We start from the raw sequence: 57,158 nt of genomic DNA, 5'->3' as shown, positions 1-57,158 counted from the left end.
CTGGAAGGTGCTATCGACGCCCTGAAACGTATTGGCCAGGTTAAAGATGAAAACATTACCGTTGTTTGGGTTCCAGGTGCATATGAGCTGCCACTGGCCGCTGACGCACTGGCAAAAACCGGTAAATACGACGCGGTGATTGCGCTCGGTACGGTGATCCGTGGCGGTACCGCGCACTTCGAATATGTGGCTGGCGGTGCAAGCAATGGCCTGGCGCATGTCGCTCAGGACAGTGGCATTCCGGTAGCCTTCGGTGTTCTGACCACCGAAAGTATTGAACAAGCCATCGAACGTGCTGGCACTAAAGCCGGTAACAAAGGCGCAGAAGCTGCACTGACTGCGCTTGAAATGATTAATGTATTGAAAGCCATCAAGGCCTGATTTTTGTAAGGGGAAATCCGTGAAACCTGCTGCTCGTCGCCGCGCCCGTGAGTGTGCCGTCCAGGCGCTCTACTCCTGGCAGTTGTCCCAGAACGACATCGCTGATGTTGAATACCAGTTCCTGGCGGAACAGGACGTTAAAGATGTCGACGTTCTGTATTTCCGTGAACTGCTGTCCGGGGTGGCGACTAACAGCGCGTACCTGGATGGATTAATGAAGCCTTACCTGTCTCGTCTGTTGGAAGAGCTGGGTCAGGTAGAAAAAGCCGTACTGCGTATTGCGCTGTTTGAATTGTCTAAACGTAGTGATGTGCCGTACAAAGTGGCCATCAACGAAGCGATTGAACTGGCAAAAACCTTCGGCGCTGAAGATAGCCACAAATTCGTGAACGGCGTACTGGATAAAGCAGCACCTGTGATTCGCCCCAACAAAAAGTAATCCCGAGGCCGGCTGGATGGTGGAACCTGTTTCCGCTGTCCCCGGCTTTTTCTTTTTTTTCTGCTGAGGCATAACGTATGGCATGTGGCGAGTTTTCCCTGATTGCCCGTTATTTTGACCGCGTAAGAACTTCTCGTCTTGATGTCGAAACCGGTATTGGTGACGACTGCGCACTTCTGAACATCCCTGAAAAACAAACGCTGGCGATCAGTACCGATACGCTGGTGGCAGGCAACCACTTTCTCCCCGACATTGATCCGACCGATCTCGCCTGGAAAGCACTGGCGGTGAATTTGAGCGATCTGGCGGCGATGGGGGCGGATCCTGCGTGGCTGACGCTGGCGCTCACGTTACCTGACGTCGATGAAGCCTGGCTGGAAGCCTTCAGCGATGGCCTGTTTGAACTCCTCAATTACTATGATATGCAGCTGATTGGCGGTGACACCACGCGTGGGCCGCTGTCGATGACGCTGGGTATTCATGGCTACGTCCCCGTTGGGCGGGCCTTAAAACGCTCTGGCGCGAAACCGGGTGACTGGATTTATGTTACCGGCACGCCGGGCGACAGTGCGGCCGGGCTGGCGATTTTGCAGAACCGATTGCAGGTTGCAGATGCAACAGACGCGGACTATCTTCTGCAACGCCATCTGCGTCCCACGCCGCGTATTTTGCAGGGACAAGCCCTGCGCGATCTGGCCAGTGCGGCTATCGATCTCTCCGATGGCCTGATTTCCGATTTGGGACACATCGTTAATGCCAGCGGCTGTGGCGCACGGGTTAACGTTGATGTGCTGCCATACTCCACTGCATTGTCACAGCACGTTGAGCCGGAACAGGCCCTGCGCTGGGCGCTCTCGGGAGGTGAAGATTATGAGTTATGCTTTACCGTACCGGAAATTAATCGTGGTGCGCTGGAAGTGGCGCTGGGAAATCTCGGCGCAGCGTTTACCTGTATTGGGCAGATGAGCGCGGACGTGGAAGGCATTCACTTTACGCGCGATGGAAAACCCGTCACGTTTGACTGGAAAGGATATGACCATTTTGCCGCGCCTTAAAAAAGATGTCGCCAAAAGCCGCCTGAGTATGCGCAATCCGTGGCACCTGTTAGCCACCGGTTTTGGCAGCGGGCTGAGCCCAATTGTTCCAGGCACGATGGGATCGCTGGCGGCAATCCCTTTTTGGTATTTAATGACCTTCCTGCCGTGGCAGCTGTATTCGCTGGTGGTGATGTTATCTATCTGTATCGGCGTTTATCTGTGCCATCAAACGGCGAAAGATATGGGCGTGCACGATCACGGTAGCATTGTCTGGGACGAGTTTGTCGGGATGTGGATTACCCTGATGGCGCTGCCGACCAACGACTGGCAGTGGGTTGCCGCCGGATTTGTGATTTTCCGTATTCTGGATATGTGGAAGCCGTGGCCGATTCGTTGGTTCGATCGCAACGTGCATGGCGGGACGGGGATCATGATCGACGATATTGTGGCCGGAATACTCTCTGCCGGAATTTTGTATTTTATCGGTCATCACTGGCCGGTAGGTATCATTTAACCCTTTTCAGCGGCTATTGTAGGCCCGATAAGTGCCGCGACATCGGGCGATCAGTGCCGGATGCGCTATGCTTATCCGGCCTACAATCTACAACCTCGCTTATTTAAATCCCACCACCGGATGCTGTTTGTACGGCGTTTCCAGCTCGGCAATCTGCTCCGGCTTCAACGTTAAATCTACCGCGTTGAGCAACTCATCCAGCTGTTCCTCACGTGAAGAACCAATAATTGGCGCTGCCACGCCGGGTTTGCTCAGCAGCCAGGCCAGCGCAACCTGTGCCCGCGTTACACCCAACTCCTCACTGACACCGGTCAGTCGTGCGGCGATTTGCGCGTCGTTTTCATCGCTCTCGTTGTACAAATTTTTACCGACTTCATCGGAAACCAGACGTGCGGTCGTTTCTCCCCAGGGACGCGTCAGGCGACCGCGCGCCAGCGGGCTCCATGGGATAACGGCCACGCCTTCCTGATAGCAAAGCGGCAGCATTTCGCGTTCTTCTTCGCGGTAGATTAGGTTGTAGTGATCCTGCATGCTGACGAACTGCGCCCAGCCGTGTTGCTTCTGTAAGGCCAGAGCCTGGGCAAACTGCGAAGCGTGCATGGATGAGGCGCCAATATAGCGAGCTTTACCGGCTTTCACGACGTCGTTTAGAGCCTCCAGCGTTTCTTCGATTGGCGTGTTGTAATCCCAGCGGTGAATTTGCAGGATGTCCACATAGTCCATACCCAGGCGTCTGAGGCTATCGTCGATTGAGCGCAGAATTTGTGCGCGGGATAATCCTTCCGCTAAATCATCAACCTGGTGAAAAACCTTGGTAGCGACCACGACATCTTCGCGGCGGGCGAAATCACGCAGCGCGCGGCCGACAATCTCTTCGCTGCTGCCAGCGGAGTAGCTGTTGGCGGTATCGAAAAAGTTAATGCCGCCCTCAAGGGCGTGTTTGATTATCGGGCGGCTGCTTTCTTCAGGTAGCGTCCAGGCGTGATTGCCGCGATTGGGTTCGCCAAATGTCATGCAACCCAGGCAAAGGCGGGAGACCCGTAGGTCGGTTTTTCCTAAGATGTTGTATTTCATCAATCCACTCCTGCTTAGCTCGTGATGAATTAAGCATAGCAGGAGCGGGGAGGGGATTATGCCAGCCAGGCCTTGATTTTGGTCTCAATTCCGGCGGCATTCAGACCCAGATCGGCACGAGCTTCATCCTGAGTTCCCTGCGGGATGAAGAAGTCTGGTAGGCCAATGTTCAGCACCGGGACGGGCTTACGATGGGCCATCAGCACTTCGTTTACGCCGCTGCCAGCACCACCCATAATGGCGTTCTCTTCAATGGTAACCAGCACCTCGTGTTGGGCAGCCATTTCAAGGATCAACGTTTCATCCAGTGGTTTTACAAAGCGCATATCGACCAGCGTGGCGTTCAGCGACTCTGCGACCTGAGCGGCTTCCGGCATCAGGGTGCCGAAGTTGAGAATCGCCACTTTTTCCCCGTGACGTTTCACGATGCCTTTACCAATTGGCAGTTGTTCCAGCGGGGTCAGCTCAACGCCTACCGCGTTACCGCGTGGGTAGCGCACGACCGTTGGACCATCGTTGTAGTGATAGCCGGTGAACAGCATCTGGCGGCATTCGTTTTCATCACTCGGGGTCATGATGACCATTTCCGGGATGCAGCGCAGGAAGGAGAGATCGAACGCCCCCTGGTGGGTTTGTCCATCTGCGCCAACAATCCCTGCCCGGTCAACGGCGAACAGGACCGGCAGTTTCTGGATGGCTACATCGTGCAGCACCTGATCGTAGGCGCGTTGCAGGAAGGTCGAGTAAATGGCTACCACCGGCTTGTTGCCGCCAATCGCCAGACCGGCAGCAAACGTCACAGCGTGCTGCTCGGCAATCGCCACATCGAAATAGCGGTCCGGGAACTTACGTGAAAACTCCACCATTCCGGAACCTTCGCGCATTGCCGGGGTGATTGCCATCAGCTTATTGTCTTTCGCCGCGGTCTCGCACAGCCAGTCACCGAAAATTTTTGAATAGCTCGGCAGGCCGCCACTGCTTTTCGGCAGGCATCCGCTGGACGGATCGAATTTGGGTACCGCGTGGAAGGTTATCGGATCTTTTTCCGCAGGCTCGTAGCCACGACCCTTTTTGGTCATGATGTGCAGGAACTGCGGGCCTTTCAGATCGCGCATGTTTTTGAGCGTAGTAATAAGCCCCAGCACGTCGTGACCGTCCACCGGACCGATATAGTTAAAGCCCAGTTCTTCAAACAGAGTCCCCGGCACAACCATACCTTTAATGTGTTCTTCAGTACGTTTGAGCAGTTCTTTAATCGGCGGCACGCCGGAGAAGACTTTCTTCCCGCCTTCGCGCAGCGAGGAGTAGAGTTTGCCAGAGAGCAGCTGTGCCAGATGATTGTTCAGCGCGCCAACGTTCTCTGAAATCGACATTTCGTTGTCGTTGAGGATAACCAGCATGTCGGGCCTAATATCGCCCGCGTGGTTCATCGCTTCAAACGCCATCCCTGCGGTGATGGCACCATCACCAATCACACACACGGTACGGCGCTCTTTACCTTCTTTCTCGGCGGCAACGGCAATACCGATACCTGCGCTGATGGAGGTTGAAGAGTGCCCAACGCTCAGTACGTCATACTCGCTTTCACCGCGCCATGGGAACGGATGCAGGCCGCCTTTCTGACGAATGGTGCCGATTTTATCGCGGCGACCAGTCAGAATTTTGTGCGGATAAGCCTGATGTCCCACATCCCAGATTAACTGGTCAAACGGGGTGTTGTAGACATAGTGCAGCGCGACGGTGAGTTCCACCGTGCCCAGACCAGAGGCGAAGTGCCCGCTGGAACGGCTTACGCTGTCGAGCAAATAGCGGCGCAGTTCGTCGCAAAGCTTTGGCAGGCTCTCTTTTGGCAGCAGACGTAACTCCTGGGTGGAGTCGACCAGCGCCAGGGTCGGGTATTTGGCTATATCAAAACTCATCGCAAGCTCATGGGATATGTTGGTTTATTTATCACGCTGGATTATGTAGTCCGCTAGCGCTTCCAGTGCCGAGGTATCGAGTGACTGTGCGGCCAGCAGACTTAGCGACTGGCGGGCGTCCTCGATTAAATCCCGGGCTTTATTCTGGGCTTGCTCAAGACCCAGAAGTGCAGGATAGGTACTTTTGCCAAGCTGCTGGTCAGCACCCTGACGTTTACCCAATGTTGCAGTATCGCCTACCACATCCAGGATGTCATCCTGAACCTGGAAAGCCAGACCGATGCTTTCTGCGTATTTGTCGAGTATTGGCAGGCATTCTCGCCCTTTATCGCCAGCACTTAACGCCCCCAAACGCACGGCGGCGCGAATCAATGCTCCGGTTTTATGGCGGTGAATCCGCTCCAGCGCATCCAGCTCAACCTGATGACCTTCAGCTTCCAGATCCAGCGCCTGACCGCCGCACATACCGGCGATGCCGCTGGCCTGAGCCAGTTCAGAGATCATCGCGATGCGGTCACGGTCAGTGACTTCCGGCATTGGGGCGTCGCTGATAATGGAGAATGCCAGCGTTTGTAGCGCATCTCCGGCCAGGATCGCATTTGCCTCGCCAAATTTTACGTGGCAAGTCGGCAGACCGCGTCGCAGGTCATCGTCATCCATCGCGGGCAAATCATCGTGCATCAGCGAATAGGCATGAATGCATTCGACGGCGGCAGCGGGAGCATCAAGCGTACTCAGGCTGACCCCAAACATCTGACCGGTCGCATACACCAGGAACGGGCGCAGGCGTTTACCGCCTAATAATGCGCCATATTGCATGGTTTCTACCACGGGAGTGTTCTGAAAGGGCAGTGGCGCGATAAAACGGCTCAGTGCCTGGTTGGCCTGCTCAACGCAAGCCTGTAGCTGCTGCGTAAAATCCATTTACTCATTATCCGGTGTAAAAGGCGTAAGGGCGGCGTCTTCAGTATCTGACAGCAGGATTTGTACGCGCTGTTCAGCCTGTTGCAATTTGACCTGTCCCTGACGCGCCAACTGTACGCCACGTTCGAATTCGTTCAACGCTTCTTCTAACGGCAGGTCGCCGCCTTCCAGACGGGTAACAATTTGTTCCAGCTCGCTCAGCGCGGTTTCAAAACTGGCGGGCGCTTCATTTTTCTTCGGCATAATGAATGTCTGACTCTCTGTATTGGCAGCACAAGACTATGGTAACGGACTCGCACTGATAAGCAAATAACGCGCAATGTGCACAGTAGCCGCGTGATGGTGATATACTTGCGCGCCTGGATGCAGTCGCGGGTATGGGCTGCTGTATTTTTTTCCATTACAAGTCATTCAGACTTGCCTAAGAACCATTGCCGCCATGAAGTTTATCATTAAATTGTTCCCAGAAATCACCATCAAAAGCCAATCTGTGCGTTTGCGCTTTATAAAAATTCTGACAGGGAACATTCGTAACGTTTTAAAGCACTATGATGAAGACCTTGCCGTTGTCCGTCACTGGGATCACGTTGAGGTTCGCGCTAAAGATGAAAGCCAGCGCCTGGATATTCGCGACGCGCTGACCCGTATTCCGGGTATCCACCACATTCTCGAAGTAGAAGACGTGCCGTTTACCGATATGCACGATATTTTCGAGAAGGCACTGGTGCAGTATCGCGATCAACTGGAAGGTAAAACCTTCTGTGTACGCGTTAAGCGTCGCGGGAAGCATGAGTTTAGCTCCATTGAGGTGGAACGTTATGTTGGCGGTGGACTGAACCAACATATTGAATCTGCACGCGTGAAGCTGACGAAGCCGGATGTTACGGTAAATCTTGAAATCGAAAACGACCGTCTGCTGCTGGTTAAAGGCCGCTATGAAGGTATTGGTGGTTTCCCGATTGGGACGCAGGAAGACGTACTGTCGCTGATTTCCGGCGGTTTCGACTCTGGTGTATCCAGCTACATGCTGATGCGTCGCGGCTGCCGTGTACACTATTGCTTCTTTAACCTTGGCGGCGCAGCGCATGAAATCGGCGTTCGCCAGGTGGCGCATTACCTGTGGAACCGCTTCGGTAGTTCGCATCGCGTGCGTTTTGTTGCTATCAACTTTGAACCGGTGGTCGGTGAGATCCTGGAGAAAGTTGATGACGGCCAGATGGGCGTGGTTCTCAAACGTATGATGGTTCGCGCGGCGTCGAAAGTCGCTGAGCGCTACGGCGTACAGGCGCTGGTAACCGGTGAAGCACTGGGCCAGGTGTCCAGCCAGACGCTGACCAACCTGCGTCTGATCGATAACGTTTCTGACACCCTGATCCTGCGCCCGCTTATCTCCCATGATAAAGAGCACATCATCAATCTGGCGCGTGAAATTGGTACCGAGGACTTTGCCCGTACCATGCCGGAATACTGCGGTGTAATTTCAAAAAGCCCGACGGTGAAAGCGATCAAAGCGAAGATTGAGGCCGAAGAAGAAAACTTCGATTTCTCTATCCTCGATAAAGTGGTTGAAGAAGCGAACAATATCGATATTCGCGATATCGCCCAGCAGACGCAGCAGACCGTGGTAGAAGTGGAAACCGTGAGCGGTTTCGGCCCGAATGACGTAATCCTTGATATCCGTTCTGTGGATGAACAGGATGATAAACCGCTGAAGGTTGAAGGTGTGGACGTCGTTTCTCTGCCATTCTACAAGCTGAGCACTAAATTCGGCGATCTGGACCAGAGTAAAACCTGGCTGCTGTGGTGTGAACGCGGGGTGATGAGTCGCCTGCAGGCGCTTTATCTGCGCGAGCAGGGCTTTGAAAATGTGAAGGTGTATCGCCCGTAATTGAGTAAACACCGTGTTGTAGGCCGGATAAGGCGGTTACGCCGCCATCCGGCAATATAACGATATTATTCAAAACGAACGGGAAGCGTCTTCCCGTTCGACTCCCAGACCCCCTGATAGACACCGTTTTTTAATTCCAGCGTTATCTTCTCTTGCGTTTGTTCAGCCGCAGATGTCTTCAGTTCATAATGTTGATTGTCGGCTGTGTCGCATTTGCCGGTCAATTCAATCGGTGCGCCAAATTTTTGGTAAAAGTAAGCCCCTTCAAAAAAATCACCGTATTTGCAGTCCACCTTCAACACAATACGCATGCTTTTTCCCAGCGTGCCGTACATGACTTTGCCGTCAATGCCGGGCGCTGGCGGAACTGGTGTTGTACTCTTTGCGGTAGTCAGATATTGGCCGTACGGTGTGAGTCGATTTTGCAGTTCCGCGGTTGGGATTTTCGTTGTGAAATCACCCAACTCGTCGAGCGCACGGCTGGCGTGGTTGCTACAGCGTCCGTTCAGGAAAGCCAGATGGTCTTTTTGCAGGGAGAATTTGTCGATGTAGTACAAACCGTCGGTGTAGGTTGCGCACGATGCGTAGAATTCGGCATAGTTAAAATCTTCACCTTTCTCTTCTTTTATTTGTTCTGGTGTTTGCGAATTATGCGCCGTAACAAAGGTATCGATTTGGCCGCGGATATCTTTTCTGGTGCGGGTGTTTAATTCGGCGATTGTAGCCCGGGAAAAGAGATCGTTAAGGGTAATTGCCGCACCGCTGGCTAAATCGAAGCTGATCGGCACATTGTACGACTCGCAATACGCCCCGCAACCTTCGACAAACATGTTGAGCGTCAGGATTTTTGCGTCGCGATACTCAACCGTGTAGTCAAGGTTTGCGGTGGGATTCATGGCTGATTTCGCAAACTGATTTACTGTGGCCTGTGGAGTATTACCCGGTAGCTGATTGATAAAGCTTGCGAAAATATAATCGTTAATGCGTTTTGCAACGTTGGGGTTATCCGTCGAGGAAAACCATGGCACGCGATACTGCATTTCAGTGCTTCCGGGATAGCGATATTCAATACTCTTTATTTCGAGTTGCGTCGCAGTGGCATAACCGGAAAGGAGCAGTAAAGCCACTCCACTCAGATATCCTTTCATTATGATTCCTTATAAGGGAGTGGCTCGAAGATTTACTCGTAGTAGTTATAGATTCCCGCGGCCATCACCAGTTGTGACGCCACCTCGTGAGCTTTTTCGCGACTCACCAGCAGATCAATGATTTTTAAACCGAAATCGATTGAGGTCCCCGGTCCCTGACTGGTTAACAGATTGACGCGCGGATCCCATACGACGCGCTTGTCCTGCCACTGGTCAGCGGGAATTTGGTCTTTCAGCGCCGGAAAACCGGTCATGTTACCGATGGGGAAAATATCGTGTGGGACGAGTACGGTGGCGGCCGCGGCGCAAATTGCCGCGACAATGCGCCCGGAACGATGAAACTGTTTCACGGTTTCGATTAGCAGCGGGCTGTCGCGAAAACACTCGGCGCCTTTAATACCGCCCGGTAGCACGATAATGTCGAAATCGCCATCAGCAACTTCGACTAATGGCGCATCCGCCAGCAGCTTCACTCCGCGTGAGCACACGATCGTCAGGTCGCCATCGCTGGCGACGCTAGCGGTCGTGACCTTAATTCCGCCGCGCACCAGCAGATCGATAGTGGTGACCGCTTCGGTCTCTTCACTACCAGGGGCGAGACATACCAGTGCTTGAGCGCTCATACTCACTTTCCTTTCTCTTTACCATTTCAAACAGTTGGGCGTTTTCCGGGACGGCGATGCCGTGCGCGCGGGCGCGTTTTAACAAATATCCGGTAATGTAGTCGATCTCTGTATGACGCAGGGCACGAATGTCTTGCAGCATTGATGAGATATTTTCCGCCGTACTGTCAATCACTTGCTCGACATAATAGCGTAAATCATCCACAGATGTGTGGTGGCCTTCGCGTTCAATGACCGCGGCCACTTCCTCGCAGATGAGTGCTATTTTTTCAGGATGATGGCGTAACTCGCCGTTTGGGCAATCCCATAATGCGGTCAGCGGGTTAATGACGCAGTTGACGGCCAGCTTTCGCCACAGCTCGGCGCGAATAGTGTCGTGCCAGGCGACGTCCGGTAGCACCTCTTGCAGGACTTCAGCCAGATAACTGAAATCACCGTCTTGTTCACGTGCCGGACCAATGCGCGTTGTTCCCTGAGCGACATGAATGATGACGTTGCCGTCACGGCGTGCTGCGTGGGTGGTGGTACCTATCAGCAGAGGTTGCTTAATGTTATGCAGCTCTTCAATTGTCCCCATGCCGTTGTGAATCAGCAGAATGGGAGTAGCTTCAGGCAGAATTGCGGCCAGGCCTTTTACCGCATCAGAAACCTGCCAGGCTTTAAGGGTGACCAGTAGCAGGTCGCTTTTTGCCAAAAAGTCGGGGTCGTTTGCCGTCAGGGATTCATTAAAAACTGACCCATCCGTGTCGATCAGGTTTACGCTGCAATAGGGTTGCGGTACGCGTAGCCACCCTTGCACCTCATGTCCATGTTTGCATAGCGCGGTAAGCCAAAGCTGTCCTAGCGCTCCACATCCCAGTACGGTAATTTTCATTCTTCCTCCTCACCTGCAACAGCACCAGGTGTTAATCCATATCGGCCGTACCCCATTATTGTTCGCAGGTATCAGTACCACGTACAATTAAAGGATACAGCCTAGTATAGCGCTGTCTGTTGGGTAACTTTGCAGGTATTATGCTTCGCATCAAAAATGAAGGGAGAGGAAAAGATGCCATCTTTCGATATTGTCTCTGAAGTTGATCTTCAGGAAGCCCGTAACGCGGTAGATAACGCCAGCCGCGAAGTGGAGTCACGCTTTGATTTTCGTGGCGTTGAAGCGACTTTTGAGCTGAATGAGTCAAATAAGACGATTAAGGTGCTGAGCGAATCTGATTTTCAGGTCAATCAGTTGCTGGATATTCTGCGTGCCAAGCTGCTCAAACGCGGTATTGAAGGCACGTCGCTGGACGTACCAGAAACCTTCGTGCACAGCGGTAAAACCTGGTTTGTTGAAGCTAAGCTGAAACAAGGCATTGAAAGCGCAGTGCAAAAGAAAATCGTTAAGCTGATCAAAGACAGCAAACTGAAGGTGCAGGCGCAGATTCAGGGCGAAGAAATCCGTGTAACCGGCAAGGCGCGTGACGACCTGCAATCCGTTATGGCGCTGGTTCGCGGCGGCGACCTCGGTCAACCGTTCCAGTTCAAGAACTTCCGCGATTAAGTCGTTATGTCAGATGGCGTAAGCCGCCATCTGACAAATCTCATCTTTACGCCTGGCTGATGGCCTGCTCAACCTCAAATCGATTGGTGACTTTGCTGTCGATTTTCACGTAGGCCGAATGTTCTTTCGCGACAATTAACACTTCGCTTATCCCTTCTTTAGCCAGCAGACGCTGCTTCAGGGTGTCATCCGCAGCAATTTCAGGTGGGATTTCCGCCCGCAGGCTGCTGACATACGGCGGCTCTTTCATTGTACTCGCCACCAATAACCACACTGCCGCCAGAAGCGCACCGGCCAGGAATACGGCCTGACCATCAAACATTTCAACCACCCAACCGCCGAGCGAACCGCCAATCGCCACGCCAAGAAACTGGCTGGTGGAGTAAACGCCCATTGCCGTGCCTTTATAGCCAGCCGGAGACTCTTTACTGATAAGCGAGGGGAGGAGGGCTTCCATCAGGTTGAAGGCGAGGAAGAATATCTGCACGCCCGCAATCAACCCCCAGAAACGCACGTTAGCGCTCCACAATACAATCTCTGCAATAAGTATCAGTAACACGCAGGCGAGGAACACGCGTTTCATGCGGCGCTTCACTTCGGCGTAAATGATGAACGGCACTACGGAAACAAAGGACAGCAGCATCGTCACCAGATAAATTTTCCAGTGCTCTGCTGCAGGGAAGCCTGCTTTCGCCAGTTGACCTGGTAAGGCGACGAAGGTGGACATCAGCAATATGTGCAGACACATGATGCCAAAGTTGAGCTTCAGCAGTTTGGGCTCTGCCAGCACTTTGCTGAAGCTGCCTTTTACCATGCCCGACTCGCGGTTCAGCACGTGGGTAGTGCTATTGGGAACGACCCAAATGGTCAGCACGATACCCGTGCTAGCAAGAGCTGCAATCATCCAGAACAGCGCGTGTAGCCCCAGCGCATGGGTAACTATTGGTCCCAGCACCATCGCAATGGCGAAGGTGATACCAAAGCTGACACCGATAAACGCCATCGCTTTGGTACGGTTTTGCTCACGGGTTAAGTCGGAAAGTAGCGCCATTACGGCAGCAGCAATCGCGCCAGAGCCTTGCAAGGCCCGGCCAAGAATAATTCCCCAGATTGAATCGGAGAGAGCAGCAATTATGCTGCCGAGAACAAATACCGCCAGCCCGCCGACAATAAGCGGCTTACGACCGATGCGGTCAGAGAGCAGGCCAAAGGGGATCTGGAAGACGGCTTGAGCCAGACCATATATGCCGATGGCAAGGCCTATCAGCGCTTCGCTGGCACCCTGTAGCGCCATACCGTACGTGGTCAGAACTGGCAGGACCATAAACATGCCAAGCATGCGCAACGAGAATACGGTCCCTAAACCCCAGGTGGCGCGCAACTCACCGGGCGTCATTTTGTAATCGTTCATTCCCACCTCTGTATTAATTTCGCGCCTAGTGTAAAGCGCTAAGCAGGCTGGGTAAATATGCGCTTTATTAACAAATGTTGGGGTTGTGAGGGGCGTCGGCTGGAGACGAAAATGCCGGATAGCGATCTGAACGTAACTTATCCGGCCTACAAGCTATGTGCTTTTTTGTAGGCCGGATAAGGCGTCAGCCGCCATCCGGCATAGAAGGTGTGACGATTAACTTACCAGACGTAAGTCAGCAGGTTCTGCGAGTTTGGCACCATAAAATCGACCGACATCATCACGCTGAGCGCGGTAATGGCGATGATAGAGAAGCCGAACAGCTTGCGCGCCCAGACTCTGTCATCTTCCACTTTATAACCACGCAGCGCCATGCCCAACCACCAGACGCTCACCGCCGCGGCAACAATCAGGTATTTATAACCTGCATAGCCGCCCAGGGTTAGCATCAGCGTGGCGATAGCAAACGCCACGATGTACAGCGTGATATGGTTCTTCGCGACTGAAATACCTTTCACCACCGGCAGTACCGGGATGTTGGCAGCCTGATAATCCTTGAAGCGGAAAATCGCAATCGCGTAAGAGTGCGGCATCTGCCACAGGCTGAAAATAGCCAGCAGAATCAACGCACCGCTATCGAACTCACCGGTTACGGCACAGTAGCCAATCACCGGCGGCGCAGCGCCGGAAAGTGAGCCAATCAGCGTGCCATAAACGGAATGGCGCTTCATGTACAGGCTATAAACGCCCACATAGACCACGAAGCCCATTACCCCCAGCCAGCAGGCCAGAGGGTTCGCGCCAAACCACAGCAGCATAAAGCCAGCAATACCCAGCAGGGTGGCGTATACCAGCGAGACCGCAGGGGAAATCAGACCTTTAACCAGCACGCGGTTTTTGGTCCTCTCCATCTTCCTGTCGATATCCCTGTCGATGTAGTTGTTAAATACACAACCCGACGCCACAACCAGTGACACCCCAACCAGCGTGTAGATAAACAGGGGATAATCAATGCTGCCTTTCGAGGCCAACAGGAATCCCCCAATCACCGAGATCAGGTTGCCAAAGATGATGCCTGGTTTCGTTACTTGCAGGTATTGCTTAAACATCATAATCGCCGCTCTTAGTGCATCATCATGTTGTAGTTAAGGTTCCACATAATCCAGATGGAGCCCACAACCAGGATGGCGATGATTAGCACAGTAAAGACAAAGGCCGTCATGTTCCAACCTTCATCAGATTTGCTATTCATGTGCAGGAAGCACACCAGGTGCACCAGAATCTGTACCACTGCCATTGCCAGAATAGTTCCCAGAATGACGGCCGGTGAGGCAGAACCTGTCATCACCATCCAAAACGGAATGACCGTCAGGATGATCGACAGAATAAAACCTGTCATGTAGGTTTTTACGCTGCCATGGGATGCGCCGCCGCTCTCGTTAGAATGACTCATTACATCGCCCCCATCAGATAAACAACAGTGAACACACAGATCCACACCACATCCAGGAAGTGCCAGAACAGGCTCAGGCACATGATGCGGGTACGGTTAGTACTGGTCAGACCGCGACGAGCAACTTGCACCATCAGCACCGCCATCCAGATAAGACCGGAGGTGACGTGCAGACCGTGCGTACCGACCAGCGCGAAGAACGCAGACAGGAAGCCGCTGCGATCCGGGCCCATACCGTTAACAATCAGGTGATGGAATTCATAGAGTTCCATCCCGATGAATCCGGCACCGAACAAGAAGGTCAACGCCAGCCAGGAGATAACCTGGCTCTTGTTGTTCTTGTACATGGCAATCGCTGCCATGCCGTAAGTAATGGAGCTGAATAACAGCAGGAATGTTTCAACCAGAACGAACGGCAGTTCAAAAATGTCCTTACCTGTCGGGCCACCTGCGGTGCCGTTCACCAGAACGGCATAGGTTGCAAACAGAATAGAGAACAGAATGCAGTCGCTCATCAGGTAGACCCAGAATCCGAAGATCTTGGTCTGGCCTGCATCGTGGTGCCCGTGTTCGTGCGCGTGGGCAGTCGCGTGCGTTAAAGTATCAGTTGCCATTTTTCAGCCCTGCCTTAGTAATCTCATCGAAATGCTGGTTTTCCAGTTTTTCGACTTCCGGGACCGGCACGTAGTAATCCACGTCTTCATCAAAGCTTTTCACAATCCAGCTGATGATCATGCCTGCGAAGCTTGCAATCGCCAGCCACCAGATATGCCAGATCATGGCGAAACCAAACAGTGTTGCGAAGGCGGTAATGACGATACCGGCACCGCTGTTCTTCGGCATATGAATTTCTTCATAGTGCGCAGGCTGCTTGTACGCTTCACCTTTTTCTTTCATTTCCCAGAAGGCATCACGCTCGTGAACGTGCGGCACAACGGCAAAGTTATAGAACGGAGGCGGGGAAGAGGTTGCCCACTCCAGCGTACGACCACCCCATGGGTCACCGGTCAGGTCACGATTCTGCTCGCGGTCGCGAATAGAAACGAAGATCTGAATCAGCTGGCACAGGATACCCAGTGCAATCAGCGCGGCACCGCAGGCGGCAACGACCAGCATCGGATGGAACTGTGGATCAATCTGCTGGCTGAGGCGACGGGTCATACCCATGAAGCCCAGCACGTACAGTGGCATAAATGCTACGAAGAAGCCGATGATCCAGAACCAGAATGCGCGTTTACCCCAGGTTTCGTTCAGCGTGAAGCCAAACGCTTTTGGCCACCAGTAGGTCATACCAGCGAAACATCCAAATACGACGCCGCCGATGATAACGTTATGGAAGTGCGCAATCAGGAACAGACTGTTGTGCAGAACGAAGTCCGCACCCGGCACCGCCAGCAGTACACCGGTCATGCCGCCGACTGAGAAGGTGACGATAAAGCCAATCGTCCACAGCATTGCTGAGTGGAATACGATACGGCCCTGATACATGGTGAACAGCCAGTTGAAGATCTTCACCCCGGTCGGGATGGCGATAATCATGGTGGTGATACCGAAGAAGGCGTTTACGTTAGCGCCTGCACCCATGGTGAAGAAGTGGTGCAGCCAAACAACGAACGACAGAACGGTGATACACACGGTTGCCCACACCAGCGAGGTGTAACCAAACAGACGTTTACGTGAGAAGGTTGCCGCGATTTCGGAGAACACACCGAAGACTGGCAGAACCAGAATGTACACTTCTGGATGGCCCCAGGCCCAAATCAGGTTGATGTACATCATCATGTTGCCGCCCATATCGTTGGTAAAGAAATGGGTGCCCAGATAGCGATCCAGGGTCAGCAACGCGACGGTAACCGTCAGGATTGGGAAAGAAGCGATAATCAGGATGTTTGCACACAGAGATGCCCAGCTAAACACCGGCATCTTGAACATGGTCATTCCTGGTGCACGCATCTTAATGATGGTCACAAAGAAGTTGATACCGGTTAGGGTTGTACCAATACCGGACAACTGGACTGCCCATATCCAATAGTCGACCCCGACGCTTGGACTGTACTCTATTCCCGAAAGTGGCGGATACGCCAGCCAACCGGTCTGCGCGAATTCACCCACGCCCAGAGAAAGGTTAACCAGGATTACGCCGACAACGGTGAACCAGAAGCTCAGGTTGTTCAGGAACGGGAATGCAACGTCACGTGCGCCGATCTGCAGCGGAACCACCAGGTTCATCAGACCGATAACAAATGGCATTGCCACGAAGAAGATCATAATCACGCCGTGAGCCGTGAAGATCTGGTCGTAGTGGTGAGGAGGCAGGAAGCCTGCTTCACCTGCAGAAGCCAGCGCTTGCTGACTACGCATCATGATGGCGTCGGCAAAGCCACGAATCAACATGACGATTGCGACGATGACATACATGATGCCAAGGCGTTTGTGGTCAACCGAGGTTAGCCACTCTTTCCACAGGTAGGTCCACTTACCGAAGTAAGTGATAAGGCCCAGTAAGGCCGCACCACCGATGATAATGGCAGCAATCGTAACCATGACAATAGGTTCATGGAACGGAACTGCATCCAGCGTCAATTTTCCGAACATCGTATTCTTCCTCGGCCCCTTAGTGAGCGGATTCCGCGTGGCTCATGTCCATGCCTTCCATTCCTTCGTGTGCGCTGTGCTCACCTTCGGGTTGGGTCATGTCCATGCTCTTACCGTGAGCCATAAATTTGTTAATAACATCTTTAAACAAATCCGGTTTCACGTTGGAGAAGTATTCCACCTGGTTGTATTCGCTTGGCGCAGCCACTTTCTCGAACGCTGCCATGTCGCTCATGGTGTTCGTGGACTGTTTAGCTTTAGCAACCCATTGGTCGAATTCGGCGCGGTCCTTTGTTGCGATAGCCTTGAACTTCATACCGGAGAAGCCTGGTCCGCTATAACTTGCGGAGATACCATCATAAGTACCGACTTCGTTGGCGATCAGATGCAGTCGAGTCTGCATACCGGCCATGGCATAAATCTGGCTACCCAGACGCGGGATAAAGAAGGAGTTCATCACGGAGTTGGAAGTCACTTTGAATTCAACCGGAGTATTCGCCGGGAAGGCGATTTCATTCACGGTAGCGATACCCTGTTCCGGATAGATGAAGAACCATTTCCAGTCCATGGAAACCACTTCGATGGTAATGGGCTTCTCGTCATGCGCCAGCGGTTTGCTTGGCTCAAGAGCGTGAGTGGTTTTCCAGGTCAGAACGGCAAGGAAAATGATGATTAAGATCGGCACCGTCCAGACCACAGCTTCCACTTTATTGGAGTGTGACCAGTTCGGGCTGTACTTCGCATCTTTATTGCTTGCACGATACTTCCAGGCAAAACCAACAGCCATCAAGATGGCGGGAATAACGACAATCAACATCAGGCCAAATGCCGTCAGTATCAATGACCGTTGTTCCAGTCCAATCTGTCCTTTAGGGTCAAGCAGCGCAGAATTACAGCCACTGAGTAATGCAGTGCCTGCAATTAATGACAACCATCCCAAACTTTTATTGTATTTCCTGAGTCTCATTTAACGACCTCAATTCCACGGGACCGGGTGGCGTTTAAAGTGTGAGGGCATTTTACGGGAAGGTTACATTACTGTAAACATCTCTAGATCTGTGTTACTGGGTTCTGCCGTGCATGTCACATATGTTGCAATATATGTCGCTTTGGCTTTAAGAACCTGTTGCAACATCACGTTATAACGAAAGCGGGCAGGTGGGGGGCGTACTGAGGGCAATTGGTATAACCAATACGAAAATAAAACAATTGCTTAACAATCGATTATCAATAAACGGACAATTGAGGAACAAAAAATAAATCTTTCGTGGCTGAATCGAGTAAGGAAAATAGTATATATAAAAGGCGTCAATAATTTCCAAATTCTTTGGCGCACAAAATAACAAATATTATTTTTAGCAGTTGTTGCTTATTTCGCCGTTATAATTACGTAGGGTGATTACAACGACCAAATATGCTCGTCATACTTCAAGCTACGGGTGTGTTGGCTTTCCTCGCTCACCCCAGTCACTTACTTATGTAAGCTCCTGGGGATTTGCTGCGTCGCCGCGTGATTCGGCCTCTCGGCCTCTCCCCTACGGGGCCAGCGCAAGCGCTGTTCAAAACGCTCACGCCTTTTGTCCCGTAACTCGAATTATTTAGAGCATAAATATGCAACATCATGCCAGACGGGTTTTGCGCAGTGCCAGATAATCCAGCAATCCACCAAAAACGACCCCGCAGACCGCGACCACCACTGAGACTTCAAGCAGTTCCGGCAGGAAGGAGAAGTTGGTGTAATCCAGCGCGTTCATGGTTAACAGCAGCAGCCAAACCAGCAGCAGGCAGCAGCCCGCAACTAGCGTCATTAATGCCAGACTGTATGCTCCACGAAATTCCGTGCGCGGAATGAAGCTTTCATTTTGCCAGCTATGTTCCAGGGTCTGGCGACATACCAGCAGCAGTATCAGGCCGGGGATCGCGGCAAATACGGAGAACAGATAAAACGTCGGCCAGCCGTGTGCTTCGACAAACCAACCCGCTACCGGGCCAACGTAAACGCGACCAACGGCTGAAAGCGCGGAGAGCAGGGCGAACTGGGTCGCTGAGAAGGACTTATTGCACAGCGTCATTAATAAGGCGACAAACGCCGCCGTGCCCATTCCGCCGCACAGGTTTTCAAAGAAGACGGCCGCCGCCATGCTGAACATGTGTTTGTCAGTGATGGACAGTAGCCAGTAGCCCGCATTCGACGCCCCTTGCAGGATGCCGAAAATAAGCAATGCGCGGAACAGAGAAAGGCGCTGCATCAGGATCCCACCGTACAGCGCGCCAACAATGGTCGCCAGTAGCCCCAGTGTCTTATTCACCACGCCAACTTCACCCGCATCAAACCCAACGCCGCGGATTAAAAAGGTGGTGGTCAGGCTCATGGCGAAAGCATCCCCGAGCTTATACAGCACAATAAGCAGCAGGATCAGCCATGCGTTGTTACGACCAAAGAAGTCTCGCAGCGGAGCCGCAACCGCCTGTTCCAGCGTTTTAGGCACTGGAATGGTGTCAGTCGGTTCAGGTGCTAACAGGGTGGCGATGATACAGGGAATCAACAGCGCAGCCATCAGCCAGTACATCCCTTGCCAGCCCAGCCAGCGATCGGCCATCCACAAGGCCAATCCGCCTGAAACCAGCATCCCTAATCGATAGCCCAGCACGCTGATAGCCGCGCCGGTACCGCGGTCTTCTGCGGGCAATACGTCGGTTTTCCAGGCATCAAAGACGATATCCTGCGATGCCGAGCAAAAAGCGATCACTACTGCGAGTGCGGCCATCCAGCGTAACTGTGTGCCAGGCTCCAGAAAGCCCATCGCAGCGATAGAAATTAACAACAGCACCTGGGTCGCCAGCAGCCAGCCGCGACGCCGACCTAAAAACGGTGGCGTGTAACGGTCCATCAACGGGGACCAGAGAAATTTAAATACGTAGGCCTGACCGACCAGGGAAAAGAAACCGATGGTTTTAAGATCGATATTCTCGACTGTCATCCACGCCTGAAGCGTACCGGAGGTGAGTGCGAGCGGTAAACCGGAGGCGAACCCCAGAATGAGCAGGATAGCTGAACGTGGTTGCTGAAAAATACGTAAGTATTGACTGGACATGGGCTTCTATAGGCCCGACGAACGCCGGGCCATATGGGCAGAAATTAACGAGCGTTCTGCTTGATGAAATCGTGAACGCTGGTGTCCTGAGACATATCAGCGATGGTGTCGGTCAGCACGCTGTTAACGGCATCAGCGATATTTTTGTTAGAGGCTTGCAGTGCACCTTCAACAGAATAGCTTGCGCGGTAGTTTTTGGTCATCTTGTTGCCGTTGGCGGCGGTCGCAATGATGGCGATGTCTGCTTTGGTGGCGATGTTATAGCGCACGCTACCCTGAGACACGTCAGCATACAGCTGGCTAACAATGATTTGCAGGTTGACTGCACCGTTCGGTCCAATCATATAACCACGTGCGGTCATCTGTTTTTCCAGTACTTCTTGCAGCAGGAAACGCAGGTCGCGGGATGCGGTCAGGGTCACCAACTGGTTGTCGCGGGTGACTTTTGCCAGTGCTTGATCCTGGCGCTGGTCGGCTCCGTTGATGCTAACGGTCACACCCATCAGGCTTGGGTCCTGCTGCGGCAGGGTAATTTTCGGGGAGACTTCAATAGTGGTCGGCGGTGTTGCGCATCCAGCTAACATAAACAGCGCGACAAACGGGACGAGGATTTTTTTAAACATGCCAGGGCTCTCAGCGAATCTAAATTGTATGGTTAGAGAAAATTCCCGCCATCATAACATCGCCAACGATGAGGGGAAGTGGGTAACGCATGTAAATTCATTGTGTTGTCCGTTTTATGACTTTGTGGAGACTATAAACGGACTTTTTGCAATAAATTGGAGTGAGGAATCAGTGAACTTCATCCGTTTGAATGAGAAAATCAGACAAGCGCTAATTTTTTGTTGCTAAGGTGTAATGAAAACGGTAAAAGCGGCTAGTATTTAAAGGGATGGGTGACATCTCAGCGTTGTCGGAGGAAAAATTTCATGATGATTCGTGAGCAAATAGAAGAAAAATTAAGGGCAGCGTTCGAACCCGTGTTCCTCGAAGTTGTGGATGAAAGCTATCGTCACAATGTCCCGGCTGGTTCTGAAAGCCACTTTAAGGTTGTACTGGTTAGCGATCGCTTTACAGGTGAACGTTTTCTTAATCGTCATCGGATGATTTACAGCACGTTAACGGCGGAGCTTTCCACAACCGTTCATGCGCTTGCCCTGCATACCTACACTATTAAGGAGTGGGAAGCGTTGCAGGATACGATTTTTGCATCGCCTCCGTGTCGTGGAGCGGGAAGCATCGCGTAAAAACGGATTTGCAACAACCGACGCTTTTCCAGTATGTTGCTACAGATTATGTGAAAACGGCCTGCGGGCCGTTTTGTTTTGTCTGAATTCTGGGGCAGTCGTACAGTATTCAGACAAAAATTAGCCGGGAATTGTGAAAAAAGCCGCAGCAACGCGCGATAACCGTTCTCGACTCATAAAAGTGATGCCGCTATAATGCGCGTCTTATTTTTCGGAATGTCTTCGGGATGATTCTGACGACAGGGAATGTGATTGCTTATGAGAACATCCCAGTTCCGCGAAGCCAACAACCTGTGCTTGCGGAGAAGAGTTGACCGAGCACTGTGATTTTTTGAGGTAACAAGATGCAAGTTTCAGTTGAAACCACTCAAGGCCTTGGCCGCCGTGTAACGATTACTATCGCTGCTGACAGCATCGAGACCGCTGTGAAAAGCGAGCTGGTCAACGTAGCGAAGAAAGTGCGTATTGACGGTTTCCGCAAAGGAAAAGTACCGATGAATGTTGTTGCTCAGCGTTATGGCGCGTCTGTTCGCCAGGACGTTCTGGGTGACCTGATGAGCCGCAACTTCGTTGACGCGATCATCAAAGAAAAAATCAATCCGGCTGGCGCACCGAACTACGTTCCGGGCGAATACAAACTGGGTGAAGATTTTACTTACGCGGTAGAGTTTGAAGTTTACCCGGAAGTTGAGCTGACTGGCCTGGAAGCAATCGAAGTTGAAAAACCGGTTGTTGAAGTTACCGACGCTGACGTTGACGTAATGCTGGACACCCTGCGCAAGCAGCAGGCTACCTGGAAAGACAAAGACGGCGCTGCTGATGCAGAAGACCGTGTAACCATCGACTTCACCGGTTCTGTAGACGGCGAAGAGTTCGAAGGCGGCAAAGCGTCTGACTTCGTACTGGCGATGGGCCAGGGTCGTATGATCCCGGGCTTTGAAGAAGGCGTTAAAGGCCACAAAGCTGGCGAAGAGTTCACTATCGACGTGACCTTCCCGGAAGAATACCACGCTGAAAACCTGAAAGGTAAAGCTGCGAAGTTCGTTATCAACCTGAAGAAAGTTGAAGAACGCGAACTGCCGGAACTGACTGAAGAATTCATCAAACGTTTCGGCGTTGAAGATGGTTCCGTAGCAGGTCTGCGCGCTGAAGTCCGTAAAAACATGGAACGCGAGCTGAAAGGCGCTGTGCGTAACCGCGTTAAGTCTCAGGCGATCGAAGGTCTGGTAAAAGCTAACGACATCGACGTTCCGGCTGCTCTGATCGACAGCGAAATCGACGTTCTGCGTCGTCAGGCTGCACAACGTTTCGGCGGCAACGAGAAACAAGCTCTGGAACTGCCGCGTGAACTGTTCGAAGAACAGGCTAAGCGTCGCGTAGTTGTTGGTCTGCTGCTGGGCGAAGTGATTCGTACCAACGAACTGAAAGCTGACGAAGATCGCGTTAAAGGCCTGATCGAAGAGATGGCTTCTGCTTACGAAGATCCGAAAGAAGTTGTTGAGTTCTACAGCAAAAACAAAGAGCTGATGGACAACATGCGTAACGTCGCTCTGGAAGAGCAGGCTGTTGAAGCCGTTCTGGCGAAAGCGAAAGTGACTGAAAAAGCCACTTCCTTCAACGAACTGATGAACCAGCAGGCGTAATTCGTCGCTTTTTTAGCTCGAATTTCGTACGCAAGCCCGTCACCTTTTGGTGGCGGGTTTTTTTTTGTCACGCATTTTGCATGGGAAGAGTGCGAAAACAGCGTTTCAGTGTTAGCGTTACAACAAAAGATTGTTATGCTTGAATTATGGCGATGTCGTACCCATTACTGAGGGACTAGCTGATAATCCGTCCATAAGGTTACAATCAGCACAGCAGGTTTTTTCAAATTTTATCCAGGAGACGGAAATGTCATACAGCGGCGAACGAGATAACTTTGCACCCCATATGGCGCTGGTGCCGATGGTCATTGAACAGACCTCACGTGGTGAGCGCTCTTTTGATATCTATTCTCGTCTACTTAAGGAACGCGTCATTTTTCTGACCGGCCAGGTCGAAGACCATATGGCTAACCTGATCGTGGCGCAGATGCTGTTCCTGGAAGCAGAAAACCCAGAAAAAGATATCTACCTGTACATCAACTCCCCTGGTGGAGTGATCACTGCCGGGATGTCTATCTATGACACCATGCAGTTTATTAAGCCGGACGTCAGCACCATTTGTATGGGCCAGGCGGCCTCAATGGGTGCGTTCCTGCTGACCGCCGGGGCGAAAGGCAAACGTTTTTGCCTGCCTAACTCTCGCGTCATGATCCACCAGCCTCTGGGCGGTTACCAGGGCCAGGCAACGGATATTGAAATTCATGCCCGTGAAATCCTGAAGGTAAAAGGGCGCATGAACGAACTTATGGCGCATCATACGGGTCAATCTCTTGAGCAGATTGAACGTGATACCGAGCGCGATCGCTTCCTCTCCGCTTCTGAAGCGGTAGAGTACGGTCTGGTCGACTCGATTTTGACCCATCGTAATTAATGCCCAGTGCGCAGGTGTGCCGCTATAATTACCTGGAGCGGCACAACGCTGACTAGCGTCTTGCGCCTGAGAATGGCATTTGCGTCGTCGTGTGCGGCACAAAGAACAAAGAAGAGGTTTTGACCCATGACAGATAAACGCAAAGATGGCTCGGGCAAATTGTTGTACTGCTCTTTTTGCGGCAAAAGCCAGCATGAAGTGCGTAAGCTGATTGCCGGTCCATCCGTGTATATCTGCGACGAATGTGTTGATTTATGCAACGACATCATTCGCGAAGAGATTAAGGAAGTAGCACCGCACCGTGAACGCAGTGCGCTGCCGACGCCACATGAAATTCGCAACCACCTGGACGATTACGTTATCGGTCAGGAGCAGGCGAAGAAAGTGCTGGCGGTCGCGGTATACAACCATTACAAACGTCTGCGCAATGGCGACACCAGCAATGGCGTCGAGTTGGGCAAAAGTAACATCCTGCTGATTGGCCCGACGGGTTCCGGTAAAACGCTGCTGGCTGAAACGCTGGCGCGCCTGCTGGACGTTCCGTTCACCATGGCTGATGCCACCACGCTGACCGAAGCCGGTTATGTGGGTGAAGATGTTGAAAATATTATTCAGAAACTGTTGCAGAAGTGCGATTACGACGTGCAGAAAGCACAGCGTGGGATCGTCTATATCGATGAGATCGACAAGATTTCTCGTAAGTCTGATAACCCATCTATTACCCGTGACGTTTCCGGCGAAGGCGTACAGCAGGCGCTGTTGAAACTGATCGAAGGGACGGTTGCTGCCGTTCCGCCACAGGGTGGTCGTAAACATCCTCAGCAGGAATTCCTGCAGGTTGATACCTCCAAGATCCTGTTTATCTGCGGTGGTGCATTTGCCGGTCTGGATAAAGTGATTGCTAACCGTGTTGAAACCGGCTCCGGCATTGGTTTTGGCGCAACGGTAAAAGCACAGTCTGATAAAGCCAGCGAAGGTGAACTGCTGTCGCAGGTCGAACCGGAAGATCTGATCAAATTTGGTCTGATCCCTGAGTTCATCGGTCGTCTGCCGGTTGTGGCAACACTGAGCGAGCTGAGCGAAGAAGCGTTGATCCAGATCCTCAAAGAGCCGAAAAACGCCCTGACCAAGCAGTACCAGGCGCTGTTCAATCTTGAAGGTGTCGATCTGGAATTCCGTGAGGAAGCGCTGGATGCGATCGCTAAGAAAGCGATGGCGCGTAAAACCGGTGCTCGTGGTCTGCGTTCTATCGTCGAAGCCGCGCTGCTCGACACCATGTACGATTTGCCTTCTATGGAAGACGTCGAAAAAGTGGTGATCGATGAGTCGGTGATTGGCGGTCAGAGCAAGCCATTGCTGATTTACGGTAAGCCGGAAGCGCAGCAGGCATCTGGCGAATAATTCATCAATTCATACAGACATTTAATTAAAAAGGGGGGATTTTATCTCCCCTTTTATTTTTCCGTAAACATGGCGTTGAATGTGTGGGAAACATCCCCATATACTGACATACATGTTAAAGGTGGTGTGAAGCACAGTCGTACCATCTGATTACCTGGCGGAAACTAAACTAAGAGAGAGCTCTATGAATCCTGAGCGTTCTGAACGCATTGAAATCCCCGTATTGCCGTTGCGCGATGTGGTGGTTTATCCGCACATGGTCATACCCTTATTTGTAGGGCGGGAAAAATCTATCCGTTGTCTGGAAGCGGCTATGGACCATGATAAAAAAATCATGCTGGTCGCACAGAAAGAAGCGTCAACGGATGAGCCGGGTGTAAACGATCTTTTCACCGTCGGGACCGTGGCCTCTATTTTGCAGATGCTGAAACTGCCTGACGGCACCGTAAAAGTGCTGGTCGAGGGGTTACAGCGTGCGCGTATTTCTGCGCTGTCTGACAACGGCGAGCATTTCTCTGCGAAAGCAGAGTACCTTGACTCGCCTGCTATTGATGAGCGCGAACAGGAAGTGCTGGTGCGTACCGCTATCAGCCAGTTCGAAGGCTATATCAAGCTGAACAAGAAAATCCCACCAGAAGTGCTGACGTCGCTGAACAGCATTGACGATCCTGCACGTCTGGCGGATACCATCGCTGCACACATGCCGCTGAAGCTGGCTGACAAGCAGTCCGTGCTGGAGATGTCCGACGTTAACGAACGTCTGGAATATCTGATGGCGATGATGGAATCTGAAATCGATCTGCTGCAGGTTGAGAAACGCATTCGCAACCGTGTGAAAAAGCAGATGGAAAAATCTCAGCGCGAGTACTATCTGAACGAGCAGATGAAAGCTATTCAGAAAGAACTCGGTGAGATGGACGATGCACCGGACGAAAACGAAGCGTTGAAGCGTAAAATCGACGCGGCGAAAATGCCGAAAGAGGCAAAAGAGAAAGCGGAAGCAGAACTGCAGAAGCTGAAAATGATGTCTCCTATGTCGGCGGAAGCGACCGTGGTGCGTGGCTACATCGACTGGATGGTACAGGTGCCGTGGAATGCGCGTAGCAAGGTCAAAAAAGACCTGCGTCAGGCGCAGGAAATCCTCGATACCGACCATTATGGTCTGGAGCGCGTCAAAGACCGTATCCTTGAGTACCTCGCGGTTCAAAGCCGTGTAAATAAAATCAAGGGGCCGATCCTGTGTCTGGTTGGACCGCCGGGGGTAGGTAAAACCTCTCTGGGGCAGTCCATCGCTAAGGCAACTGGGCGTAAATACATCCGTATGGCGCTGGGCGGCGTGCGTGATGAAGCCGAAATTCGTGGGCACCGCCGGACCTATATCGGTTCTATGCCGGGTAAACTGATCCAGAAAATGGCCAAAGTGGGCGTTAAAAACCCGCTGTTCCTGCTTGATGAGATCGACAAAATGTCTTCCGACATGCGTGGCGATCCGGCTTCCGCACTGCTTGAGGTGCTGGATCCAGAGCAGAACGTGGCGTTCAGCGATCACTACCTGGAAGTGGACTACGATCTCAGCGACGTAATGTTTGTTGCGACCTCTAACTCCATGAATATTCCGGCACCGTTGCTGGATCGTATGGAAGTGATCCGTCTGTCCGGTTATACCGAAGACGAAAAGCTGAACATTGCCAAACGTCACCTGTTGCCGAAACAGATTGAGCGTAATGCGCTGAAAAAAGGTGAGCTGACGGTCGACGATAGCGCCATTGTGGGCATTATTCGTTACTACACCCGTGAAGCAGGCGTACGTAGTCTGGAACGTGAAATCTCTAAACTGTGCCGTAAAGCGGTGAAACAGCTGCTGCTGGATAAATCGCTGAAACATATTGAGATCAATGGCGACAACCTGCACGATTATCTGGGTGTACAGCGCTTTGACTATGGCCGCGCGGACAACGAAAACCGCGTTGGTCAGGTGACGGGTCTGGCGTGGACGGAAGTTGGCGGCGATCTGCTGACTATCGAAACCGCCTGCGTACCGGGTAAAGGTAAGTTGACCTACACCGGTTCTCTGGGTGAAGTCATGCAGGAGTCGATTCAGGCTGCGCTGACCGTGGTGCGCGCGCGTGCGGAAAAACTGGGTATTAACCCGGACTTTTACGAAAAACGCGACATCCACGTTCACGTACCTGAAGGAGCTACGCCGAAAGACGGTCCAAGTGCGGGTATTGCTATGTGTACAGCGCTGGTTTCTTGTCTTACCGGTAACCCAGTTCGCGCCGACGTGGCGATGACGGGTGAGATCACCCTGCGTGGTCAGGTTCTGCCTATCGGTGGTTTGAAAGAAAAACTGCTGGCGGCACACCGTGGCGGCATTAAGACGGTCTTAATTCCCGATGAGAACAAACGTGACCTGGAAGAGATTCCGGACAACGTAATTGCCGATCTTAATATTCACCCGGTGAAACGTATTGAGGAAGTTCTGACTCTTGCGTTGCAAAATGAACCCTCTGGAATGCAGGTTGTGACGGCAAAATAGTGACCTCGCGCAAAGAGCATTAATAAAAACAGGGCTGGCAGGCCATTTCGGGCTTGCCAGCCTTTTTTTGTATAGCTAATTTAGATAACGGATTAGGCTTGCCATCATTAACGGGTGTTGTAAGGGCATGGCAGGCCTGATATAACTGCTGCGCGGTCGCACTTTGAAGGATTCAGGTGCGATATAAATTATAAAGAGGAAGAGAAGAGTGAATAAATCTCAACTGATCGACAAAATTGCTGCAGGGGCTGATATCTCTAAAGCTGCGGCTGGACGTGCGTTAGATGCAATTATTGCTTCTGTTACCGAATCTCTGAAAGAAGGTGATGACGTAGCGCTGGTAGGTTTTGGTACTTTTGCCGTTAAAGAGCGTGCTGCCCGTACTGGTCGCAACCCGCAAACAGGTAAAGAGATCACCATCGCCGCGGCTAAAGTACCGGGCTTCCGTGCAGGTAAAGCACTGAAAGACGCGGTAAACTAAGTGATTTCCCCTTTGGGGATGTGACGAAGTACAAGGGCGCATCGACTGATGTGCCTTTTTTATTTGTAATTCCGGTACTTTCTACGCGTTGTGGGCTGACAATTGCCCCTGTTTCTTGTCACAATAGACCTTTGTGCGCAGCGTTCAGGAAACGCTATGCTGCGTGAAGCATATATACTCAAAATCCTTGTTGCCGTTGTTGTCATCAACGCGGGGGCAGCAGAAAGGATAACGCGTATAGTCATCTACAGCGGAGTGTGGTTACACCATGATGGACAGCTTACGCACGGCTGCTAACAGTCTCGTGCTCAAGATTATTTTCGGTATCATTATCGTGTCGTTCATTTTGACCGGCGTGAGTGGTTACCTGATTGGCGGGGGCAATAACTTCGCCGCCAAAGTGAATGGCCAGGAGATCAGCCGCGGGCAGTTCGAGAATGCGTTCAACAGTGAACGTAACCGCATGCAGCAACAGCTGGGCGATCAATACTCCGAGCTGGCCGCGAACGAAGGTTATATGAAAACGCTGCGTCAGCAGGTGCTGAATCGTCTTGTTGACGAAGCACTGCTGGATCAGTATTCCCGCGAGCTTAAGCTCAACATCAGCGACGATCAGGTTAAACAGGCCATTTTCGCCACGCCTGCGTTCCAGGTGGACGGCAAGTTTGATAACAACCGCTACAACGCGATTGTGAATCAAATGGGAATGACTGCAGACCAGTATGCTCAGGCATTACGTAATCAGCTTACGACACAGCAGCTGATTAACGGTGTTGCCGGTACGGACTTCATGCTGAAAGGTGAAACGGACGAACTGGCGGCGCTGGTCGCACAGCAGCGTATCGTGCGCGAGGCGACGATTGACGTTAACGCACTGGCCGCGAAGCAGTCTGTTACCGAGCAGGAAGTTGCCAGCTACTACGAGCAGAATAAAAACAACTTTATGACGCCGGAACAGTTCCGCGTGAGCTACATCAAGCTGGACGCTGCTGCAATGCAGGAGACGGCCAGCGATGCTGATATTCAGTCTTACTATGACCAGCATCAGGATCAGTTCACTCAGCCGCAGCGTAACCGCTACAGCATCATTCAGACCAAAACGGAAGATGAAGCCAAAGCGGTACTGGACGAGCTGAACAAAGGCGGTGATTTTGCTGCGCTGGCGAAAGAAAAATCTGCCGATATCATCTCTGCCCGTAAAGGCGGCGATATGGGATGGCTGGAAGATTCCACCACCCCGGATGAGCTGAAAAATGCTGGTCTGAAAGAAAAAGGCCAACTGTCTGGCGTAATTAAGTCTTCCGTTGGTTTCCTCGTTGCGCGTCTTGACGACGTACAGCCTGCGCAAGTTAAACCGCTGAGCGAAGCCCGTGACGAGATTGCGGCAAAAGTGAAGCAGGAAAAAGCGCTGGATGCGTACTATGCGCTGCAGCAGAAAGTCAGCGACGCGGCCAGCAATGATAACGAATCTCTGGCGGGTGCAGAGCAGGCTGCGGGTATGAAAGCGGTTGAAACGGGCTGGTTTAGCCGTGACAGCCTGCCGGAAGAACTGAATTTCAAACCAGTCGCTGACATCATTTTCAATGGTGGTCTGGTTGGTGAGAACGGTACGCCTGGCAGTAACTCCGATATCATCACCGTGGACGGCGATCGTGCGTTCGTGCTGCGTATTGCAGAGCACAAAGCCGAAGCCGTGAAGCCACTGGCTGAAGTGAAAGAGCAGGTAACTGCGCTCGTTAAGCACAATAAAGCAGAGCAGCAGGCGAAGCTTGATGCCGATAAACTGCTGGCGGATCTGAAAGCCGGTAAAGGCGATGAAGCGATGAAAGCGGCGGGTCTGAGCTTTGGCGAGGCGAAAACGCTGAGCCGTACGGGTCAGGATCCGCTGAGCCAGGCTGCCTTTGGTCTGAGCCTGCCGGCGAAAGACAAACCGAGCTACGGCGTCGCGAACGACATGCAGGGTAACGTTGTTCTGTTGGCGTTGGACGAGGTGAAAGCCGGTTCTATGCCTGAAGCGCAGAAGAAAGCGATGGTTCAGGGGATCACTCAGAACAACGCGCAGATTGTCTTCGAAGCGCTGATGAGCAACCTGCGTAAAGCCGCAAAAATTAAAATCGGGGATGCGCTGGAACAGCAGCAATAACCGAGGCAGTTCGCAAAAAATTGCAAAAAGTTGTATCTACCAAAGGCCGCTTTCGCGGCCTTTTCCATTTCTGATATTTGCCGTTTGTCTGCCGTTCTGCACCTCGCTATCGTGATTCCACTGTTAACAAACAAGGAGAAAACAGTATGAAACATGGAATCAAAGCTCTGCTTATCACTCTTTCATTGACCTGCGCTGGTATGGCCCAAACCGCATTGGCGGCTGAGCCTGTCGCCAAAAGCCAGGCGACTCAAACCAAAGCGGAAAACCCAGGGGCGGCACAAAGCAAAGCCACACTGCCCGCTAAAGCAAGCGACGATGAGGGCACCAGGGTAAGCATCAACAACGCTTCTGCGGAGGATTTAGCGCGTGTCATGAATGGCGTGGGTCTAAAGAAAGCGCAGGCGATTGTGAGCTATCGTGAGGAGTATGGGCCGTTTAAAACGGTGGACGATTTAAAGCAGGTGCCGGGCATGGGCAGTTCACTGGTTGAGCGTAACCTGGCAGTTTTAACACTTTAATAACTTGCAGAGCGCTGAAAGTTTGCCAGACTGTAGAGGTCATACCAGTTATGACCTCTTTACCCAAAAATCTGTTCCTATAAAAACAACGTAAGGCTCCTGCGCTATGCAAACACAAATCAAAGTTCGTGGTTTTCATCTTGATGTCTATCAGCACGTTAACAATGCCCGCTATCTGGAGTTTCTGGAAGAGGCTCGCTGGGATGGTCTGGAAAACAGCGACAGCTTTCAGTGGATGACCGCACACAACATCGCTTTTGTGGTCGTGAATATTAATATCAACTACCGACGACCTGCGGTGCTGAGCGACCTGCTGACTATCACCAGTCAGGTTCAACAGTTAAATGGCAAAAGTGGTGTGTTAAATCAGACCATTACTCTGGAGCCGGAAGGGCAGGTGGTGGCAGACGCGCTGATTACGTTCGTCTGTATTGATTTGAAAACGCAAAAAGCGTTGCCGCTGGAAGGGGAGTTGCGCGAAAAACTGGAGCAGATGGTGCAGTAGTGGCTGCGACTGCCGGAAGGCGACGCTCAAGCGTCTTATCCGGCCTACAAGAGTTGCTGCAACTGCATGTAGGCCGGATAAGCAAAGCGCCATCCGGCAATACAATCACTTTAACCCGGTTTTCTGCTTCATTGCCGCCATCACTGCCGATTTATCCGCCAGATAATGGTTCAGGCCGTTGGCACGCAGATTACACGCCGCACAGTGACCGCAACCGTCACCTTTGATGCCGTTATAGCAGGTCAGCGTTTCTTCGCGTACCAGGTCCAGCTTGCCCCAATAATCGGCCAGTGCCCAGGTTTCGGCTTTATCGATCCACATCAGTGGGGTTTCAAAGCGAATATCTTTCGCCATCCCCAGGCTTACAGCATGGTTCAGGGCTTTAACGAACTCATCGCGACAGTCCGGATAGCCGGAGAAATCGGTCTCACAAACGCCGGTAATGACCGCCTCTGCCTGCACCTGGTACGCGTAAATTGCTGCCAGCGTTAAGAACAGAATATTGCGTCCTGGCACAAAGGTATTGGGAATGCCGTTCGCATCCGGTTCGTAATCGGGTACCGGAATGTTATCTCGGGTCAGGCTGCTGACAGCCAGTTCACTGAGCAATGTGACATCAAGCACTTTGTGCGCGCGCGCGCCAAGTTTTAAGGCCAGGTCACGTGCGACATCAATCTCAGCGCGATGGCGCTGACCATAATCAAAGGTCACGCAGTGCACTTCATCATACTGATGCAGCGCTTGCGCCAGACAAGTCGTGGAGTCCTGACCTCCACTGAATACAACAACGGCACGTTTCATGGCTTTTCCTGACAAAATAACGAAGCCCTTATGGTAGCGCCTGGGCGTGCCGTCGACCAGCTTCTTCACGCGGAAGGAGGTGGCAGCCAGGCTTCGGTAAACTCGAACCAGCCACGAGGATTCAGGCGTACGCCGTTCACGCCCGGTGGCGCGCTGATGCGATACTGATAATTGAACAGTGGCGTCAGGGTAGCGTCATGCATTAGCGTGGCGAAAACTTGTTGTAAAGCCGCGTGGCGATCGTCCTCATCGGCCTGAATTTGAAGGGCATCCAGGGTCGTTTGCAAATGTGTGTATGCTGGCGCATTCAATACATGTGACCAGAGCTGATCGCAGCGCAACCACTGTTCGAGAGTATATTCAGGTGCCTCACCAATCAGCCTGTCGCCCATCATCAGGTCGGCCTGGGCTAAGGGATGATCGCCATCCCAGTTTTTAGCATTATGAAAAATAAGCGTTAATTCACAGCCGAGCAGCGCCAACGCCTGGCGAAGCTGTTCAGCCATAGCGTGAAGTTCTACCGGCAGGTGATAAGCCAGCGTCAGCTTTTCCGGCAGCGCTACCTCGTCGAGTTCATCCCATTGCGGGATAGTCCATCCAGGCAGCAGAGCATTGCTTGGCGTGATCAGATTTTCATCCACTTCAAGCGTTTGTAGCAGGGAAGAACGGTGGATGATATTGATTAGTCTACGGGCCTGCTGCGTATTCAGGCGCGCACTTTTTCTGAGCGTGAGATAGCAAAAACCAAGACTGATCCCGCTGCTTACCTGGCTTAGCATAGGCAATTCTTCGGGTTTACCAATCGCAATTTGCACCGGATGGCGACAACTGGTGCCCAAATCCTGGGAGAAGAGCTGCGGGGTTATCCAGTATTCAATGGCTTTTAGTAGCGGATGACTCAGATGGTAGTGATCGTGACTCTCGATACGCACCAGCTCAGGAGTAAACAGCGTCAGCCGGAACGGGCCGGTACCCACAAACGGGTGCTCAGGATGCGCCAGGTGACTGCTGTAGCTTGCCAGACGGTGCGCCAGCCAGTAGTCGGGACGATGCAGAATAAAGGTCAGACACTGGGGATGCGTCACCTCAATGCGCTTTACGCTGATAAACAGCTTATTCAGCGCGGGGAGTTCTAACAGCTTCAGCAACTGCTGATATAGCTGTGTGCTGCTGACCGCATCGCCGTTATGCCAGTACAGGGTGGAACGAATATAGAAATCCCAGCGCAGGCCGTCAGCGGAGATATTCCAGTGGTGGGCTAAGTCTCCACAGGGACGTTGCGTAGTGCTGTCAAACCGGGTCAGGCCAGAGAAAACTTGTCCAGCGAGGTGTTGCTCCGCGCGACCGGGGAGAAACCCGGGGTGCAAGGGGTCGAGCGGGCGGTAATAGGGTATACGCAGGGTTGGCGTGTCGTTTTGCCACTGACCGCCCATAAACGGTTGTAACAGTGTTCTTAATTCACCCGGCGCCAGCTGAGCCAGTTCCAGTACGCTAAGCTGCTCGCCCTTTTGCAGCGCCTGTTCCATCATGGTGTTGCGCAGTGAATCTGGCGTCACTAAAAACCGCAGCTGCCCGCGTTTCCCGCGTCCCGACTGGGCATGCCACTCCAGCCAGCCTGCATCCTGCGCTTGCTTTAGCAGGGTACGCACATGGCGTTCGCTACAAAAACAGCGTTCGGCCAGTTCCCCGACGGTCACCGACTGCGGTTCGCCGTTCGAGGGCAGCCACAGGCGTTGGTACTGGTTCAGGCGATTAAGCAGACGCATTGATACTTTTTCCTTCAGGATGTTCGCTAACGGTTTATGCGTAGAGAAACCCGGAACAATTCATTTTATCTATTCACTATTACTTCCGTATATCTCAGGTGATACTGGATCACAAGTTAACCGCGTCACAGTGTGGAGAAAGAAATGGCTCGTCTGGCTGCATTTGATATGGATGGCACCCTTTTGATGCCGAATCACCATTTAGGTGACGAAACGCTTTCAACGCTGTCGCGCCTGCGTGAACGCGATATTACTCTGACATTTGCTACCGGTCGCCATGTGCTTGAGATGCGTCATATTTTAGGCTCGATCTCACTGGACGCCTTTTTGATCACGGGTAATGGCACGCGCATTCACTCTCTTGAGGGCGATGTGTTACACCGTCAGGATCTGGATCCGAATGTCGCGGATATTGTGTTGCATCAGAAGTGGGACACTACCGCCAGCATGCATGTCTTTAATGACAATGGCTGGTTCACCGGACAAGAGATCCCCTCGCTGCTGCAGGCGCATGTGTATAGCGGATTTCGCTACCAGATCGTCGATGTGAAACGTATTCCGGCGCATCAGGTTACGAAAGTCTGTTTCTGCGGCGATCATGACTCTCTGATCCAATTGCGCATTCAACTGAATGAAGCGCTGGGTGAACAGGCGAATCTCTGTTTTTCCGCGTTTGATTGCCTTGAGGTGCTGCCGCTGGGCTGTAATAAAGGATCGGCATTGGCGGTGTTGAGCGACCATTTAGGTTATTCAATGGCCGAGTGTATGGCGTTTGGCGATGCCATGAACGATCGCGAAATGTTAGGCAGCGTTGGGCGCGGCCTGATTATGGGTAACGCGATGCCGCAACTGATTGCTGAACTGCCTCATTTATCGGTGATTGGGCATTGCCGTAATCAGGCAGTGTCACACTTTTTGACGCATTGGCTGGACAATCCACATCTACCTTATTCCCCCGAATGAGAGAGCCCTTCCAGCAAGCCAGACTTCGCGTCTGGCTTTTTTTTATCCCATTAATGGGTGTTCAGTAGTTGGGCAAGCTCCGCTTTCCACGGCGTTAAATCACCGATGTGCGCGTCGACCCACTGTGGGTTGTAGTAGGTTTCCAGATAGCGTTCGCCGCTGTCACACAACAGTGTCACCAGCGAACCGATAACGCCTGCATCGCGCATACGAGCGGCAAGTTGTAGCGTTCCCCACATGTTTGTGCCGGTAGAGGCGCCGACCTTGCGGCCCAACTGCGTTTCCAGCCAGTGTGCGGTGGCCACGCTTGCGGCATCCGGCACGCGCAGCATTTCATCGACCACGTCAGGAATGAAAGACGGTTCGACACGCGGGCGGCCAATGCCTTCAATTTTACTTCCTACCGGACTGCGTAACGTGGCATCGCGATCCTGCCAGAAGGGCAGAAAGACCGAGTTTTCCGGGTCTACCACCATCAGTTGAGTATCGTAGCCCTGACAGCGAATATAGCGGCCAATGGTTGCTGAGGTGCCACCGGTTCCGGCGCTCATCACAATATGGCGGGGAACGGGGTTGGGCTCGCACTGCATCTGACGAAAGATGCTGTCGGCGATATTATTATTGCCGCGCCAGTCGGTGGCGCGCTCAGCGTAAGTGAACTGGTCCATGTAATGACCGTTCAGCTCACGCGCCAGTTGCTCAGAGGCCGCATAGATTTCGCAGGCGCTTTCCACGAAATGACAGCGACCGCCGTAAAATTCAATCTGTTCAACTTTACGTTTTGCCGTACAGGAAGGCATGACGGCAATAAATGGCAACCCTAACAGTCGAGCGAAATAAGCCTCAGAGACCGCCGTTGAACCGGACGATGATTCAATGATGGTGGTGCCTTCTTTGATCCAGCCATTGCACAATCCGTACAGAAACAGTGAGCGCGCCAGACGATGCTTCAGACTCCCGGTCGGATGCGTGCTCTCATCTTTTAAATAGAGCTGAATTCCCGGGAACGCCGGTAGCGACAGGCGAATGAGATGCGTATCCGCAGAACGCTGATAATCCGCGTTGATTTCATTGATGGCGTTTTTAACCCAGGAGCTATTCATCATTAATAGATATCCATTTGTCATTTTGTGCCCAGAATAGCGAAAAGCACGGAAAAAATTGTTGCCATTTAGCCTTTAAAATAGAATGTAAGGAGAAAATTCTTCTCTGTGGAGTGGATATGTTAGACAAAATTGACCGCAAGCTACTCGGCTTACTGCAACAGGACTGCACCCTTTCTTTGCAGGCATTAGCAGATGCCGTTAATCTGACTACCACCCCTTGCTGGAAACGTCTCAAACGACTTGAGGATGACGGTATCCTGCTGGGCAGAGTCGCCCTGTTGGATCCAGAAAAACTGGGGCTGGGCTTAACGGCGTTTGTGCTGATCAAAACTCAGCATCACAGCAGCGAATGGTATTGCCGCTTTGTCACTGAAGTGACCGGAATGCCCGAGGTTCTGGGGTTCTGGCGTATGGCAGGGGAGTATGACTACCTGATGCGAGTGCAGGTTGCTGATATGAAAAGCTATGATGAATTCTATAAGCGCCTGGTGAACAGCGTACCGGGCCTGTCTGACGTCACCTCCAGCTTTGCCATGGAACAGATTAAATACACAACTGCTCTACCTATTGAATAATTCTCCCGGCGCTTATTGCCGGAAATCTTGTCAGGACATAACGCGTGCGATTATTTGCTCAATTAAGCTGGTACTTCCGCCGGGAGTGGCGTCGCTACCTCGGGGCAGTGGCCCTGCTTATCATCATCGCTATCCTTCAGCTTATTCCGCCGAAAGTGGTCGGGATCATTGTGGATGGCGTGACGACTCAACGCTTCACCACCGAGCGGCTGCTGATGTGGGTGGGGACAATTGCCCTGATTGCCGTGGTGGTTTATTTGCTGCGTTATGTCTGGCGCGTGCTGCTCTTTGGCGCATCCTACCAACTGGCGGTTGAGCTGCGGGAAGATTATTACCGTCAGTTGAGTCGCCAGCATCCAGAATTTTATCTGCGGCACCGTACGGGCGATCTGATGGCGCGGGCAACCAACGATGTCGATCGCGTCGTATTTGCCGCCGGAGAAGGGGTGCTGACGCTGGTAGATTCGCTGGTTATGGGGTGTGCGGTGCTGATCGTGATGTCAACGCAGATAAGTTGGCAACTGACGCTCATTGCGCTGCTGCCGATGCCGGTGATGGCGTTGATGATCAAACGTTACGGCGATCGACTCCATCACCGTTTTAAGCTGGCGCAGGCGGCGTTTTCCAGTCTCAACGATCGTACTCAGGAAAGCCTGACCAGTATTCGTATGATCAAGGCCTTTGGGTTGGAGGATCGGCAGTCGGCATTATTTGCCGCTGATGCTGAAGATACCGGTAAGAAAAACCTGAGTGTGGCGCGCATTGACGCCCGCTTTGATCCTACGATTTATATCGCCATTGGTATGGCTAACCTGCTGGCGATTGCCGGGGGAAGCTGGATGGTGGTTCACGGCTCGCTGACGCTCGGGCAGCTCACCAGCTTTATGATGTATCTCGGTCTGATGATTTGGCCGATGCTGGCGCTGGCCTGGATGTTTAACATCGTCGAACGCGGCAGCGCCGCGTATAGCCGAATTCGCGCCATGCTGGCAGAAGCGCCGGTAGTGGATGACGGTACTGAACCGGTGCCGGAAGGACGCGGGGAGCTGGCGGTGGCGATTCGCGAATTTTGTTACCCGCAAACCACCCACCCGGCGCTGGAAAATGTGAATTTCCAGCTCAAACCTGGACAGATGCTGGGCATCTGTGGTCCGACCGGTGCGGGAAAAAGTACGGTACTGTCGCTGATCCAGCGTCATTTTGATATCACCCAGGGCGATGTGCGCTTTCATGATATCCCATTAACGCGCTTACAGCTGGATAGCTGGCGCAGCCGACTGGCGGTTGTCAGCCAGACGCCATTCCTGTTTTCCGATACCGTCGGTAATAACATCGCCTTAGGACGCCCGCAGGCCACGCAGGAAGAGATCGAGCATGTGGCGCGCCTTGCCAGCGTTCATGAGGATATTTTACGTCTTCCTCAGGGCTACGACACCGAAGTGGGCGAACGCGGGGTGATGCTGTCTGGCGGGCAAAAACAGCGTATTTCTATCGCTCGAGCGTTACTGCTGAACGCTGAAATTCTGATTCTGGATGATGCGCTGTCGGCGGTGGATGGTCGTACCGAACATCAGATCCTACATAACCTGCGCCAGTGGGGCGAAGGCAGAACCGTGATTATCAGCGCACACCGTTTATCGGCTCTGACGGAAGCCAGCGAGATTATCGTGATGCAGCATGGGCATATTGCTCAGCGCGGTGAGCATGAATCTTTAGTGCAACAGCCCGGTTGGTATCGCGACATGTACCGCTATCAGCAACTTGAAGCGGCGCTGTCTGATGCACCAGAGATAAACGAGGAGGCGGCTAATGCGTAGTTTCGGGCAATTATGGCCAACTCTGAAAAGACTGCTGGCGTATGGTTCCCCATGGCGAAAACAGCTGGCGATTGCGGTAGTCATGCTATGGGTGGCTGCGGCGGCGGAAGTCAGCGGTCCGCTGCTGATTAGCTATTTTATCGATAACATGGTGGCGAAGAACATTCTGCCATTGGCGATGGTTGCCGGGCTGGTTGCGGCCTATGTCGGTCTGCAACTGCTGGCGGCAGGTCTGCATTACGCGCAGTCATTGCTGTTTAACCAGGCGGCGGTTGGCGTAGTACAACAGTTACGCACCGACGTAATGGACGCTGCGCTGCGCCAGCCGCTCAGCGCTTTTGATACTCAGCCCGTCGGGCAGCTTATCTCCCGCGTGACCAATGATACTGAAGTTATTCGCGACCTGTACGTGACGGTGGTCGCAACGGTCCTGCGCAGCGCGGCCTTAATCGGCGCGATGTTAGTGGCAATGTTCAGCCTGGAATGGCGCATGGCGCTGGTGGCAATGGCCATTTTCCCGGCCGTGCTGGTGGTGATGGTGATTTACCAACGCTACAGCACCCCGATTGTGCGTCGGGTGCGCGCTTATCTGGCGGATATTAACGATGGCTTTAACGAAGTCATCAACGGCATGAGCGTTATCCAGCAGTTCCGCCAGCAGGCAAGATTTGGCGAGAGAATGGGCGAGGCAAGCCGCTCGCACTATATGGCGCGTATGCAAACCCTGCGACTGGATGGTTTTTTGCTGCGTCCACTGCTGAGCCTGTTCTCGGCGCTGATCCTCTGCGGTTTGCTGATGCTGTTCAGTTTTACCTCTGGCACCTCCATCGAGGTTGGCGTGCTGTACGCGTTCATCAGCTACCTCGGCCGTTTGAACGAACCGCTGATCGAGCTGACCACCCAGCAATCAATGCTGCAGCAGGCGGTTGTCGCTGGTGAGCGAGTGTTCGAACTGATGGACGGGCCTCGTCAGCGCTATGGTGAAGACGATCGCCCGCTCAAAAGAGGAGACATTGAGGTGGATAACGTTTCATTTGCCTATCGCGACGACAATCTGGTGCTGCAAAACATCAGTCTGTCCGTGCCTTCGCGCAGCTTTGTGGCTTTGGTCGGACACACAGGCAGCGGCAAAAGCACGCTGGCCAGCCTGCTGATGGGATATTACCCGCTGACGCAGGGGGAAATCCGCCTTGACGGACGTCCGTTGTCTTCTCTGAGCCACGGTGCGTTACGTCAGGGCATCGCGATGGTGCAGCAGGATCCGGTGGTGATGGCGGATACCTTCCTGGCAAACGTCACGCTGGGTCGCGATATCTCAGAAGAGCGGGTCTGGCAGGCGCTGGAGACTGTGCAACTGGCAGAACTGGCTCGGGGTTTGAGCGAGGGGATTCATACCCGGCTGGGCGAGCAGGGCAATAATCTCTCCGTTGGGCAGAAACAGCTGCTGGCGCTGGCGCGGGTATTGGTTGAAACGCCGCAGGTGCTGATTCTCGATGAAGCCACGGCCAGTATTGATTCCGGTACTGAACAGGCCATTCAGCACGCGCTGGCGGCGGTCCGTGAACACACTACGCTGGTGGTGATTGCGCATCGGTTATCGACGATTGTCGATGCGGATACCATTCTGGTGCTGCATCGCGGTCAGGCGGTTGAGCGTGGTACGCACCAGCAATTACTGGCGGCGCAAGGCCGTTACTGGCAGATGTATCAGCTGCAACTGGCGGGGGAAGAGTTAGCCGCCAGCACACAAGAGGATTCTGTTATCGCCTGACGGCGCAGTGCTTATCCGGCCACGCGGTATCGTAGGCCGGGTAAGGCGTTTACGCCGCCATCCGGCAATCAACAATCTGGTGCAAAAATGTAACGCACTATGCACCGTTATAGTGCGTTTTTTCTTTTTCTCTCCCGGCAGTACCCGGCGAACCTGAATCATTCCGCGTTTTTCATTCCTGGCACACCCCTTGCAATATTCCTCTCGTGTATCTGCAGCCACTACTGAATTCTGACTGGAGGGGATCTATGAAGCTGGTTACCGTGGTAATCAAACCGTTCAAACTGGAAGACGTCCGTGAAGCACTGTCGTCTATTGGTATTCAGGGGCTGACCGTCACCGAAGTGAAGGGGTTTGGCCGACAGAAAGGTCATGCTGAGCTGTACCGTGGGGCTGAATATAGCGTCAATTTTCTGCCAAAGGTGAAGATTGATGTGGCGATTGCCGACGACCAACTGGATGGCGTGATTGATGTCATCAGTAAGGCGGCATACACCGGAAAAATTGGCGACGGCAAAATCTTCGTCGCCGAGCTGCAACGTGTGATTCGTATTCGTACCGGCGAAGCCGACGAAGCCGCACTGTAACTTCTGGCACACAGTGATAGGAAACCAAAAAATGAAGATAGCAACGATGAAAACGGGTATTGCTTCACTGGCGCTACTGCCGGGACTGGCGATGGCGGCACCGGCGGTTGCGGATAAAGCAGATAACGCTTTTATGATGATTTGTACCGCGCTGGTGCTGTTTATGACTATCCCTGGCATTGCGTTGTTCTACGGCGGTTTGATTCGCGGTAAGAACGTGCTGTCGATGCTGACTCAGGTGACGGTGACATTCGCTCTGGTTTGTATTCTATGGGTGGTTTATGGCTACTCACTGGCCTTTGGCGAAGGGAATAATTTCTTCGGCAACTTCAACTGGGTATTGCTGAAGAACATCGCGCTGACGGCGGTCACGGGGAGCTTCTACCAGTACATTCACGTTGCTTTTCAGGGATCTTTTGCCTGCATCACCGTTGGGCTGATTGTCGGGGCGCTGGCTGAGCGTATTCGTTTCTCTGCGGTGCTGATTTTTGTGGTAGTGTGGTTAACGCTGTCGTACATCCCCATTGCACATATGGTTTGGGGCGGCGGATTGCTGGCTTCTCACGGCGCACTGGATTTTGCGGGCGGGACGGTCGTGCACATCAACGCAGCGATTGCCGGTCTGGTTGGCGCGTATCTGATTGGCAAACGCGTCGGTTTTGGCAAAGAAGCCTTTAAACCGCATAATCTACCGATGGTCTTCACCGGTACCGCTATTCTCTACATTGGTTGGTTTGGCTTTAACGCCGGTTCAGCGGGAACGGCGAATGAAATTGCTGCACTGGCCTTCGTCAATACCGTGGTCGCCACCGCTGCCGCCATCCTCGGATGGATCTTCGGTGAATGGGCGCTGCGTGGCAAACCGTCTCTGCTGGGCGCCTGTTCCGGTGCTATTGCGGGTCTGGTGGGCGTAACACCTGCATGTGGCTACATCGGTGTCGGCGGGGCGCTGATTATCGGTGTCGTTGCGGGGCTGGCTGGCCTGTGGGGTGTGACTATGCTGAAGCGTTTTCTGCGCGTGGACGATCCGTGTGACGTGTTTGGCGTGCACGGCGTGTGCGGTATTGTTGGCTGCATCCTGACCGGGGTTTTCGCTGCCAGCTCACTGGGCGGCGTGGGCTTTGCTGAGGGCGTGACCATGGGGCATCAACTGCTGGTGCAACTGGAAAGCGTGGCGATAACCATTGTCTGGTCCGGCGTGGTGGCCTTCATTGGCTATAAGCTGGCGGATATGACGGTGGGTCTGCGCGTACCGGAAGAGCAGGAACGCGAAGGTCTGGATGTGAACAGTCACGGCGAGAACGCTTACAACGCTTGATGTTTCAATCTGCCGGATGGTAACGCTTTTGCGCCACCATCCGGTAATTCTCAATTGCGATTACGCATTACCCCTTCCTGCACGGTTGAGGCTACCAGCACGCCGTCCTGCGTATAAAACTCCCCGCGTACAAAACCTCTGGCACCGGAGGCAGAAGTACTCTCGACGTTATACAACAGCCACTCATTAATATTGAACGGACGGTGGAACCACATTGAATGGTCAATGGTGGCGATCTGAATCCCTTTTTCCAGAAAACCAATCCCGTACGGTTGCAGCGCTACAGGCAGGAAGTTCAGGTCTGAGGCATAACCCAGCAGATATTGATGGACGCGCAGATCGTCCTGCAGCTCGCCGTTTGCACGGATCCATACCTGGCGCGCCGGAGGTGCGACGTGACCTTTTAAGGGGTTATGAAATTCAACCGGGCGCACTTCCAACGGACGATCGTTGATAAATTTTTCTTTCAACAGCGGCGGCAGCAAATGCGCCACTGACCGGGCAATTTCTGTTTCTGATTTCAGCTCATCGGGACCCGGCGCATCCGGCATGGTTTTCTGATGCTCAAATCCGTCTTCCGGTGCCTGGAAAGAGGCGGTCATGTAAAAAATGGGTTTACCATTCTGAATTGCGGCAACGCGGCGCGCGCTGAAGCTGTTACCATCACGCAAGACTTCTACATCATAGATGATGGGTTTTTGGCTATCGCCGGGGCGTAAAAAGTAGCTGTGGAAGGAGTGCACCAGACGCTCTTCCGGTACGGTTTCTTTGGCGGCATACAGCGCCTGACCGACAACCTGTCCCCCAAAAACCTGACGTAACCCTAAGTCTTCACTTTGGCCCCGAAAGAGTCCTTCTTCAATTTTTTCCAGATTTAACAATGTCAGCAAATTTTTCAGCGCCAGACTCATACGTGCTCTCCAGGTTATATCGATCTCGCAGTGAGGTAGGCAGAGTATAACGCAATTTTGAAAGTGGTCCGATGGGTGCAATTGTCTGAATTAAAGGCCTATTACAGGCAAAAACAGCTGTCTTGTGCCACACTTAGTCACGTTATGTTTTTGTTAACCACTCTTCTGGCGAGGAAAGTTCTCGCTGGTGCATAGATGATAAGGAGAATTTAATGAAACTCGTGCACATGGTAAGTGGTTTAGCGGTTGCGGTCGCTCTGGCGGCCTGTGCTGATAAAAGTGCAGATATTCAGACACCTGCGCCAAGCCCTAATACGTCAATTGCTGACACACAGTCTAAAATTCAACAGCCAAATGTTTCTGGTACGGTATGGATCCGCCAGAAAGTGGCCTTGCCACCCGATGCGGTGCTGACCGTCACGCTGTCAGATGCGTCGCTGGCCGATGCACCGTCAAAAGTGCTGTCGCAAAAAGCGGTCCGTACTGAAGGTAAGCAGGCCCCATTCAGCTTTGTATTACCATTTAACCCGGCAGATATTCAGCCTAACGCCCGTATTCTGCTGAGTGCGGCAATTACGGTTAATGACAAACTGGTCTTTATTACTGATACCGTTCAGACGGTCATTAATCAGGGTGGTACGAAAGCTGACCTGACGCTGGTCCCTGTACAGCAAACAGCAGTACCGGTTCAGGCAAGCGGTGGGGCAGCCACCACGGTGCCGTCAACGTCACCAACCCAGGTAAATCCCTCTTCTGCCGTTCCTGCTCCCACGCAGTACTAAGGCAGTCGTAACCCTCTCCGTCTGGAGAGGGTTAGTACACCCAGCGATAGCGCTGTAAATCTATCTGCCCGCTTCCTGAAACCACTATTCCTTCTGCCAGCAACGCCTGACGCTGCCGTTGTAAGTCGGGGCCGGTCAGCGAAATGGCACCATGACGATTAACCACCCGATGCCAGGGCAAAGTGCTGCCTTCGGGGAGACGCTTAAGCACGCCGCCGACCTGGCGCGCAGCGCGCGGCGAACCGGCAAGCCTGGCAACATCGCCATACGTGGTGACGAAACCTTCGGGGATTGACGCGACGATTTGCCAGACGCGTTGGGGGAAAGTGTCTTGTATATCCATTATTTATTCCTGCGCTAATCCTCCAGCATAATGCCGAATGGCGAGGGAGTGAAGCCGCATTGCACAAGAAAACAGCATCCGATGCTGGATGGGTTGCAATTACAGGGTGCAGCAGTGATAATGCGCCTGCGCGTTGGTTAACAACGCTCTCAATGGGGGCTCTGTTGGTTCTCCCGCAACACTACTCTGTTTACCAGGTCAGGTCCGGAAGGAAGCAGCCAAGGCAGATGACGTGTGTGCCGGGATGTAGCTGGCAGGGCCCCCACCCAATTCTGCCGTCCGGCAATTTCCCTTCTTCTTATCTTCTTTTCTTTGTCATCGTATTGTCATTTTATTGTCATCAAATGCTGTCAATGTGTTTCGGGGATGTTATTTGTTGCTTTTGCCGCCGCCATCGCGCTGTAACGACAGGGTCTTACATCCGGTGTGTTTTGGCTGACCACAAGGATTTTCTACGATGTCGACCGCTGTATTGAATGTCAAAATTGATGAGGCGCTAAAAGAAAAGCTTCGCCATTACGCTGAAGTGCATAACGAAAATTTAAGTGTTGCGACGGAAAAACTGCTGCTGATTGCGTTTACCGCCGTTGAAGAGGCAGGAGTCTCCGCTGAGGATATCGATAGCCAGCATACGGAAGAGTCCGTAGTTGAAGCACTGACTCCTAAAGAAATCAAAGCATTGCGCAGACTACTGAAGAAGAAAAAATGAAACAACAACCGCTCTCAACCGCCAGTAATTACGGCGAAGCTTGTGATTTACTACGCTCCGGTTATGTGAAACATGTCCGCCTGAGCTGGAATGTCGGCAGCGACGAGTTCTTCCGTATTGCCTCCGACTGGTGTGATGCTGGGGCAAAAATTAAGAAAGACGGTGAAAATTTCGTGATTTCACTGAAGGGTTTTCCGGTTCCCCCTCAGCGGTAATATCACCAGGACTCTTTCATCCATCCCGGCTTATAAGGGCGAGTCCTTTGACTCGTCGCTTAGATTATTTTGCGTACTTTCCCGCTGCTGGCCTGCAAACGCAGGTTATCCCAAATGGGTTGTAACACCCTGAAGGCGGCACGCGCTGTGTCATCCGGCAACGTGAAAGGCATACGCAAAAAACGATCGAATGCGCCATCAAGCCCAAACCGCGTACCGGTTCCTAATTGAATGCCTACGCTTTCGGCGCGCGTAGCGAATAGCGTTGCCAGCGTATCGGGCAGTTCAACCCAAAAAGAGAGTCCTCCCTGTGGCTGGGTAAACTGCCACTCCGGGAAATGTGCGTTCATCAGACTCGAGCACAGATCGCGCTGCGATGTGAGTAGCCGTCTTCTGTCAGGAAGAAAGTCGGCGGCGTTATCCAGCAGCCAGCTGGTGGCAAGTTGTTCAAGCACCGGGGAGCCTAAATCGAAGGTGTCGCGGGTTTGTACCAGCGCCGCAATGGTTCGCGCCGACGCCCGGATCCAGCCCAGACGTAATCCCCCCCAAAAGCTTTTCCCGGCTGAACCCAATAGAATGATCGGCGCGTCGCGATTGAATGCGGCAAGCGGCGGTGGCGGCGGGGCGTCATACCACAGGTTCACCATCGTCTCATCGACCACCAGGGTAGTGCGGGTTCGTTCGGCAATATCCGCCACGACCTGGCGAGTTGCAGCGTCCATGCAACGCCCGGTCGGATTGTGAAAGTCCGGCATCAGGTAGGCCATTCTCGGTGCGGTTTGCGCGATGGTGGCGACCAGACCCGCGGTATCCCAACCGTGCTCGGGTAGCGACACGCCGACGGGGCGACAGGATGCGCCTTGAATCGCGGCAATCGCCAGGGGATAAGTGGGGTGATCGACCACTACGCGATCGCCGGGGCCGGTGAGCAAACGCAGGATCAGCGCCAGGCCGCTGACTGCACCATTCACGACCATGATTTCATCGGGCTGCGTCGGGAGCCCGCGATCGCAATAATGCTGAGCGATGGACTCACGCAATACCGACAGCCCCTGCGGCAAATACCCGGAGCTCAGCAAATGCTGTGGCATAGCAAACAGCGCCTGCTGGTAAGCCTGATGAATTTCGGGACCGGCACTTAGCGCCGCCGTGGACAAATCAAGCGCTGTGCCGGTGCTGGTCCGGGTTGGCACATGGCGAATATGTTCCGGCAGGATCACCCGTGAGCCGCTACCATGACGGCTTTCCAGATATCCCTCTTCACGCAGTTGCGCCATAGCGCTGGCGACGGTAGTTCGACTTACTTGCAGGACGACGGCGAGCTCGCGTTCACCCGGTAAGCGGCTATCCAGCGCCAGCCGACCATCGAGAATAAGCAGACGTAACGCTTCTGCCAGCTGTCGCCAGATGGGCGTTCGCGAGGGGCTTTCCTGCCAGTGTCCGAGCAGGCGTTGCAAAGACTGACTTCCATAACGGCGAGATGACATAGCAGTCCACTTTTTGAAAACTGGACATTAATCATAGTGCCAATTGCGGTGAAGATGAAAGTTATCCGAGAGTGAGAGGGGAAAAGCATGCTGCGTCGTTTACTTCAGCTGTTTATCGGGCTGACGCTGTACGGTGTGTCGACGGCGATGTTTGTCCGTGCCGATTTAGGGGCCGATCCGTGGAACGTGTTTCACCTGGGTGTAGCCAATTTATTGTCAATGAACATCGGCGTGGTGATTATTGCCGTGGGCGTGTTGGTGCTGCTGGCGTGGATACCGCTGCGCCAGCAACCAGGCTTTGGCACGCTGAGCAACGTGATTATGATCGGGCTGGCGGCAGATGCCGCGCTGCTGGTGATTCCTGGATTTGAATCTCTGCTGGCGCGCAGCGGGCTGCTGGTGTCAGCGGTAATATTGAATGCGTTAGCAACCAGCCTGTACATTGGCGCAGGTTTTGGCGCCGGTCCGCGTGATGGTCTGATGACCGGTATCCACGCGCGTACCGGCTGGCCAGTACGACGAATTCGAACCGCAATCGAAGTGTCGGTGCTGCTTATCGGTTGGCTGCTGGGGGGAACCGTGGGGGTTGGTACGGTGCTGTATGCCTTGGCTATCGGACCGTTGATTCAGCTTTGCCTGCCGTGGTTTCGGCATCAGCCGCAGTCACGTACGCGTATCAGGAATGCACCTGGGGCGCGATCGCCTACTGGCGACTAAACTTAACCTCGACTGACGCGGCCGGAATCGGCTTGCCGCGCAGTACACTTCGGAGGTTTTTCTCATGAAGTATGTTGATGGCTTTGTGGTTGCCGTACCCGCTGAAAACAAGGAGGCGTACATTGCGATGGCGGCAAAAGCAGCTCCGCTTTTCAAGGAGTTCGGTGCATTGCGCGTAGTGGAGTGCTGGGCAGATGATGTCCCCGACGGCAAACTGACCGATTTTCGCATGGCTGTGAAAGCACAGGAGCATGAAGAAGTGGTATTCAGCTGGATTGAATACCCTTCCAAAGAGGTCCGCGATGCGGCGAATCAGAAGATGATGTCCGATCCCCGTATGAAGGAGTTCGGTGAATCTATGCCATTTGATGGCAAGCGAATGATCTACGGTGGATTTGCGCCCATTATGGAAGAGTGATGTGACTGGCTGTGCGGCGTGCCGCCAGCCATCTCAACATCAACAGCAATGTTAAAGCCGTTTTTCTGCCCACAGAATAAATTCCGCCTTCGGCAGCGCTTTGCTGTAAAGCCAGCCCTGACCGTACTGCACGCCATGCTGGCGTAGCCAGGCTTCCTGATTCTCGGTTTCGATACCTTCCGCCACCATCTCCAGCTTCAACGTTTTCGCTATCTCGATAATATGTGGCGTCACGTTGTTGTACTCCAGTGCATCAACGAACGATTTGTCTATCTTCAGGATGTCGACATCCAGATCCTGTAAATAGCTCAGGCTGGAATAGCCGGTGCCAAAATCATCAATATAGATCGAGTGGCCTGCCTGACGGTATTTAGCAATAAACGGCGCGCTGTTTTTCGGGTCGGCAAACTCGCGTTCGGTTAGTTCCAGCGCGATTTGCGTAGGCTTAAGTTGCCAGTGGTTCACTTTCTGACTTAACAGAGCAGGAAGCGTTTCGGAGGCCAGATCGGCTGACTCAAGATTGATGGATATATGCTGGTCTGGATGCTGACGCAGCCATTTACCTAAATCTTCAAATACGCTTTCAATAATCAATCGTGTGAGAGGCTCTGTCAGCCCGGTCTCTTGCGCCAGCGCGACGAAAATTTCTGGCGACAGATAGCTTCCGTCAGCCTGTTGCCAGCGAGCCAGTGCTTCAGCCCCGACGACTTTTCCCGTTTTGAGCGAGATAATCGGTTGGTAGTAGACCTTGATATCCCGATGCTGGATAGCGTCCTGTAATTGGTGATGGGGCGACTGTAAGCGGCGCAAAATGCGCAAAACAAAGGCGGCGGTGAGCAATCCGATAAGAATGCCTGCCGGAAGCCAGATCAGCGCCTGTCGGTGCCAGGTTTTTTGTAACGGCAGGGTAGATGCCCAGGTTACGATCGTGATACCCAGTTCCGGGAAGGGGCGAGCGTTAAAAATATTGCCATCCTTCTGAAAATGGGTAATCGAGCTCTCTTGTTTTACATGCTGTAAAACGTCCGATGGCAGGTTGGCGCTACTGGCAACGACTATGTTGCGCACGGTTCCAATGATAGTGACTTCAATCGGCCATGAGCCAAACGGGATGACGTCAATGAAAGAACCCGGATCGACCATCACAACATAATTTTCACTCCCTAATGCCGCCATAAAACGCTTGATACCTAAATCGTTTTGCGTAGTAAGCCATGCGCGATATCCATCAGGCGTGACTTTCATCGCTGATGGAAACGCGGCGGCCTTACTTCTTTTTTCCAGGGATGAACATTGTGGAACGTTATCTTTGAGGTACAGCACTTCCTGAATATAGCGATAGCTATAGGACAAACGACGCATTTCCAGCAAATGCTCGTCACTGCAAGGCACTCCCTGAAAAGCTTCAATATTGCGTAATGCTTTTTTCGCCTGCTCGCCTACGCGTTCCGTACGTAATGCGACTCGCGTTGAGAACATATCGAGCTCATCGATAAATTTCGTTTCGACCTGACGATGTGCCAGCCACAGGCTTAAACCTACAGGCGCGAGGATGGAAAGGAACAGTACCCCAGTCACCAGGCTTATCAAATGTCGTGTTGTCACAGTGATATCCTTATTTACACAGCGTAGGGAAAGTATATCCGAAACCCCAAAAAGCTATTCGATTGGCATCATATATTTACGGCCATGTATCATCCCGTTTGACTCCCTGTAGCGTAAATCAGGTTGTGGTTTGTGCAAGAGTGGTGTATTTTTATGGTTATGTTATAACGTATCAAATTGAGGTTGCCATGAAACCGGATATTCATCCTTTTTACCGTACCGTAGTGTTTCACGATACCAGTGCCAATGAATTCTTTAAGGTCGGTTCGACCATCAAGACTGAGCGTGAAATTGAGTTTGAGGGGAAAATGTACCCGTACGTGACCCTCGATATCTCTTCTAAATCACATCCGTACTATACCGGGAAACAAAAAACCTTTGATAATGAAGGTAGTGCAGCACGTTTCCAAAAACGTTTTGGTCATTTTATTGGCGTTAAGCGGGGTTAAAATGCAGGTACTCAATTCACTTCGCAGCGCAAAACAGCGCCATCCTGACTGCCAGATAGTAAAACGCAAAGGGCGTTTGTACGTTATCTGCAAAACGAATCCGCGCTTTAAAGCAGTACAGGGGCGTAAAAAAAGACGTTAGTTTCTTTGCCAGCATTTCAGGGATTAAAGTGCGTTACCTTCGCAGGAACGCACTTTTTTATCTGTGCTGAGATGCCGTTACTGGCTGGTCTGGGCGCGGGTAAGCGTAAAGACATCGTAAAACGAGAGTTCGCCTTTGCGCGATATCATCTTTTGCAGCTGTGCTTTATGTTCGCTATCCACGGACGGTGAATGCAGGATAGTATCGATGAGAGAGGAGGGGACAAAGCGAGTGTTGTACCATTCTCCGTTATAGCAAACTCTAAAATCCAGAACGTCGATATCTTCAAAGCGGTATCGTGGCGCAACGTCGAAAAAGAAAAAGCCGTTGAGTACAACGAACAGCACCACCAGCAGCCATACTGAATCGACTAACGTTTCTGACTGTAGCATCACCGCCAACGTGGCAAACCACGCAACATACATGCCGATAAACAGCCCTGGGTGTTTGCGAATAAAGCTGATGCTAAAGCGCGGTTTGTTGTCGCGCTTCTCTCGAATATTTAAATCGTCGATTGTTTCAGTAAGCAGGCGCTGTATTTCTGTCATCTCTTGCCTTCGTGATATCTGCAAAATTCAGGAGGGATCGCCCTATTTTAAAAGGGGATACCCTTTGAAGAAAGTAACAGATTAACCGCAATTTAGCATAACAGTTACATTTAAGATCACAGCGTTTTGATGATCCTTGCGGGATTGCCCCCAACCACGGTGTTTGCCGGGACGCTTTTAGTGACCACTGCGCCTGATGCCACAACCACGTTATCGCCCAGCGTGACGCCGGGATTGATCACTGCACGGCCACCTATCCAGACATTATTGCCGATAGTCACGGGCTTTCCGAACTCCAGGCCACTGTTGCGCTCGGTAGCATCCAGCGGATGGGTCGCGGTATAGATATGAACGCCTGGTGCCAGCATGCAGTTGTCGCCAATATGAATTGGACAAACGTCGAGCATAACGCAGTCGAAATTAGCGTAAAAGTCTTTACCAAGATAGATGTTATAACCGTAATCACAACGGAAAGAGGGTTCAATATAGGCTCCCTCACTCTGACCTAACAGATCGTGCAGGATTGCCTGACGCTCATTTTTTTCATCGGGAGCGGTGAGATTGTAGCGATGGATCAACTGACGAGCGCGTAGTCGGTCACTGCGCAGCATTTCATCTGCCGGGCGATAGTATTCGCCGGCGATCATTTTTTGCTTTTCATTACGCATTACGAATTCCCTGTGTACTGAAGGTTATTTCAGCACAGTAAAACGTAATGCAAACAAGGGGAACGTTCCCGCTCCTTTGCTGTGATCATAGTCACGCGATTTGAATTAAATAACCATTGTAAATACGAAAATGGTCAGCCAGACAACGGTACCGCTATACCTGACTTAACCTTGAGTGCAATTAGCGAATGAATTTCCAAACAGAAGTTGGAATCTTGTCGTAAAGCTTATTCATGGTCAATTCAGCAAGGCGATGATCTGCTGCTGAGTAAAATACAGCCAGTTCGTTGTCGGACAATTCATATTTATTTTTTTCAATAACGCGCTCTAGCGTATCAATTGTCTGGCAACGTCGCAGGCGCATCAAATAATCTGTTTTAGTTAATGGTTTATCGGACATAACTCTTACCTATGATTGTAATAATTTTTAACAAGACAAACTAACAGGATTAGCCCTGGTGGCATTGACAAAACAGCGAAACAGTCGATTACCTGACTTCCGCCATTTCTGCAGATCCTGCGTATTAATACCATAACTGCTGAACAACATAAAAGTGTCATCCAGGTATTCATCTATCTGCGCGATCAGCTTATTGTCCTCATTGTACTTAATTTTATAATTAAGTGCGAAGGTTGCAATATGCTCTATCAGTTCATTGAGCTGCAAGCTGGTTGCAGAGGTAGGGTCATTAACCCAGCCATGGTTACTTTGTTCAAGGTTTGCAAGACAGTCATGATACAGAGTTTCGCAGAGAAATTTAAGCTGCGCGATATCATGTCTTTTGGGTGAGTATTCATCCATAACGCATCCCCTTCTTAGTGGCTTAAACTAACCGAACACCTTTCGGGATGGATACAACAACTACCTGGAACTTGCCCGCGACTCCTGATGATTTAACTATAATCTACTCTAAAAAAGATTTCATCGTCATATCACGAAAAATTACAATTATGTAAAATTATGATGCTAAGTCATTTTTACATTTTAACAGATAAATGCCGCTATTCGAAATGGGACAATTTCTTTATTCTTCGGGCAATCATCGGGTTATCTTGTTTAGGTTTAGCAACGAAAGGCAACAACCGACAATGTGAACCAGTGGATAGGATTAATCTTAATATTTATTAAAGTAAATAAGAACTCTCGCTGTTTTTTTAAGAATAGCCTTTAAGGCTGCAAGGATTATATCGCTTATTTATCCGATAGAAAATAAACGGAATGGCAATAAGTGATTTTTATGATTTTTCCAGAAAAAAGGCCGCTTGCGCGGCCTTATCTTTAGAGATGTATCAATGATGCTCTACTGAGTGGCTATGCTCAATATCTTCATTTTTGCGGCTAAAGCGGCGGCGTACCACCACAAAGAACACCGGAACAAAGAAGATCGCCAACACGGTTGCCGTCACCATCCCGCCCATTACGCCAGTACCAACGGCGTTCTGTGCACCGGAACCTGCGCCGGAGCTGATGACCAGCGGCATTACGCCCAGAATAAAGGCCAGTGACGTCATCAGGATTGGACGTAAACGCATGCGTACTGCGTCCAGCGTCGCCTCTATCAGACCTTTACCTTCTTTATCCATCAAGTCTTTGGCGAATTCGACGATAAGTATCGCGTTCTTCGCCGACAACCCAATGGTTGTGAGCAGGCCTACCTGGAAGTAAACGTCGTTGGTCAGGCCGCGGAACGTTGCTGCCAGCAATGCACCGATAACACCCAGCGGTACAACCAGCATTACGGAGAACGGAATTGACCAGCTCTCGTACAGCGCTGCCAGACACAAGAACACGACGATCAGTGAAATGGCATACAGGGCAGGGGCCTGGTTGCCGGACAGTCGTTCCTGGTAGGACATACCGGTCCAGTCATAACCGATACCGGATGGCAGTTTGCTGGCCAGTTGCTCCATCATGGCCATGGCTTCACCGGTACTTTTACCCGGAGCGGCCTGACCTAAGATTTCCATGGAAGGCAAACCGTTATAGCGTTCCAGACGCGGTGAACCGTATTCCCAACGTGAGGTAGAGAAGGCGGAGAACGGTACCATCTGTCCATCGCTGCCGCGGACATACCAGTTTCCAATATCTTCCGGCAACATACGGTATTTCGCTTCAGACATGACGTAAACTTTCTTCACACGACCACGGTCGATGAAGTCATTCACGTAGCTTCCGCCCCATGCTGCACCCAGCGTTGTATTAATATCACTAATGGAAACGCCCAGAGCCTGCGCTTTTTCCTGATCGATATCGATCTTGAACTGCGGCGTATCTTCCAGACCGTTAGGACGAACACCGACCAACAGATCAGGATGCTTCGCGACTTCACCAAACAGTTGGTTACGCGCCTGAGTCAGCTTCTCATGGCCCAGACCTGCCTGGTCAATCAACTGGAAGTCGAAACCGGTCGCGGTCCCTAACTCCACAATCGCTGGCAGGTTAAAGGCAAAGACCATCGCGTCTTTGATCTGCGAGAATGCGCCCATTGCACGCTGAGTAATCGCTTCAACTTTGTTCTCTTTACCTGGACGTTCACTCCAGTCTTTCAAAGAGACGAATGCGATACCGGTGTTCTGACCACGACCTGCAAAACCGAAGCCGTTAACGGCAAACACCGATTCAACGTTCGCTTTTTCTTTGGTCAGATAGTAATCCGTCATTTCGTCCAGCACCTTCTGGGTACGCTCTTGCGTTGCACCCGCTGGCAGCTGAGCCATAGACAGGAATACCCCCTGGTCTTCGTCTGGCAGGAACGAACTTGGCAGACGAACGAACAGATAGGCCATGCCCACGACGATGATCAGATACAGCGCCAGATAACGACCGGTGCTGCGCAGAATACCGCCTACGCTATCGGTGTAATGGTGCGTACTCTTATCGAACATGCGGTTAAACCAGCCGAAGAAGCCTTTTTTGCCTTCTCCGTGATCGCCTTTAGCAATCGGTTTGAGCATGGTCGCACACAGGGCAGGGGTCAGAATCAATGCCACCAGTACAGACAACGCCATCGCGGAAACAATGGTGATGGAGAACTGACGGTAAATTGCACCGGTAGAACCCCCGAAGAACGCCATTGGGATAAATACCGCTGACAGTACCATCGCGATACCCACCAGTGCGCCCTGAATCTGGCCCATTGATTTACGCGTTGCTTCCTTCGGCGGTAGTCCTTCCTCAGCCATTACACGTTCAACGTTCTCGACCACAACGATGGCGTCATCCACCAGCAGGCCGATGGCGAGCACCATCCCGAACATCGTCAGGGTGTTTATCGAGAAGCCGAAAATCGCAAGGACGGCAAACGTACCCAAGAGCACCACCGGCACGGCGATAGTCGGAATCAGCGTCGCGCGGAAGTTCTGCAGGAACAGATACATTACCAGGAACACGAGGATGATTGCTTCCGCCAGCGTTTTCACTACTTCGTGAATAGAGATTTTCACGAACGGCGTGGTGTCATACGGGTAAACGATCTTCAGACCTGACGGGAAGAACGGTTCCATCTTCTTCAGTTCATCGCGGATAGCGTTTGCTGTATCCAGGGCGTTAGCACCTGTCGCCAGCTTGATACCCAGACCGGATGCCGGTTTACCGTTGAACTTCGCAATGATGTCGTAGTTCTCACCGCCCAGTTCCACTTTCGCCACGTCACGCAGACGAACCTGGGAACCATCCTGATTCACTTTCAGCAGAATTTTGCTGAACTCATCAGCGGAGGTCAGACGGGTTTGCGCGATGATTGACGCGTTAAGCTGCTGGCCTTTCACCGGTGGCGTACCACCTAACTGACCGGCTGCAACCTGGGCGTTCTGCGCTTTGATGGCGCTGATTACATCAACCGGCGTCAGTTGGAAGTTGTTCAGTTTGTTCGGATCCATCCAGATACGCATCGCGTACTGAGAACCGAACAGCTGAACATCACCCACACCTGAAGTACGGCTGATGGCATCCTTCATGTTGGCGCCAACGTAGTCGGAAATATCCTCCTGCGTCATGGTGCCGTTGGTGTTGATAACACCGACAACCATCAGGAAGCTGCTGGATGACTTCTCAACGCTAACCCCTTGTTGCTGTACTTCCTGAGGCAGCAACGGCATGGCCAGCTGCAGTTTGTTCTGCACCTGTACCTGCGCGATATCCGCATCAGTACCAGACTGGAAGGTTAGGGTGATCTGCACGGTACCCGTGGAGTCACTGTTAGAGGACATGTACATCAGGTTATCGATACCGTTCATGTTCTGTTCGATAACCTGCGTAACAGTATCCTGTACTGTTTTGGCATCAGCGCCAGGGTAGGTCGCGGAGATCGTCACTGCTGGCGGTGCAATAGTTGGATATTGCGCTACCGGCAATTTGAGGATCGCGAGCCCCCCTGCCAACATGATGATAATGGCGATCACCCACGCAAATATTGGGCGATCGATAAAGAAATTAGGCATGTCTTAACGGCTCCTGTTTAAGTTAAGACTTGGACTGTTCAGGCTGGCTACCGCTTTGGCCTTGCTGGTTGTTATCAGCGGTGATTTCCTGCGCTTTTACCTGCGCGCCAGGACGTACTTTCTGCAGTCCAGTAACAATCACGCGGTCGCCCGGCTTAAGTCCATCAGTGACTAACCATTTATCGCCAATCGCTTGTGCCGCGACAATTTGACGAGTTTCCACTTTGTTGTCTGCACCGATAACCAATGCACTGGCTTCGCCACGCGGTGTACGGGTAACGCCTTGCTGCGGAACCAGTAATGCCGTTGGGTTAATCCCTTCTTCCAGACGTGCGCGGACGAACATACCCGGCAGTAAGGTGTGATCCGGGTTAGGGAAGATGGCGCGTAACGTAATAGAACCGGTGGTTTGATCAACCGTCACATCAGAAAATTCCAGCGTACCGGACTGCGGGTATTTAATGCCGTCGTTGGTCACCAGTTCGACTTTCGCTTTGCCGTTCTCTTGCTTCAGCGTGCCGTTGGCCAGCTCTTGTTTCAGGCGCAGGAAGTCGTTGCTTGACTGCGTCACGTCCACGTAGATCGGGTCCAACTGTTGAACGGTCGCCAGCGCGGTCGCTTGACCGTTTTGCACCAGAGCACCTTCCGTAACGGATGATTTACCAATGCGGCCGCTGATCGGCGACGTCACTTTGGTATAGGCCAGATTGATGCGTGCAGTTTCTACCGCGGCTTTCGCGGCGACAACGGCGGCGTTTGCCTGCTGTGCGTCTGCCAGCGCGCTATCATAGTCCTGTTGACTGATGTACTTGGTACCCAACAGTTTCTGATAACGTTTAACCGTCAGTTGAGCGATATTTGCTGCGGCTTGTGCTTTGGCCAGATCGCCTTTTGCGCTTTCATAAGCGGCCTGGTAAGTTGCAGGATCAATCTGATAGAGAGATACACCCGCTTCGATATCGCCACCTTCCGTGAAATTACGCTTCAGGATAATACCGCTAACCTGAGGACGAACTTCTGCAATGCGAAACGCACTGGTGCGACCCGGAAGCTCAGTTGTTATCTGTAGAGGTTCAGTTTTGAGCGTAACAACTCCAACCTCTGGCATCTGCTGGCCCCCTTGTTGGGCCTGTTTGTCGTCACATCCTGTTAGCGCTAAGCTGCCTGAGAGCATCAGAACGACTGCCAGAGGCGTTAACCCTCTGTTTTTGTTCATATGTAAACCTCGAGTGTCCGATTTCAAATTGATCAATGGCTTAAAGCCCATAAACCCATTGCTGCGTTTATATTATCGTCGTGCTATGGTACATACATTCACAAATGTATGTAAATCTAACGCCTGTAAATTCACTGACATATGGCACGAAAAACCAAACAACAAGCACAGGAAACACGACAGCATATTCTCGATGTTGCTCTGCATTTGTTTTCGCAACAAGGGGTATCATCCACCTCGCTTGCGGAGATCGCAAAAGCCGCTGGTGTCACGCGCGGCGCAATCTATTGGCATTTCAAAAACAAGTCGGATTTATTCAGTGAAATCTGGGAGCTAGCAAAACCTAACATTGATGAGTTAGAGACTGAGTATCAGGCAAAATTCCCCGACGATCCACTATCAGTATTAAGAG

At 52.2% G+C, this 57,158-nt stretch carries 56 protein-coding genes, 1 other RNA gene and 1 pseudogene (2 of these 58 cut by a window edge); 30 read left to right on the top strand and 28 right to left on the bottom strand.

Translation table 11 applies throughout. The features are described 5' to 3' along the window. The 4 genes from ribH to pgpA all read left to right on the top strand — a co-directional run. On the top strand, positions 1-381 hold the 3' portion of the coding sequence (gene ribH, locus SK38_RS12000) for a 6,7-dimethyl-8-ribityllumazine synthase (protein ID WP_003021575.1). Its footprint begins 90 nt before the window's first position; only the last 381 of its 471 coding nucleotides appear in the window; its start codon lies off the left edge, out of view; it ends in the stop codon at positions 379-381. A 19-nt stretch (positions 382-400) separates the two neighbouring features. Further along, positions 401-820 (top strand): transcription antitermination factor NusB, encoded by a 420-nt coding sequence (nusB, locus tag SK38_RS11995; protein WP_000801129.1) that lies wholly within the window; start codon positions 401-403, stop codon positions 818-820. Positions 821-897: 77 nt separating this feature from the next. Beyond that, positions 898-1,875 carry a thiamine-phosphate kinase gene (thiL, locus tag SK38_RS11990; RefSeq protein ID WP_008783930.1) on the top strand — a complete coding sequence of 326 codons (978 nt, stop codon included), beginning with the start codon at positions 898-900 and terminating at the stop codon, positions 1,873-1,875. Beyond that, positions 1,853-2,371, top strand: a complete 519-nt coding sequence (pgpA, locus tag SK38_RS11985) for a phosphatidylglycerophosphatase A (RefSeq protein ID WP_003021578.1) — start codon at positions 1,853-1,855, stop codon at positions 2,369-2,371. Before thiL ends, pgpA begins: the two co-directional genes overlap by 23 nt. A 99-nt stretch (positions 2,372-2,470) precedes the next feature. Here pgpA and yajO read toward each other — a convergent pair whose 3' ends face one another. From yajO to xseB, 4 genes are read right to left on the bottom strand one after another with little or no spacing between them, the layout of a single operon-like run. Next, the gene (gene yajO / locus SK38_RS11980) at positions 2,471-3,445 is read right to left on the bottom strand and encodes a 1-deoxyxylulose-5-phosphate synthase YajO (protein ID WP_008783931.1); all 975 of its coding nucleotides are present in this window, start codon (positions 3,443-3,445) and stop codon (positions 2,471-2,473) included. A gap of 56 nt (positions 3,446-3,501) precedes the next feature. Further along, on the bottom strand, positions 3,502-5,364 hold the full coding sequence (gene dxs, locus SK38_RS11975) for a 1-deoxy-D-xylulose-5-phosphate synthase (RefSeq protein WP_048235976.1): 1,863 nt from the start codon (positions 5,362-5,364) through the stop codon (positions 3,502-3,504). Between the two features lie 24 nt (positions 5,365-5,388). Further along, positions 5,389-6,288, bottom strand: coding sequence for a (2E,6E)-farnesyl diphosphate synthase (gene ispA, locus SK38_RS11970; protein WP_008783932.1), 900 nt, complete (start codon positions 6,286-6,288; stop codon positions 5,389-5,391). Next, positions 6,289-6,531 (bottom strand): exodeoxyribonuclease VII small subunit, encoded by a 243-nt coding sequence (gene xseB / locus SK38_RS11965; RefSeq protein ID WP_003021586.1) that lies wholly within the window; start codon positions 6,529-6,531, stop codon positions 6,289-6,291. A gap of 196 nt (positions 6,532-6,727) precedes the next feature. Between xseB and thiI the strand changes: the two genes are divergently transcribed. Beyond that, positions 6,728-8,176: a tRNA uracil 4-sulfurtransferase ThiI gene (gene thiI / locus SK38_RS11960; protein ID WP_008783933.1), complete on the top strand. Its 1,449-nt coding sequence runs from the start codon at positions 6,728-6,730 to the stop codon at positions 8,174-8,176. Between the two features lie 65 nt (positions 8,177-8,241). Here the strand turns inward: thiI and SK38_RS11955 are convergent, their stop codons facing one another. Genes SK38_RS11955 through panE form a run of 3 tightly spaced genes read right to left on the bottom strand, consistent with a single transcriptional unit; the run spans position 8,242 to position 10,821 of the window. Continuing rightward, positions 8,242-9,324 carry a hypothetical protein gene (locus SK38_RS11955; protein ID WP_048235975.1) on the bottom strand — a complete coding sequence of 361 codons (1,083 nt, stop codon included), beginning with the start codon at positions 9,322-9,324 and terminating at the stop codon, positions 8,242-8,244. A gap of 32 nt (positions 9,325-9,356) precedes the next feature. After that, on the bottom strand, positions 9,357-9,947 hold the full coding sequence (gene yajL, locus SK38_RS11950; RefSeq protein ID WP_008783935.1) for a protein deglycase YajL: 591 nt from the start codon (positions 9,945-9,947) through the stop codon (positions 9,357-9,359). Beyond that, positions 9,910-10,821: a 2-dehydropantoate 2-reductase gene (panE, locus tag SK38_RS11945; RefSeq protein ID WP_048235974.1), complete on the bottom strand. Its 912-nt coding sequence runs from the start codon at positions 10,819-10,821 to the stop codon at positions 9,910-9,912. The genes yajL and panE overlap by 38 nt, the downstream gene beginning before the upstream one ends. Positions 10,822-10,995: 174 nt before the next feature. Here panE and SK38_RS11940 point away from each other — a divergent pair, with 174 nt between their 5' ends. Further along, complete coding sequence (locus tag SK38_RS11940) at positions 10,996-11,487, top strand: YajQ family cyclic di-GMP-binding protein (protein WP_003831002.1); 492 nt, start codon at positions 10,996-10,998, stop codon at positions 11,485-11,487. 46 nt (positions 11,488-11,533) lie between these two features. Here SK38_RS11940 and SK38_RS11935 read toward each other — a convergent pair whose 3' ends face one another. From SK38_RS11935 to SK38_RS11900, 8 genes are all read right to left on the bottom strand, one after another. Beyond that, positions 11,534-12,898 (bottom strand): MFS transporter, encoded by a 1,365-nt coding sequence (locus tag SK38_RS11935; RefSeq protein WP_048235973.1) that lies wholly within the window; start codon positions 12,896-12,898, stop codon positions 11,534-11,536. Positions 12,899-13,119: 221 nt separating this feature from the next. Further along, positions 13,120-14,010 carry a heme o synthase gene (gene cyoE, locus SK38_RS11930; RefSeq protein WP_003831005.1) on the bottom strand — a complete coding sequence of 297 codons (891 nt, stop codon included), beginning with the start codon at positions 14,008-14,010 and terminating at the stop codon, positions 13,120-13,122. Positions 14,011-14,021: 11 nt separating this feature from the next. Beyond that, on the bottom strand, positions 14,022-14,351 hold the full coding sequence (locus tag SK38_RS11925) for a cytochrome o ubiquinol oxidase subunit IV (protein ID WP_003831006.1): 330 nt from the start codon (positions 14,349-14,351) through the stop codon (positions 14,022-14,024). Further along, positions 14,351-14,965: a cytochrome o ubiquinol oxidase subunit III gene (locus tag SK38_RS11920; protein WP_003831007.1), complete on the bottom strand. Its 615-nt coding sequence runs from the start codon at positions 14,963-14,965 to the stop codon at positions 14,351-14,353. Before SK38_RS11920 ends, SK38_RS11925 begins: the two co-directional genes overlap by 1 nt. Further along, entirely contained in the window at positions 14,955-16,946 is a 1,992-nt protein-coding gene (gene cyoB / locus SK38_RS11915; RefSeq protein ID WP_003831008.1) for a cytochrome o ubiquinol oxidase subunit I, read from the bottom strand. The genes SK38_RS11920 and cyoB overlap by 11 nt, the downstream gene beginning before the upstream one ends. A 19-nt stretch (positions 16,947-16,965) precedes the next feature. Next, positions 16,966-17,913 (bottom strand): cytochrome o ubiquinol oxidase subunit II, encoded by a 948-nt coding sequence (cyoA, locus tag SK38_RS11910; protein WP_032942534.1) that lies wholly within the window; start codon positions 17,911-17,913, stop codon positions 16,966-16,968. A gap of 652 nt (positions 17,914-18,565) precedes the next feature. Further along, positions 18,566-20,041 (bottom strand): muropeptide MFS transporter AmpG, encoded by a 1,476-nt coding sequence (gene ampG, locus SK38_RS11905; protein ID WP_048214791.1) that lies wholly within the window; start codon positions 20,039-20,041, stop codon positions 18,566-18,568. A 44-nt stretch (positions 20,042-20,085) separates the two neighbouring features. Continuing rightward, a complete protein-coding gene (locus tag SK38_RS11900) occupies positions 20,086-20,664 on the bottom strand; it encodes a lipoprotein (RefSeq protein ID WP_016152050.1) in 579 nt (192 codons plus the stop codon). Between the two features lie 306 nt (positions 20,665-20,970). Here SK38_RS11900 and bolA point away from each other — a divergent pair, with 306 nt between their 5' ends. The 9 genes from bolA (at position 20,971) to fadM (ending at position 31,392) form a co-directional block, all read left to right on the top strand. Next, positions 20,971-21,288, top strand: coding sequence for a transcriptional regulator BolA (gene bolA, locus SK38_RS11895; RefSeq protein ID WP_003021619.1), 318 nt, complete (start codon positions 20,971-20,973; stop codon positions 21,286-21,288). Between the two features lie 344 nt (positions 21,289-21,632). After that, positions 21,633-22,931: a trigger factor gene (gene tig / locus SK38_RS11890; RefSeq protein WP_003021622.1), complete on the top strand. Its 1,299-nt coding sequence runs from the start codon at positions 21,633-21,635 to the stop codon at positions 22,929-22,931. Positions 22,932-23,178: 247 nt separating this feature from the next. Next, entirely contained in the window at positions 23,179-23,802 is a 624-nt protein-coding gene (clpP, locus tag SK38_RS11885) for an ATP-dependent Clp endopeptidase proteolytic subunit ClpP (protein ID WP_003021624.1), read from the top strand. Between the two features lie 126 nt (positions 23,803-23,928). Further along, positions 23,929-25,203: an ATP-dependent protease ATP-binding subunit ClpX gene (clpX, locus tag SK38_RS11880; RefSeq protein WP_003831013.1), complete on the top strand. Its 1,275-nt coding sequence runs from the start codon at positions 23,929-23,931 to the stop codon at positions 25,201-25,203. A 184-nt stretch (positions 25,204-25,387) separates the two neighbouring features. Continuing rightward, positions 25,388-27,742, top strand: a complete 2,355-nt coding sequence (gene lon / locus SK38_RS11875) for an endopeptidase La (protein WP_003831014.1) — start codon at positions 25,388-25,390, stop codon at positions 27,740-27,742. A 190-nt stretch (positions 27,743-27,932) separates the two neighbouring features. Further along, positions 27,933-28,223 (top strand): nucleoid-associated protein HU-beta, encoded by a 291-nt coding sequence (gene hupB / locus SK38_RS11870; RefSeq protein ID WP_219352570.1) that lies wholly within the window; start codon positions 27,933-27,935, stop codon positions 28,221-28,223. 268 nt (positions 28,224-28,491) lie between these two features. Next, positions 28,492-30,366, top strand: a complete 1,875-nt coding sequence (gene ppiD / locus SK38_RS11865) for a peptidylprolyl isomerase (protein WP_003831016.1) — start codon at positions 28,492-28,494, stop codon at positions 30,364-30,366. Positions 30,367-30,512: 146 nt separating this feature from the next. Then, positions 30,513-30,887 carry a helix-hairpin-helix domain-containing protein gene (locus SK38_RS11860; RefSeq protein ID WP_048235972.1) on the top strand — a complete coding sequence of 125 codons (375 nt, stop codon included), beginning with the start codon at positions 30,513-30,515 and terminating at the stop codon, positions 30,885-30,887. A gap of 106 nt (positions 30,888-30,993) precedes the next feature. Next, entirely contained in the window at positions 30,994-31,392 is a 399-nt protein-coding gene (gene fadM / locus SK38_RS11855) for a long-chain acyl-CoA thioesterase FadM (RefSeq protein WP_003021636.1), read from the top strand. A gap of 105 nt (positions 31,393-31,497) precedes the next feature. Here fadM and queC read toward each other — a convergent pair whose 3' ends face one another. Next, positions 31,498-32,193: a 7-cyano-7-deazaguanine synthase QueC gene (gene queC, locus SK38_RS11850; RefSeq protein ID WP_043015404.1), complete on the bottom strand. Its 696-nt coding sequence runs from the start codon at positions 32,191-32,193 to the stop codon at positions 31,498-31,500. 65 nt (positions 32,194-32,258) lie between these two features. After that, positions 32,259-33,959: an SgrR family transcriptional regulator gene (locus SK38_RS11845; RefSeq protein ID WP_048235971.1), complete on the bottom strand. Its 1,701-nt coding sequence runs from the start codon at positions 33,957-33,959 to the stop codon at positions 32,259-32,261. A gap of 144 nt (positions 33,960-34,103) precedes the next feature. On the opposite strand from SK38_RS11845, the gene cof reads away from it, so the two are divergent. Further along, positions 34,104-34,922: an HMP-PP phosphatase gene (gene cof, locus SK38_RS11840; protein ID WP_048235970.1), complete on the top strand. Its 819-nt coding sequence runs from the start codon at positions 34,104-34,106 to the stop codon at positions 34,920-34,922. Positions 34,923-34,972: 50 nt separating this feature from the next. On the opposite strand, the gene SK38_RS11835 is transcribed toward cof, so the two are convergent. Next, positions 34,973-36,028 (bottom strand): PLP-dependent cysteine synthase family protein, encoded by a 1,056-nt coding sequence (locus SK38_RS11835; RefSeq protein ID WP_231587314.1) that lies wholly within the window; start codon positions 36,026-36,028, stop codon positions 34,973-34,975. A gap of 116 nt (positions 36,029-36,144) precedes the next feature. Here SK38_RS11835 and decR point away from each other — a divergent pair, with 116 nt between their 5' ends. From decR to amtB, 5 genes are all read left to right on the top strand, one after another. After that, entirely contained in the window at positions 36,145-36,603 is a 459-nt protein-coding gene (gene decR, locus SK38_RS11830; protein WP_003831023.1) for a DNA-binding transcriptional regulator DecR, read from the top strand. A gap of 44 nt (positions 36,604-36,647) precedes the next feature. Further along, positions 36,648-38,420, top strand: a complete 1,773-nt coding sequence (locus SK38_RS11825; RefSeq protein ID WP_048214788.1) for a SmdA family multidrug ABC transporter permease/ATP-binding protein — start codon at positions 36,648-36,650, stop codon at positions 38,418-38,420. Further along, complete coding sequence (locus tag SK38_RS11820) at positions 38,413-40,191, top strand: SmdB family multidrug efflux ABC transporter permease/ATP-binding protein (RefSeq protein ID WP_048235969.1); 1,779 nt, start codon at positions 38,413-38,415, stop codon at positions 40,189-40,191. Before SK38_RS11825 ends, SK38_RS11820 begins: the two co-directional genes overlap by 8 nt. Positions 40,192-40,439: 248 nt before the next feature. Beyond that, on the top strand, positions 40,440-40,778 hold the full coding sequence (glnK, locus tag SK38_RS11815; protein WP_003021657.1) for a P-II family nitrogen regulator: 339 nt from the start codon (positions 40,440-40,442) through the stop codon (positions 40,776-40,778). Between the two features lie 31 nt (positions 40,779-40,809). Further along, positions 40,810-42,096: an ammonium transporter AmtB gene (gene amtB / locus SK38_RS11810; protein WP_008783954.1), complete on the top strand. Its 1,287-nt coding sequence runs from the start codon at positions 40,810-40,812 to the stop codon at positions 42,094-42,096. Between the two features lie 50 nt (positions 42,097-42,146). Here the strand turns inward: amtB and tesB are convergent, their stop codons facing one another. Next, on the bottom strand, positions 42,147-43,007 hold the full coding sequence (tesB, locus tag SK38_RS11805) for an acyl-CoA thioesterase II (protein WP_003831027.1): 861 nt from the start codon (positions 43,005-43,007) through the stop codon (positions 42,147-42,149). 212 nt (positions 43,008-43,219) lie between these two features. Here tesB and SK38_RS11800 point away from each other — a divergent pair, with 212 nt between their 5' ends. Continuing rightward, entirely contained in the window at positions 43,220-43,789 is a 570-nt protein-coding gene (locus SK38_RS11800) for a YbaY family lipoprotein (RefSeq protein ID WP_003021666.1), read from the top strand. Between the two features lie 31 nt (positions 43,790-43,820). Here the strand turns inward: SK38_RS11800 and SK38_RS11795 are convergent. Beyond that, positions 43,821-44,210 (bottom strand): annotated as a pseudogene (locus tag SK38_RS11795) (MGMT family protein). Between the two features lie 84 nt (positions 44,211-44,294). Between SK38_RS11795 and ffs the strand changes: the two are divergent. The 3 genes from ffs (at position 44,295) to SK38_RS11785 (ending at position 45,056) form a co-directional block, all read left to right on the top strand. After that, positions 44,295-44,391: signal recognition particle sRNA small type (gene ffs / locus SK38_RS24020), an RNA gene on the top strand. 198 nt (positions 44,392-44,589) lie between these two features. Then, positions 44,590-44,841 carry a hypothetical protein gene (locus SK38_RS11790; protein ID WP_003831029.1) on the top strand — a complete coding sequence of 84 codons (252 nt, stop codon included), beginning with the start codon at positions 44,590-44,592 and terminating at the stop codon, positions 44,839-44,841. Continuing rightward, positions 44,838-45,056: a hypothetical protein gene (locus SK38_RS11785; RefSeq protein ID WP_008783956.1), complete on the top strand. Its 219-nt coding sequence runs from the start codon at positions 44,838-44,840 to the stop codon at positions 45,054-45,056. The genes SK38_RS11790 and SK38_RS11785 overlap by 4 nt, the downstream gene beginning before the upstream one ends. 59 nt (positions 45,057-45,115) lie before the next feature. Here SK38_RS11785 and yczR read toward each other — a convergent pair whose 3' ends face one another. After that, positions 45,116-46,543 carry a MocR-like transcription factor YczR gene (gene yczR / locus SK38_RS11780; protein ID WP_048235968.1) on the bottom strand — a complete coding sequence of 476 codons (1,428 nt, stop codon included), beginning with the start codon at positions 46,541-46,543 and terminating at the stop codon, positions 45,116-45,118. Between the two features lie 87 nt (positions 46,544-46,630). On the opposite strand from yczR, the gene yczE reads away from it, so the two are divergent. Beyond that, complete coding sequence (gene yczE, locus SK38_RS11775; protein WP_048235967.1) at positions 46,631-47,260, top strand: membrane protein YczE; 630 nt, start codon at positions 46,631-46,633, stop codon at positions 47,258-47,260. 64 nt (positions 47,261-47,324) lie between these two features. Further along, the gene (locus SK38_RS11770; RefSeq protein WP_008783959.1) at positions 47,325-47,678 is read left to right on the top strand and encodes a DUF1428 domain-containing protein; all 354 of its coding nucleotides are present in this window, start codon (positions 47,325-47,327) and stop codon (positions 47,676-47,678) included. A 51-nt stretch (positions 47,679-47,729) separates the two neighbouring features. Here the strand turns inward: SK38_RS11770 and SK38_RS11765 are convergent, their stop codons facing one another. Continuing rightward, on the bottom strand, positions 47,730-49,283 hold the full coding sequence (locus SK38_RS11765; protein WP_048235966.1) for an EAL domain-containing protein: 1,554 nt from the start codon (positions 49,281-49,283) through the stop codon (positions 47,730-47,732). Between the two features lie 188 nt (positions 49,284-49,471). Between SK38_RS11765 and SK38_RS11760 the strand changes: the two genes are divergently transcribed. Beyond that, positions 49,472-49,732, top strand: coding sequence for a type B 50S ribosomal protein L31 (locus SK38_RS11760; RefSeq protein ID WP_008783961.1), 261 nt, complete (start codon positions 49,472-49,474; stop codon positions 49,730-49,732). A 1-nt stretch (position 49,733) separates the two neighbouring features. After that, a complete protein-coding gene (ykgO, locus tag SK38_RS24015; RefSeq protein ID WP_005125190.1) occupies positions 49,734-49,874 on the top strand; it encodes a type B 50S ribosomal protein L36 in 141 nt (46 codons plus the stop codon). 77 nt (positions 49,875-49,951) lie between these two features. Here the strand turns inward: ykgO and SK38_RS11755 are convergent, their stop codons facing one another. From SK38_RS11755 to acrA, 6 genes are all read right to left on the bottom strand, one after another. After that, on the bottom strand, positions 49,952-50,422 hold the full coding sequence (locus SK38_RS11755; protein ID WP_020996574.1) for a YlaC family protein: 471 nt from the start codon (positions 50,420-50,422) through the stop codon (positions 49,952-49,954). Between the two features lie 116 nt (positions 50,423-50,538). Beyond that, complete coding sequence (gene maa / locus SK38_RS11750) at positions 50,539-51,090, bottom strand: maltose O-acetyltransferase (protein ID WP_008783963.1); 552 nt, start codon at positions 51,088-51,090, stop codon at positions 50,539-50,541. Between the two features lie 181 nt (positions 51,091-51,271). Next, positions 51,272-51,490 (bottom strand): HHA domain-containing protein, encoded by a 219-nt coding sequence (locus SK38_RS11745; RefSeq protein ID WP_002892050.1) that lies wholly within the window; start codon positions 51,488-51,490, stop codon positions 51,272-51,274. 27 nt (positions 51,491-51,517) lie between these two features. After that, positions 51,518-51,892 (bottom strand): Hha toxicity modulator TomB, encoded by a 375-nt coding sequence (gene tomB / locus SK38_RS11740; RefSeq protein WP_003021733.1) that lies wholly within the window; start codon positions 51,890-51,892, stop codon positions 51,518-51,520. 488 nt (positions 51,893-52,380) lie between these two features. Next, positions 52,381-55,530 carry an efflux RND transporter permease AcrB gene (acrB, locus tag SK38_RS11735; protein WP_008783964.1) on the bottom strand — a complete coding sequence of 1,050 codons (3,150 nt, stop codon included), beginning with the start codon at positions 55,528-55,530 and terminating at the stop codon, positions 52,381-52,383. Positions 55,531-55,552: 22 nt separating this feature from the next. Continuing rightward, positions 55,553-56,746, bottom strand: a complete 1,194-nt coding sequence (gene acrA, locus SK38_RS11730; RefSeq protein WP_048235965.1) for a multidrug efflux RND transporter periplasmic adaptor subunit AcrA — start codon at positions 56,744-56,746, stop codon at positions 55,553-55,555. Positions 56,747-56,887: 141 nt separating this feature from the next. Between acrA and acrR the strand changes: the two genes are divergently transcribed. Beyond that, positions 56,888-57,158 carry the 5' portion of a multidrug efflux transporter transcriptional repressor AcrR gene (gene acrR / locus SK38_RS11725; RefSeq protein ID WP_048235964.1) on the top strand. It continues 380 nt past the right edge of the window, so only the first 271 of its 651 coding nucleotides appear in the window; the start codon lies at positions 56,888-56,890; its stop codon lies off the right edge, out of view.

Origin of the sequence: Citrobacter sp. MGH110 (assembly GCF_001037515.1) — a bacterium.
GTDB lineage: Bacteria > Pseudomonadota > Gammaproteobacteria > Enterobacterales > Enterobacteriaceae > Citrobacter > Citrobacter portucalensis.
The sequence above is the reverse complement of the archived record's forward strand: the minus strand, read 5'-3'. Positions and strand labels throughout refer to the sequence as shown.

Bases quoted from the DNA above. Each gene is read 5' to 3' on its own strand.
- thiL (WP_008783930.1), top strand. From the start codon at position 898: ATGGCATGTGGCGAGTTTTCCCTGATTGCCCGTTATTTTGACCGCGTA.
- pgpA (WP_003021578.1), top strand. From the start codon at position 1,853: ATGACCATTTTGCCGCGCCTTAAAAAAGATGTCGCCAAAAGCCGCCTG.
- yajO (WP_008783931.1), bottom strand. From the start codon at position 3,445: ATGAAATACAACATCTTAGGAAAAACCGACCTACGGGTCTCCCGCCTT.
- dxs (WP_048235976.1), bottom strand. From the start codon at position 5,364: ATGAGTTTTGATATAGCCAAATACCCGACCCTGGCGCTGGTCGACTCC.
- ispA (WP_008783932.1), bottom strand. From the start codon at position 6,288: ATGGATTTTACGCAGCAGCTACAGGCTTGCGTTGAGCAGGCCAACCAG.
- xseB (WP_003021586.1), bottom strand. From the start codon at position 6,531: ATGCCGAAGAAAAATGAAGCGCCCGCCAGTTTTGAAACCGCGCTGAGC.
- thiI (WP_008783933.1), top strand. From the start codon at position 6,728: ATGAAGTTTATCATTAAATTGTTCCCAGAAATCACCATCAAAAGCCAA.
- SK38_RS11955 (WP_048235975.1), bottom strand. From the start codon at position 9,324: ATGAAAGGATATCTGAGTGGAGTGGCTTTACTGCTCCTTTCCGGTTAT.
- yajL (WP_008783935.1), bottom strand. From the start codon at position 9,947: ATGAGCGCTCAAGCACTGGTATGTCTCGCCCCTGGTAGTGAAGAGACC.
- panE (WP_048235974.1), bottom strand. From the start codon at position 10,821: ATGAAAATTACCGTACTGGGATGTGGAGCGCTAGGACAGCTTTGGCTT.
- SK38_RS11940 (WP_003831002.1), top strand. From the start codon at position 10,996: ATGCCATCTTTCGATATTGTCTCTGAAGTTGATCTTCAGGAAGCCCGT.
- SK38_RS11935 (WP_048235973.1), bottom strand. From the start codon at position 12,898: ATGAACGATTACAAAATGACGCCCGGTGAGTTGCGCGCCACCTGGGGT.
- cyoE (WP_003831005.1), bottom strand. From the start codon at position 14,010: ATGATGTTTAAGCAATACCTGCAAGTAACGAAACCAGGCATCATCTTT.
- SK38_RS11925 (WP_003831006.1), bottom strand. From the start codon at position 14,351: ATGAGTCATTCTAACGAGAGCGGCGGCGCATCCCATGGCAGCGTAAAA.
- SK38_RS11920 (WP_003831007.1), bottom strand. From the start codon at position 14,965: ATGGCAACTGATACTTTAACGCACGCGACTGCCCACGCGCACGAACAC.
- cyoB (WP_003831008.1), bottom strand. From the start codon at position 16,946: ATGTTCGGAAAATTGACGCTGGATGCAGTTCCGTTCCATGAACCTATT.
- cyoA (WP_032942534.1), bottom strand. From the start codon at position 17,913: ATGAGACTCAGGAAATACAATAAAAGTTTGGGATGGTTGTCATTAATT.
- ampG (WP_048214791.1), bottom strand. From the start codon at position 20,041: ATGTCCAGTCAATACTTACGTATTTTTCAGCAACCACGTTCAGCTATC.
- SK38_RS11900 (WP_016152050.1), bottom strand. From the start codon at position 20,664: ATGTTTAAAAAAATCCTCGTCCCGTTTGTCGCGCTGTTTATGTTAGCT.
- bolA (WP_003021619.1), top strand. From the start codon at position 20,971: ATGATGATTCGTGAGCAAATAGAAGAAAAATTAAGGGCAGCGTTCGAA.
- tig (WP_003021622.1), top strand. From the start codon at position 21,633: ATGCAAGTTTCAGTTGAAACCACTCAAGGCCTTGGCCGCCGTGTAACG.
- clpP (WP_003021624.1), top strand. From the start codon at position 23,179: ATGTCATACAGCGGCGAACGAGATAACTTTGCACCCCATATGGCGCTG.
- clpX (WP_003831013.1), top strand. From the start codon at position 23,929: ATGACAGATAAACGCAAAGATGGCTCGGGCAAATTGTTGTACTGCTCT.
- lon (WP_003831014.1), top strand. From the start codon at position 25,388: ATGAATCCTGAGCGTTCTGAACGCATTGAAATCCCCGTATTGCCGTTG.
- ppiD (WP_003831016.1), top strand. From the start codon at position 28,492: ATGATGGACAGCTTACGCACGGCTGCTAACAGTCTCGTGCTCAAGATT.
- SK38_RS11860 (WP_048235972.1), top strand. From the start codon at position 30,513: ATGAAACATGGAATCAAAGCTCTGCTTATCACTCTTTCATTGACCTGC.
- fadM (WP_003021636.1), top strand. From the start codon at position 30,994: ATGCAAACACAAATCAAAGTTCGTGGTTTTCATCTTGATGTCTATCAG.
- queC (WP_043015404.1), bottom strand. From the start codon at position 32,193: ATGAAACGTGCCGTTGTTGTATTCAGTGGAGGTCAGGACTCCACGACT.
- SK38_RS11845 (WP_048235971.1), bottom strand. From the start codon at position 33,959: ATGCGTCTGCTTAATCGCCTGAACCAGTACCAACGCCTGTGGCTGCCC.
- cof (WP_048235970.1), top strand. From the start codon at position 34,104: ATGGCTCGTCTGGCTGCATTTGATATGGATGGCACCCTTTTGATGCCG.
- SK38_RS11835 (WP_231587314.1), bottom strand. From the start codon at position 36,028: ATGATGAATAGCTCCTGGGTTAAAAACGCCATCAATGAAATCAACGCG.
- decR (WP_003831023.1), top strand. From the start codon at position 36,145: ATGTTAGACAAAATTGACCGCAAGCTACTCGGCTTACTGCAACAGGAC.
- SK38_RS11820 (WP_048235969.1), top strand. From the start codon at position 38,413: ATGCGTAGTTTCGGGCAATTATGGCCAACTCTGAAAAGACTGCTGGCG.
- glnK (WP_003021657.1), top strand. From the start codon at position 40,440: ATGAAGCTGGTTACCGTGGTAATCAAACCGTTCAAACTGGAAGACGTC.
- amtB (WP_008783954.1), top strand. From the start codon at position 40,810: ATGAAGATAGCAACGATGAAAACGGGTATTGCTTCACTGGCGCTACTG.
- tesB (WP_003831027.1), bottom strand. From the start codon at position 43,007: ATGAGTCTGGCGCTGAAAAATTTGCTGACATTGTTAAATCTGGAAAAA.
- SK38_RS11800 (WP_003021666.1), top strand. From the start codon at position 43,220: ATGAAACTCGTGCACATGGTAAGTGGTTTAGCGGTTGCGGTCGCTCTG.
- SK38_RS11790 (WP_003831029.1), top strand. From the start codon at position 44,590: ATGTCGACCGCTGTATTGAATGTCAAAATTGATGAGGCGCTAAAAGAA.
- SK38_RS11785 (WP_008783956.1), top strand. From the start codon at position 44,838: ATGAAACAACAACCGCTCTCAACCGCCAGTAATTACGGCGAAGCTTGT.
- yczR (WP_048235968.1), bottom strand. From the start codon at position 46,543: ATGTCATCTCGCCGTTATGGAAGTCAGTCTTTGCAACGCCTGCTCGGA.
- yczE (WP_048235967.1), top strand. From the start codon at position 46,631: ATGCTGCGTCGTTTACTTCAGCTGTTTATCGGGCTGACGCTGTACGGT.
- SK38_RS11770 (WP_008783959.1), top strand. From the start codon at position 47,325: ATGAAGTATGTTGATGGCTTTGTGGTTGCCGTACCCGCTGAAAACAAG.
- SK38_RS11760 (WP_008783961.1), top strand. From the start codon at position 49,472: ATGAAACCGGATATTCATCCTTTTTACCGTACCGTAGTGTTTCACGAT.
- ykgO (WP_005125190.1), top strand. From the start codon at position 49,734: ATGCAGGTACTCAATTCACTTCGCAGCGCAAAACAGCGCCATCCTGAC.
- SK38_RS11755 (WP_020996574.1), bottom strand. From the start codon at position 50,422: ATGACAGAAATACAGCGCCTGCTTACTGAAACAATCGACGATTTAAAT.
- maa (WP_008783963.1), bottom strand. From the start codon at position 51,090: ATGCGTAATGAAAAGCAAAAAATGATCGCCGGCGAATACTATCGCCCG.
- SK38_RS11745 (WP_002892050.1), bottom strand. From the start codon at position 51,490: ATGTCCGATAAACCATTAACTAAAACAGATTATTTGATGCGCCTGCGA.
- tomB (WP_003021733.1), bottom strand. From the start codon at position 51,892: ATGGATGAATACTCACCCAAAAGACATGATATCGCGCAGCTTAAATTT.
- acrB (WP_008783964.1), bottom strand. From the start codon at position 55,530: ATGCCTAATTTCTTTATCGATCGCCCAATATTTGCGTGGGTGATCGCC.
- acrA (WP_048235965.1), bottom strand. From the start codon at position 56,746: ATGAACAAAAACAGAGGGTTAACGCCTCTGGCAGTCGTTCTGATGCTC.